General features: G+C 67.1%; 46 protein-coding genes and 1 pseudogene (1 of these 47 running past the window's edge). 15 read left to right on the plus strand and 32 right to left on the minus strand.

Features of this window, described 5'->3' with window-relative positions; all coding sequences use genetic code 11:
• Window positions 1-76: 76 nt before the first annotated feature.
• From Pla123a_RS24000 to mdh, 11 genes are all read right to left on the minus strand, one after another.
• Complete coding sequence (locus tag Pla123a_RS24000) at window positions 77-559, minus strand: WapI family immunity protein (RefSeq protein WP_146591824.1); 483 nt, start codon at window positions 557-559, stop codon at window positions 77-79.
• A gap of 320 nt (window positions 560-879) precedes the next feature.
• On the minus strand, window positions 880-1,968 hold the full coding sequence (locus tag Pla123a_RS24005; protein ID WP_146591826.1) for a glycosyltransferase family protein: 1,089 nt from the start codon (window positions 1,966-1,968) through the stop codon (window positions 880-882).
• A 177-nt stretch (window positions 1,969-2,145) separates the two neighbouring features.
• Window positions 2,146-2,877, minus strand: coding sequence for a class I SAM-dependent methyltransferase (locus tag Pla123a_RS24010; protein WP_146591828.1), 732 nt, complete (start codon window positions 2,875-2,877; stop codon window positions 2,146-2,148).
• On the minus strand, window positions 2,816-4,120 hold the full coding sequence (locus Pla123a_RS24015; RefSeq protein ID WP_146591829.1) for a DUF3419 family protein: 1,305 nt from the start codon (window positions 4,118-4,120) through the stop codon (window positions 2,816-2,818). The genes Pla123a_RS24010 and Pla123a_RS24015 overlap by 62 nt, the downstream gene beginning before the upstream one ends.
• 179 nt (window positions 4,121-4,299) lie before the next feature.
• Window positions 4,300-5,154: a UDP-2,3-diacylglucosamine diphosphatase gene (locus Pla123a_RS24020; protein ID WP_146591831.1), complete on the minus strand. Its 855-nt coding sequence runs from the start codon at window positions 5,152-5,154 to the stop codon at window positions 4,300-4,302.
• A gap of 295 nt (window positions 5,155-5,449) precedes the next feature.
• On the minus strand, window positions 5,450-6,025 hold the full coding sequence (gene miaE, locus Pla123a_RS24025) for a tRNA-(ms[2]io[6]A)-hydroxylase (RefSeq protein ID WP_146591834.1): 576 nt from the start codon (window positions 6,023-6,025) through the stop codon (window positions 5,450-5,452).
• Entirely contained in the window at window positions 6,012-6,740 is a 729-nt protein-coding gene (gene cobB, locus Pla123a_RS24030) for a Sir2 family NAD+-dependent deacetylase (protein ID WP_146591836.1), read from the minus strand. Before cobB ends, miaE begins: the two co-directional genes overlap by 14 nt.
• 4 nt (window positions 6,741-6,744) lie before the next feature.
• On the minus strand, window positions 6,745-7,617 hold the full coding sequence (locus Pla123a_RS24035; RefSeq protein WP_146591837.1) for an SDR family NAD(P)-dependent oxidoreductase: 873 nt from the start codon (window positions 7,615-7,617) through the stop codon (window positions 6,745-6,747).
• Window positions 7,618-7,656: 39 nt separating this feature from the next.
• Window positions 7,657-8,982, minus strand: coding sequence for a dihydroorotase (locus Pla123a_RS24040; RefSeq protein ID WP_146591840.1), 1,326 nt, complete (start codon window positions 8,980-8,982; stop codon window positions 7,657-7,659).
• Between the two features lie 223 nt (window positions 8,983-9,205).
• A complete protein-coding gene (locus Pla123a_RS24045) occupies window positions 9,206-9,940 on the minus strand; it encodes an alpha/beta hydrolase (RefSeq protein WP_197528255.1) in 735 nt (244 codons plus the stop codon).
• 297 nt (window positions 9,941-10,237) lie between these two features.
• The gene (mdh, locus tag Pla123a_RS24050; protein WP_146591844.1) at window positions 10,238-11,182 is read right to left on the minus strand and encodes a malate dehydrogenase; all 945 of its coding nucleotides are present in this window, start codon (window positions 11,180-11,182) and stop codon (window positions 10,238-10,240) included.
• 330 nt (window positions 11,183-11,512) lie between these two features.
• Here mdh and flhA point away from each other — a divergent pair, with 330 nt between their 5' ends.
• The 7 genes from flhA (at window position 11,513) to Pla123a_RS24085 (ending at window position 18,672) form a co-directional block, all read left to right on the plus strand.
• A complete protein-coding gene (gene flhA / locus Pla123a_RS24055) occupies window positions 11,513-13,597 on the plus strand; it encodes a flagellar biosynthesis protein FlhA (RefSeq protein WP_146591846.1) in 2,085 nt (694 codons plus the stop codon).
• Window positions 13,598-13,645: 48 nt separating this feature from the next.
• Window positions 13,646-14,824: a flagellar biosynthesis protein FlhF gene (gene flhF / locus Pla123a_RS24060; RefSeq protein WP_146591848.1), complete on the plus strand. Its 1,179-nt coding sequence runs from the start codon at window positions 13,646-13,648 to the stop codon at window positions 14,822-14,824.
• Window positions 14,821-15,672 (plus strand): MinD/ParA family ATP-binding protein, encoded by an 852-nt coding sequence (locus Pla123a_RS24065; RefSeq protein WP_146591850.1) that lies wholly within the window; start codon window positions 14,821-14,823, stop codon window positions 15,670-15,672. Before flhF ends, Pla123a_RS24065 begins: the two co-directional genes overlap by 4 nt.
• A 173-nt stretch (window positions 15,673-15,845) precedes the next feature.
• Window positions 15,846-16,082 (plus strand): hypothetical protein, encoded by a 237-nt coding sequence (locus Pla123a_RS24070; RefSeq protein ID WP_146591852.1) that lies wholly within the window; start codon window positions 15,846-15,848, stop codon window positions 16,080-16,082.
• A gap of 200 nt (window positions 16,083-16,282) precedes the next feature.
• Window positions 16,283-17,044: a FliA/WhiG family RNA polymerase sigma factor gene (locus tag Pla123a_RS24075; protein WP_146591935.1), complete on the plus strand. Its 762-nt coding sequence runs from the start codon at window positions 16,283-16,285 to the stop codon at window positions 17,042-17,044.
• 243 nt (window positions 17,045-17,287) lie between these two features.
• Window positions 17,288-18,268, plus strand: a complete 981-nt coding sequence (locus Pla123a_RS24080) for an HD-GYP domain-containing protein (protein WP_146591854.1) — start codon at window positions 17,288-17,290, stop codon at window positions 18,266-18,268.
• Window positions 18,238-18,672, plus strand: a complete 435-nt coding sequence (locus Pla123a_RS24085) for a PilZ domain-containing protein (RefSeq protein WP_146591856.1) — start codon at window positions 18,238-18,240, stop codon at window positions 18,670-18,672. Before Pla123a_RS24080 ends, Pla123a_RS24085 begins: the two co-directional genes overlap by 31 nt.
• A gap of 28 nt (window positions 18,673-18,700) precedes the next feature.
• On the opposite strand, the gene Pla123a_RS24090 is transcribed toward Pla123a_RS24085, so the two are convergent.
• Together Pla123a_RS24090 and Pla123a_RS25450 are read right to left on the minus strand one after the other, a co-directional pair.
• Window positions 18,701-19,243, minus strand: a complete 543-nt coding sequence (locus tag Pla123a_RS24090) for a hypothetical protein (RefSeq protein ID WP_146591858.1) — start codon at window positions 19,241-19,243, stop codon at window positions 18,701-18,703.
• Window positions 19,244-19,693: 450 nt separating this feature from the next.
• Window positions 19,694-19,906, minus strand: a pseudogene (locus Pla123a_RS25450) (type II secretion system protein); the annotation flags it as partial.
• 317 nt (window positions 19,907-20,223) lie between these two features.
• Here Pla123a_RS25450 and Pla123a_RS24100 point away from each other — a divergent pair.
• Window positions 20,224-20,406: a hypothetical protein gene (locus tag Pla123a_RS24100; RefSeq protein ID WP_146591862.1), complete on the plus strand. Its 183-nt coding sequence runs from the start codon at window positions 20,224-20,226 to the stop codon at window positions 20,404-20,406.
• A 42-nt stretch (window positions 20,407-20,448) separates the two neighbouring features.
• On the opposite strand, the gene Pla123a_RS24105 is transcribed toward Pla123a_RS24100, so the two are convergent.
• Both Pla123a_RS24105 and Pla123a_RS24110 read right to left on the minus strand, forming a co-directional pair.
• The gene (locus Pla123a_RS24105; protein WP_146591864.1) at window positions 20,449-21,189 is read right to left on the minus strand and encodes a dioxygenase family protein; all 741 of its coding nucleotides are present in this window, start codon (window positions 21,187-21,189) and stop codon (window positions 20,449-20,451) included.
• A 138-nt stretch (window positions 21,190-21,327) separates the two neighbouring features.
• On the minus strand, window positions 21,328-23,169 hold the full coding sequence (locus tag Pla123a_RS24110; protein ID WP_197528257.1) for an outer membrane protein assembly factor BamB family protein: 1,842 nt from the start codon (window positions 23,167-23,169) through the stop codon (window positions 21,328-21,330).
• 342 nt (window positions 23,170-23,511) lie between these two features.
• On the opposite strand from Pla123a_RS24110, the gene Pla123a_RS24115 reads away from it, so the two are divergent.
• Window positions 23,512-24,120, plus strand: a complete 609-nt coding sequence (locus Pla123a_RS24115) for a nitroreductase family protein (protein WP_146591868.1) — start codon at window positions 23,512-23,514, stop codon at window positions 24,118-24,120.
• Between the two features lie 1,760 nt (window positions 24,121-25,880).
• Here the strand turns inward: Pla123a_RS24115 and Pla123a_RS24120 are convergent.
• The 12 genes from Pla123a_RS24120 to acnA all read right to left on the minus strand — a co-directional run bounded on the left by Pla123a_RS24120 (window position 25,881) and on the right by acnA (window position 42,127).
• Window positions 25,881-26,912: a DUF1559 domain-containing protein gene (locus Pla123a_RS24120; RefSeq protein ID WP_146591870.1), complete on the minus strand. Its 1,032-nt coding sequence runs from the start codon at window positions 26,910-26,912 to the stop codon at window positions 25,881-25,883.
• Between the two features lie 3 nt (window positions 26,913-26,915).
• Window positions 26,916-28,094, minus strand: coding sequence for a dockerin type I domain-containing protein (locus tag Pla123a_RS24125; RefSeq protein ID WP_146591872.1), 1,179 nt, complete (start codon window positions 28,092-28,094; stop codon window positions 26,916-26,918).
• A gap of 1,116 nt (window positions 28,095-29,210) precedes the next feature.
• Window positions 29,211-30,401, minus strand: a complete 1,191-nt coding sequence (locus Pla123a_RS24130; RefSeq protein ID WP_197528258.1) for a sulfotransferase family protein — start codon at window positions 30,399-30,401, stop codon at window positions 29,211-29,213.
• Between the two features lie 154 nt (window positions 30,402-30,555).
• Window positions 30,556-31,947 carry a hypothetical protein gene (locus Pla123a_RS24135; RefSeq protein WP_146591876.1) on the minus strand — a complete coding sequence of 464 codons (1,392 nt, stop codon included), beginning with the start codon at window positions 31,945-31,947 and terminating at the stop codon, window positions 30,556-30,558.
• A gap of 20 nt (window positions 31,948-31,967) precedes the next feature.
• Entirely contained in the window at window positions 31,968-32,840 is an 873-nt protein-coding gene (locus tag Pla123a_RS24140; RefSeq protein WP_146591878.1) for a hypothetical protein, read from the minus strand.
• Window positions 32,841-32,884: 44 nt separating this feature from the next.
• A complete protein-coding gene (locus Pla123a_RS24145) occupies window positions 32,885-33,616 on the minus strand; it encodes a hypothetical protein (protein WP_146591880.1) in 732 nt (243 codons plus the stop codon).
• Between the two features lie 125 nt (window positions 33,617-33,741).
• A complete protein-coding gene (locus tag Pla123a_RS24150) occupies window positions 33,742-34,977 on the minus strand; it encodes a dicarboxylate/amino acid:cation symporter (protein WP_146591882.1) in 1,236 nt (411 codons plus the stop codon).
• A 365-nt stretch (window positions 34,978-35,342) separates the two neighbouring features.
• A complete protein-coding gene (locus tag Pla123a_RS24155; protein WP_146591884.1) occupies window positions 35,343-36,677 on the minus strand; it encodes a lipopolysaccharide biosynthesis protein in 1,335 nt (444 codons plus the stop codon).
• Between the two features lie 100 nt (window positions 36,678-36,777).
• Window positions 36,778-37,752, minus strand: coding sequence for a TIGR01777 family oxidoreductase (locus tag Pla123a_RS24160; protein ID WP_146591886.1), 975 nt, complete (start codon window positions 37,750-37,752; stop codon window positions 36,778-36,780).
• Window positions 37,753-37,848: 96 nt separating this feature from the next.
• Window positions 37,849-38,517 carry an HAD family hydrolase gene (locus tag Pla123a_RS24165; RefSeq protein WP_197528259.1) on the minus strand — a complete coding sequence of 223 codons (669 nt, stop codon included), beginning with the start codon at window positions 38,515-38,517 and terminating at the stop codon, window positions 37,849-37,851.
• Between the two features lie 137 nt (window positions 38,518-38,654).
• The gene (locus Pla123a_RS24170; protein ID WP_197528260.1) at window positions 38,655-39,236 is read right to left on the minus strand and encodes an HU family DNA-binding protein; all 582 of its coding nucleotides are present in this window, start codon (window positions 39,234-39,236) and stop codon (window positions 38,655-38,657) included.
• A 104-nt stretch (window positions 39,237-39,340) separates the two neighbouring features.
• Complete coding sequence (gene acnA, locus Pla123a_RS24175; protein ID WP_146591892.1) at window positions 39,341-42,127, minus strand: aconitate hydratase AcnA; 2,787 nt, start codon at window positions 42,125-42,127, stop codon at window positions 39,341-39,343.
• 238 nt (window positions 42,128-42,365) lie between these two features.
• On the opposite strand from acnA, the gene Pla123a_RS24180 reads away from it, so the two are divergent.
• The 3 genes from Pla123a_RS24180 to Pla123a_RS24190 all read left to right on the plus strand — a co-directional run bounded on the left by Pla123a_RS24180 (window position 42,366) and on the right by Pla123a_RS24190 (window position 45,725).
• Window positions 42,366-43,118 carry a type VI secretion system tube protein Hcp gene (locus Pla123a_RS24180; protein WP_197528261.1) on the plus strand — a complete coding sequence of 251 codons (753 nt, stop codon included), beginning with the start codon at window positions 42,366-42,368 and terminating at the stop codon, window positions 43,116-43,118.
• A gap of 175 nt (window positions 43,119-43,293) precedes the next feature.
• Window positions 43,294-44,094, plus strand: coding sequence for a hypothetical protein (locus Pla123a_RS24185; protein WP_146591896.1), 801 nt, complete (start codon window positions 43,294-43,296; stop codon window positions 44,092-44,094).
• 263 nt (window positions 44,095-44,357) lie between these two features.
• A complete protein-coding gene (locus Pla123a_RS24190; RefSeq protein ID WP_197528262.1) occupies window positions 44,358-45,725 on the plus strand; it encodes an Nramp family divalent metal transporter in 1,368 nt (455 codons plus the stop codon).
• Window positions 45,726-45,785: 60 nt separating this feature from the next.
• On the opposite strand, the gene Pla123a_RS24195 is transcribed toward Pla123a_RS24190, so the two are convergent.
• From Pla123a_RS24195 to pckA, 3 genes are all read right to left on the minus strand, one after another.
• The gene (locus tag Pla123a_RS24195; protein WP_146591898.1) at window positions 45,786-48,017 is read right to left on the minus strand and encodes a pentapeptide repeat-containing protein; all 2,232 of its coding nucleotides are present in this window, start codon (window positions 48,015-48,017) and stop codon (window positions 45,786-45,788) included.
• A gap of 167 nt (window positions 48,018-48,184) precedes the next feature.
• Window positions 48,185-48,904 carry a Yip1 family protein gene (locus tag Pla123a_RS24200; RefSeq protein ID WP_146591900.1) on the minus strand — a complete coding sequence of 240 codons (720 nt, stop codon included), beginning with the start codon at window positions 48,902-48,904 and terminating at the stop codon, window positions 48,185-48,187.
• A gap of 149 nt (window positions 48,905-49,053) precedes the next feature.
• A complete protein-coding gene (gene pckA, locus Pla123a_RS24205; RefSeq protein ID WP_146591902.1) occupies window positions 49,054-50,652 on the minus strand; it encodes a phosphoenolpyruvate carboxykinase (ATP) in 1,599 nt (532 codons plus the stop codon).
• Window positions 50,653-50,887: 235 nt separating this feature from the next.
• Here pckA and Pla123a_RS24210 point away from each other — a divergent pair, with 235 nt between their 5' ends.
• Window positions 50,888-52,156 carry a valine--pyruvate transaminase gene (locus Pla123a_RS24210; RefSeq protein WP_146591904.1) on the plus strand — a complete coding sequence of 423 codons (1,269 nt, stop codon included), beginning with the start codon at window positions 50,888-50,890 and terminating at the stop codon, window positions 52,154-52,156.
• Between the two features lie 291 nt (window positions 52,157-52,447).
• Here the strand turns inward: Pla123a_RS24210 and clpX are convergent, their stop codons facing one another.
• Both clpX and Pla123a_RS24220 read right to left on the minus strand, forming a co-directional pair.
• The gene (gene clpX, locus Pla123a_RS24215) at window positions 52,448-53,728 is read right to left on the minus strand and encodes an ATP-dependent Clp protease ATP-binding subunit ClpX (protein WP_146591906.1); all 1,281 of its coding nucleotides are present in this window, start codon (window positions 53,726-53,728) and stop codon (window positions 52,448-52,450) included.
• A gap of 368 nt (window positions 53,729-54,096) precedes the next feature.
• Entirely contained in the window at window positions 54,097-54,447 is a 351-nt protein-coding gene (locus Pla123a_RS24220; RefSeq protein WP_146591908.1) for a hypothetical protein, read from the minus strand.
• 374 nt (window positions 54,448-54,821) lie between these two features.
• Here Pla123a_RS24220 and Pla123a_RS24225 point away from each other — a divergent pair, with 374 nt between their 5' ends.
• Window positions 54,822-56,576, plus strand: coding sequence for a hypothetical protein (locus tag Pla123a_RS24225; RefSeq protein ID WP_146591910.1), 1,755 nt, complete (start codon window positions 54,822-54,824; stop codon window positions 56,574-56,576).
• Window positions 56,577-56,676: 100 nt separating this feature from the next.
• A protein-coding gene (gene holA / locus Pla123a_RS24230; protein ID WP_197528263.1) for a DNA polymerase III subunit delta crosses the window boundary here: on the plus strand, window positions 56,677-57,671 show its 5' portion. 88 nt of this gene lie beyond the right edge of the window; the window shows 995 of its 1,083 coding nt (coding positions 1-995); it begins with the start codon at window positions 56,677-56,679; the stop codon falls past the right edge of the window.

A 57,671-nucleotide genomic window follows, 5' to 3' on the forward strand; every position in this document is an offset into this window, starting at 1 on the left:
TCGTCGAACCGCCTAGTGCGGACCCGCATGCTAGGTGGTGTGGGGAGGGTCACCGGCAACGGTGGCCCTTACCCGGTTATCCCGCGTTTGACAGTGGTGGTCTACCTGGAAATCTCGCCGCCTGCCGCCGCAGTGACGCGACTGTTGCATCAAGGTCAATACCGGCCATTGGGAAATTAAGAACGATTGTGTCACCATCGCTGCCCCACGGCGGCAGCAATTCCGATGATAGATGTACAAGTAGCGACGTAAAGGATTCGTCAAGCGTGAATTCAAGACATCGTTCCGTAAAATAGGCTCCGTGAGTTTTGATTTCGTTGCTTTGCACCGAGGCCAGCCAGTCAATGAAACGCGACAATTCATTTGTGTCCATCGTTGTAAATTCACCGCGCCAGTGACCGTCAGCATTGCCGAACCGATGTGAAACAACCAAAAAACGGCCCGTGTCGAAATCTTCGTCAGCGGGGTTGTCGTCTGTCGGCCCAAGTTCTTCGTCTGGAAATTCGTAACGTTCCACCGTCAGCGTAAACAAGTTGCCGCTTTTGGATCGAAGTTCCATTCTGCGCCCTGAGCGGGATAACAAGATATGGGTGGGGTTTACCTCCGTATAACGCAATAATACAAATCCTTCTTGTTCGCTGCAAATCTGGGCGGGGACTGAGCTTAGAGCGATTGGGGATCGACCGTGCCATTTTATTACCGGAATTGCGAGCGTATTTCACGGAGGATATCCTCGGCGTCGCCATCCCTAACTCGCGTCGGTTGTCACAACCTCGGTCAGGTTGCGCTGGTCTTCACCTGCTTGAGCTTCATCTACGGTAGCGTCTAATGCCCGCAAGACCCCTAGAGCCTTGCGCGCGAATGGGGGCCCGTGCTTCGCTACACGCCAACCACCCCACACTCCGCCAGCATCGCTTCAATCGCTTCCGCGGCATCGGCCGTCCCATCAAAGCTCAGGTCGCTCTCGGCGAGTTGTCGGCGGTAGGTCTCCCGCTCGTTCCAGAACGTGAGCAGGTCGTCGCGGTTCACCTCTTCGAGCAGCCGCCAGTCGCCGCCCCCTAGCTGCTTGAGGAAGCAGGCGTTGATGCGTTGCTCGTGGTGGTTCTGCTCGGGCAGGGCGAGCACCGGCTTGCCGAAGTAGAGCGACTCGCCCAGCAGCTGGTTGCCGGCGGCGGCGATCACCGAGTCGCAGTCGGCCAGGTTGTCGAGGAAGGTGGTCTCGCTGACGGGCAAGAAACGCAGGTTGGCGTCGTCGGGGCGTTCGCCCAGGCCGTACACGCGGACCTCCATCGGCAGGGCCTTGAGGTCCTCGAGCACCTGCGGCGGCGTCGCGCGGCGGAGGTACGACAGCACGTGCTGGCCCTGGGTTGGCTGGCGGCCCTGGACCGCGGGGCGCAGCAGCGGGCCGACCTGCGTGGCGTCGGACCACGAGGGCAAGAGCGGCGGCTTGTAGAACGCCGAGATGACGGTCTTCTGCTGGCGGATGCCGAACGCCCACACCGACCACCCCATCGCCCAGGCCCACCGCTGCAGCTGCAGCGGCAGCGAGCCGAGGTCGTAGGCGATCATGAAGTGCTGGTGGTCGAGGCTCAGCACCGGCACCTTGCACTTGTGGGCGGCGCGGGCGAGGGTCGGCTCGAAGTCGCAGACCAACAGGTCCGGCTTGTCGCGGCGGAAGTCCTGGGCGAGCCGGTTGACCGTCTTCCGCATGTTCCACCAGGTGGTCATTCCGCTGGAGATGGTCTTGGCGAGGTCGAGCTTGCCCTGCGAGTAGTGGAACTTGATCCCCTCGGTCTCGCGGACCTCGACCTCGGGGTCGTGGTCGTACTCGGCGCGGAGGAACTCGAGCGCGTCGAACGAGCTGTACAGCACCAGCCGGTGGCGGTCGCGGAGCCGCTCGACCATCGACCGCGCACGGGCGGCGTGGCCGCGCCCCTCGCCCATCACGCTGTAGAAGATAGTGGCCACTGGGATCGCTGCTGACTCGAGGGGAGGGGGGGAAGGCCACGAAAAGGCACGAAAGGTCACAAAAAGTCGTGCCTGCTTTCGTAGCACTGAGCTCGGGCCTGCCACGCTTGGCAGTGACGGAAACGCGATTCTTTTTGTGCTTCTTCGTGCCTATTTGTGGCTATTCCTTCAGCTGTCTCAGGCTGGCTTACGCCCGACAAACCGGTAGTGGGGGGGCTTGATGACCGGCACCCAGGGGAGCTTGCCGTAGTCCTCGTGGATGCTCACCTTCTCGAACCGCGACATCAGGTACGGTACATGGTCGGCGCTCGGGTGGACGTTGTCTAGAGAGAACCAGACCGGCCACAGCGAGCGGGTGAACCAGGAGTGCCGCTTCAGCCCCTCAGCGGGGAACTTGCGGCTGATGTAGAAGTCGGCCACGCCGATCACCCCGCCCGGCTTGAGGATCCGGTAGGCCTCCTGCAGGGCGGAGAACCAGTCGGGCACCATGGTCAGCGAGTACGTGAAGGTCACCAGGTCGACCGACTCGTCGGGGATCTCGAGGCGGGTGATGTCGGCGTGCATGGTCCGCACATTGGCCCAGCCGCGGTCGGCGATCCGCTTGTCGGCGACCTTGAGCAGCGACTCGGAGAGGTCGGCCAGCGTGACCTGGCCGAAGTTCTCGAGCCGCGCGCCGAACCGCTCGGCGTTCATGCCGGTGCCCGAGCCCATGTCGACCCAGCTGGCGCCCGGCTCGGCCGGCAGGTCGGCGAACAACTCGTCCCGCCCGTGCAGCATCCGCTTGCGGAACTCGTCGTAGTCCTCGGCCTGGCCGGAGTAGAAGCTGTCGAGCCGCTCCTGATGGGTCTCACCGCGAATGGGCGAGAGAGTCAGGTGATACAGGGTCTTGAGCTGACTGAGGGCTGTCATCGTCCGCGGAGTTGTCGAGTGATGGTTGGCTAGAGGCGGACGGCGCGCCGCCCTTGTGGAGCGTGGCGATCGAGAAGCTGGCGTAGGTGTTCACGCGGTCCTTGACGTGCAGCTCGTCGGCGAGCGGGCGGTTGTACTCGAGCAGCTCGCCCAGGCGGCGGGTCTGGCCGTTCACCTGGACCTCGATCGGGTCGACGAAGTCGCAGATCACCGCGGCGCCGCGCCACAGGAAGCGGGCGCCCTCGTCCGCGCAGTCGACGATCGCCTGCCACTGCTTCTGCAGGACGTCGAGCATGTGCTCGGCCATCCAGTCCATGTGGTCCAGCAGCACGTAGTGCGAGTAGCTGGACTTCTTCTGGAGCAGGTGGTCGAGGATCGTGTTGGTGTGCGTGTGCACGCGGTCGGCGAGGCCATCCTTGAGCCGCAGGAAGTGCTCTTCCTTGAGGTAATTGGGGCAGCACTCCGGCGTGTACGATCCGGTCAGGTAGACCCGCCAGAAGTAGTTGTCCTTGATCGGCAGCTCGCCGAACACGTGGTCGAGCTGGTCCTCGATGAACTTGACGATGCCGCCCGGGTAGTGCCGCTCGAGCTGGGTGCGCTGCGCGCGGGGCACGCCGAGCAGCGACAGCGTGGCGTCGCGGCGGAGGAACCACTTGATCCACGGACCCCAGAACGCCGGCTTGACGTCCTTGGTGTAGACCTCGCGCTGCTCCTCGATGGTTTCGGCGGCGAGCATGCGTTCGATCGCCGGGCGGATCTTCACCCAGCGGTCGATGTAGATGTCGTTGATGCCCCAGGCGAACATCCCGGCCGAGCCGCGGAAGTAGAAGCTGTCGCGGCGGCCGGCGCCGAGGAAGAACTTGCCGTTCTTGTCCCAGTACTTGGCTGCTTCGTCGGGCAGGTGCGGGCGGAGCCGCTGGTACATGCGGTCCCAGTCCGGCGCCTTGCCGTTGCCGAACAGCTCGAAGAACTCGGCGTGTTCCAGCTCCTTGATGCCGGCCTTCTTGAGTTCCAGGAGCGCGTTCTGACGCGGGTTGACGTCGACCGTGTCGATCCGCTCCGGTTCGTCGAGGGCGTAATCCAGCGCGTTGCAGCCGGCCGACGTGATCACCATCAGCCGGTCGCCGGCGCCGAGCTCCAGCGCGACGCGGTCGAGCCGGGGGTCTTCCCAGCACGTGTTGTAGACCAGTTGGTTGCCGTGGCACAGCTTGAAGACAGCGCGGCTGACGTGAGTCGCGAGCATAAACGGTCTCTATCGTCGGATAGGCGCCCTGGGCCCTCCACGCGCTAAGACACGCTGCGGCGGTGCTGAGTGGGCGAGAACAAACGGGGCCGCCTGAGTGGCCCCCGTAATCCGTTGATTGGACCGGACCGCGGGTCTCAAATCAAGAGCCCGACCAGCCGCCAGGCTGCGCAGTCTGCCTATTTGCCCGCCATCACGCTCTCGACATCCGCCGCGACGCCCCGACCCGCACAACCCGCACCGGCCGTGGCGAGCGCCGTGGCGGCGGGCAGCTCGTCGATGACGCTGCCGTCGCGTCGCAGCAGGTGGAACCCGCCGTCCTCGTACTCGACCAGGGCGGAGCAGTTCTCGACCCAGTCGCCCGTGTTGCAGTACGACAGGCCGTCGATGTCGATGATCCGCGGGGCGTGGATGTGCCCGCAGATGATGCCCTCGCAGTCGGAATCGCGGGCGGTTTGGACCAGCTTGTCCTCGAACTCGCTGACGTGGCGGACCAGCAGCTTGACGCGGCGTTTGACCATGCCGCAGAAAGCGTACGGGTCGGTCTTCTTGCCGCGGAGCTTGTTGACCATCCAGTTGGTCGAGAGCAGCACGTCGTACGCGAACGACGCGGTCCACGAGAGCCACTGGGCGTTCTGCTCGATCGAGTCGAACTGGTCGCCGTGCATCACCAAGAACCGGCGCCCGTCGGCCGCTTGATGGACAAACTGGTCCTTGACCTCCACGACGCCGAAGTTGGCGATGAAACCACGCAGGAATTCGTCGTGGTTGCCCGGCGTGTAGAAGATCTTGGCGCCGCGGCGTTTGAGGTCCATCAGCCGCTGCAGGATGCGGTCGTAGACCGGCAGCCACCGCCACTTCCGCTTCAGCTTCCAGCCGTCGATAAAGTCGCCGACGATGTACAGCTCACGCGGCTCGAACTGCTCGAGCAGCTCGAGGAAGGGCTCGGCCTGGGAGTGCCGGCAGCCCAGGTGCACATCGCTCACAAACAACGTTCGCACCACCCGCCCGTTCCATCCTTGGCAATCGGACATGCGTCTCTCCTCGCAAGGGGTTTGTAGGCCAGACAACGACGCCATCTCCTCGGTTGCGGTCGCCCCAGTGGGGCTCTGACTCGACTGGTTTCTTCCGACGATTTACCGCCCCGCGGCGGTTCCTGCCGGCGGGTCGGCCCGGGCGAAGCGGACAGCCGTTTCGCCCACTAGTAGTCTCGTCGAAAAATATGAGGGTCCGGCGAGGTTTGAGTGCGGTGGGGGTTAAACTTCGGTTCAGATTCGATGAAGGCGGGCCCACATCGATCTTTCAATCTAACGAATTTCTCTTCGCCCGTCAGCTGTGCATTCTTGGGTCCGAGTCGCCCTCGGCGATGATTTTTGCCTCCAGTTCGGCAAGCTCGTCGAGCCGGGCCATCACCTCTGCGGAAGTCGCAAAGTCTTTCGCAAGGCGGGTGTAGGTCGTGTGGTGGCGGGCCTCGGACTCGAACAGGCTCTGGTAGAAGGCTGCTAGCTCCGGCTCCTTCACCCGTGCGGCCAGGGCCTGGAACCGCTCGCAGCTGCGGGCCTCGATCAGGCCGGCGACCAGCAAACGGTCAACCGCACGGTGCGGCTCCTGCTTGCGGACCAGGTCGTTCAGTTTCCGGCCGTAGCTGCTCGGCTTCAGCCGGCGGAGCTTCGAGCCGCGCTTTTCCAGCAGCTCGATCACCATGTGAAAGTGCTCGAGCTCCTCGTTCACGATCTCGGTCATCTCGCGGCAGAGTTCGAGGTTCTCGACGTACGCGAAGATCAGGTTCAGGGCTGTGCCGGCCGCCTTTTTCTCGCAGTGGGCGTGGTCGATCAGGATCAGCTCAAGCGACTGGTCGACCTGCTTCAGCCAACGCTCGTCAGTGTCCGACTTAAGGTGCAGCATCGGTTTCGTTTCTGCCTAGGAAAAACCCCGGCACAACCTGGGTCGCTGGGCCGTAGATCTGGTAGTCAAAGGAGCTGGCGACCTCCGACGGCTCTAGGTTGAGCTCCACGGTCGCGGCTCCGGCCGCCCGGGCGGTGTCGACAAAGCCGGCGGCCGGGTACACGTTACCCGAAGTGCCGATCGCCACAAACAGGTCGCACCGCCGCAGGGCGTGCTGGATCTCGACCATGCAGTGCGGCATCTCGCCGAACCACACAATGTGCGGCCGCAGGGCGCCGGGCCGGCCGCAGCACTCGCAGGGGGTCCGCGGCGTGATGTCGCCGCGGCAGTCGAACTCCTGCCCCGACTCTTGGCAGTGGACCTTCAGCAGCTCCCCGTGCATGTGCAGCGCGCCGGTCGAGCCCGCCTGCTCGTGCAGGTTGTCGACGTTCTGCGTGACCAGCGTAAAGTCGCCGGGGAACCGCTGCTGGAATTCGACCAGCGCCCGGTGCGCGTCGTTCGGCTCGACCTCGTTCAGCAGCTGCTGGCGGCGGAGGTTGTAGAAGCGGTGCACGAGCTCTGGGTCGCGGCGGAAGCCGTCGGGCGAGGCGACCTCCTCGATCGCGTGCTCCTCCCACAGGCCGTCTGCATCGCGGAACGTGCGGATGCCGGACTCGGCCGAAATGCCCGCGCCGGTCAGCACGACAATCGATTGGAATCCGTTCGGGTCGATCATCGTTCTAGCCTACCCCCGCGGCGTCGCGTTGAGCGTCGGCGTTCGAACCGGCCGCGGCCGGTTGCGTCATACCGGCAAGTTCTTTGGCGGCGCGTCGTTCGACGTACAAACGCAACACGCCGGGGCAGAGCCGCTTGAGCAGCCACATCCGCTGGGCGCGGCCGCCAAGCACGGCGACCGCCTCACCCTTGGCGGCCGCCGCCAACGCCAGGGCGGCGACCTGCTCGGGCGTGAGCTGGGCAGAGTCGTAGAACCGCCCGGAAGCGTCGCGGAACGCGTCGGTCGCGAACCAGCTCCGCTTGAACAGCGGCGTGCGGACCACGCCGGGCGCAATCACCGTGACGTTGAGCCCGTGCGGCGCGAGCTCGGGACGCAGCGACTCGGACAGCGCCAGCACGCCGGCCTTGGACGCGTTGTACGCGGCGAAGCCGGGCGGCGTGACCGCCGCGAAGATCGACGAGACATTCACGATGCCGGCCCGCGGCCGCAGGCCGGCCGGGCGGAGTCCGCCGCTCTCAATCAGCCACGGCCCGAGCACGCGGCAGCCGAGCAGCGTGCCCCGCAGGTTGACGTCGATCACGCGGGTGAGGGCTTCGAGCGGGCAGTCGACCAGCACGCCGCCGACCAGCATGCCGGCACAGTTCACCAGCAGGTCGAGGCGCGGCCAGCGTTGCCGCAGATCGGCCTCGAGGGCCAGCCAGTCGTCCTGCTGCGCGACGTCGCAGCGGACGGCGTCGGGCGACTCGGCTTCGGTGCAGTCAACCCGCGCCACGGTCCAGCCCGCGGCGGCGAGCTGGTCGGCGATTGCCCTGCCGATTCCCGACGCGGCGCCGGTCACCACGGCGTAGCCAGTCGGGGTTGGGGGCGTCGGGGGCATCGCGGCGGAGCAGGGCAGGGGAGCGGCAAAGCCCCTATCTTACCCCGCCCAGTAGCCACCCCGCGAGTGGTCGTAGATCGCCTCGCGGCCCCGCACCGCGTCGTCGACCCGGCCATCGCCGAAGACCTGCTGGCCCATGACCCAGGTGCTGACCGGCCAGCCGGTAAGCGACTCGCCGTGCCAGGGGCTCCAACCGCACTTGGTGAGCTGCTCCTCGTTGCGGACCTCGGCGGTCTTGTTGAGGTCGACCAGCACCAGGTCGGCGTCGTAGCCAGGGGCGATGCGGCCCTTGCCGACGATGTCCCACACCCGCGCGGGGGCGTCACACATCCAGTGCGCGACCTGCGGCAGCGTGCAGCGGCCGCGGCTGACCTCGTTGAGCATCAGGGCGAGCGAGTTCTCAACCGCCGGCAGCCCCGAGGGCGACTGCGGGTACGGCTGCTGCTTCTCTTCTAGCAGGTGGGGGGCGTGGTCGGTCGCGATCACCTGGATGCGGCCGTCGAGCAGCGCCTGCCAGATCTGCTCGTTGTCCTCGGCGTGCTTGAGCGAGGGGTTCATTTGGATCAGCGTGCCGAGCCGGTCGTAGTCGCCCGTGTTGAATAGCAGGTGGTGCGGGCAGGCCTCGCCGGTAATCAGGCCGCCGTGGTCGGCCAGCAGGTGGGTCTCGGCCCCGGTCGAAATGTGCAGCACGTGGAAGCGGTGGTGGTGCCGCTTGGCGAGGTCGATCGCGCGTGTGGTCGCGATCATTGCCGCCTGGTGGTCGCGGATCCGCGAGTGGTCGTGCACGTCGGTCGTGCCGGCGAGCCGCTCGGCGTTCGCGCGGACGGTGGTCTCGTCCTCGCAGTGGGCGGTGAGCGGCAGGGTGGTCTCGGCGAAGATCCGCTCGAGCGCCTCCTGCTGATCGACCAGCAGGTTGCCGGTGCTGGAGCCGATGAAGATCTTGATGCCCGGCGTCCGCTCGGCCGCCTTCAGCTCTTCCACGTTGTCCGGCGTGGCGCCGATGTAGAATCCGTAGTTCACCCGGCACTTGCCGCTGGCCAGCGCGAGCTTCTCGTGCAGCCGCTCGACAGTGATGGTGTTCGGGTTGGTGTTGGGCATCTCGAGGAAGGTCGTGACGCCCCCCTTTGCGCACGCGCGGCTGGCGTGCTCGAGGTCTTCCTTGTGCGTCAGGCCCGGCTCGCGGAAGTGGACCTGGTCGTCGATGACGCCCGGCATCAGCGTCAGCCCGGCGGCGTCGAGGGTCTCGTCGACGGCCAGCTGCACCGCGGGGCCGACGTCGGCGATCTTGTCGCCCTCGACCACGACGTCGAGTTGGGCGACCTCGCCAGGCAGCACGACCTGGGCGTTCTTGATGAGGGTCTTCACGTAGGCGGGACTGGGACGGCGGGCGCGGGGGATGGGCTGGTTCAAACCCACACGATAAGCCTCACACCAGCGGTCCGCTACCCACCGCTCCGCTGAGAATCGCAAGCTCCAGTAGCCGACGGATCACATCCGTCGGATGCGCTACGGCAAATGTTCCTGACGGGCGAATCGCACGCAGGGTCTCCGGCAGATGTAATCTGTCGGCTACTAACCGAGAGCGGCCCTAGACCTTGGCCGCGGCCGCGCCGCACACGATCTCCATCATCCAGCGGTCGAAGTCGGCCAGCATGGCGGTGGTCAGGTCGTCGCCGCCGGGGTACTGGCGGACGCTCACCGTGGCGCCGGCCGAGTGCAGCAGCCGCAGGTCGTCGCAGAGCTGCTGCTCGGGGTACTCCTGGCTCTCGCGGCTGCTGGACAGCAGGATCGGCAGCGAGCGGAGCTCGTTGACGCGGCCGAGCGGCGAGTTGCCGGTCGGCAGGGCGCCGTCGAACGTGGCGGCGCCGGCGAACGTTTCTGGGTGACGCATCGCCAGCCGCATGGCCAGCGTGCCGCCAGCTCCGACGCCGGCCAGGAACACCCGGCGGTCGTTGATGTTGAACCGCTGGGCCTGCTGGAGGGCGTCGAACACGCGGTCGGCGGCCTCCTCGACCGAGTCGGGGGCGTCCGACCACGCGTAGCCGCCTTCTACCTCGAGGCTCTCGTCGACGCCCCGCGGCGCGACGGCCAGGTAGTTGCGGGTGCTGACGTGCCGCATGACGTGGGGCAGGTCGCACTCGTTCTGGTCCTGGCCGTGCAGCCAGACGACCAGTGGGTAGGCGTAGTTGCGTTCGAAGTTCTGCGGCACGAAGGTCGAGACCGGCGTCTCTTCTCCGGAGGCCTCGTAGAGCTGGATGCGGTCTTCGCTGGGGCGCTCGACCGTGCTCGTGAACGCAAGTTTGATGGCGGGGAGGGGGGACATGCTCTTGAAACGGTTCATGCGGAGTGGTCTGTCGTCGCGGGGGAGGGGGCCGGGTCAGGCGGGGCGGCGGGCTGCCGGGCAAGAGGCGTTTGGTGGCGGAGCAGGCTGCGGCATGGTCACCTCGGGCGGGGTTCGCTGCGGGCAGTAGGGCCGGTCGTCACGCGGCGTGACAGCCGACTTGGCAAACGCGAACGGGGACGATAAATCAGTCCGCCGGGGGTGTCAACGGAAGGCTGCAGAATCGCCGCCGGCGCCAGCACACGCGGGCGCGTGTGCTAGCACGGCGGGATGCGAGGGTCACACCAGGGTGGCCATGGTCTCGACGAGTTCCTTGACCGCGTCGACGCTCTTCTGGAACGCCGCCTGCTCGGTGTCGGTCAGCTCCAGCTCGACAATCTTCTCGACGCCGCCGGTGCCGAGGATCACAGGCACGCCGACGTAGAAGCCGCCGACGCCGTACTCTTTGTCGCAGTAGGCGGCGCAGGGGATCAGCCGCTTCTTGTCGCGGATGATCGCCTCGACCATCTGCGCGGTGGCCGCGGCGGGGGCGTAGTAGGCGCTGCCGGTCTTCAGCAGGCCGACGATCTCGGCGCCGCCCTTGCGGGCGCGGTCGACGATCTCGTCAAGCCGCTTGGAGTCGATCAGCTGGGTGACCGGGATGCCGCCGACCGACGTGCAGCTCGGCATCGGCACCATGGTGTCGCCGTGGCCGCCCATCAGCAGTGCGGAGACATCCTCCACGCTGACGCCGAGCTCCATGGCGAGGAACGTGCGGTAGCGGGCCGTGTCGAGCACGCCGGCCTGGCCGATCACGCGCTCGGGGGGGAAGCCGGTGACCTTCTGGGCCTGCTGGACCATCGCGTCCAGCGGGTTGCTAACCACGATGATCACGGCTTCCGGGCTGGTGGATTTCACCTGCTCGCAGACGGCGGTCATGATCTTGGCGTTGGTTGCTAGCAGGTCGTCGCGGCTCATGCCCGGCTTGCGGGGGATGCCGGCCGTAATCACCACGACGTCACTGCCGGCGGTGTCGGCGTAGTCGTTGGTGCCGACGACATTGGCGTCGAAGCCGAAAATGGGCGACGACTGCATCAGGTCGAGCGCCTTGCCCCGCGGCATGTCGGCGAAGTCGCCCGGGATATCGAGCAGCACGATGTCTCCCAGCTCGGCGGCCGCACACCAGTGGGCGCAGGTGGCGCCTACGTTGCCGGCGCCGACGATGGTGATTTTCGCACGTTTCACAGGAGACCTCCGCTTTCTTCGAAGAAGGCAAGCGCCCTGCAGAGGGCGCCTTAGTTGCTGTCAGCTGTCGAGTATCCCGCGGGGCGCCATCGCCTTCAAGTGGTTGACAAGCGCGGCGGAGTTGCTCCCGCGAGCGGGACGCAATGCGTGCTCGCAGGTCCAAATTCCGGCGCGGGTGCTAGCGGCGGGGGCGTCGGGTGGGGGCGCACGCCCCGCCAATGCGGAGTCCTGCTCTGGACACTCGGCGGGGCGTTGGGTAACGTCCCGCCTCTCTTCCACTGGAAGCGCGGCGCCATGGATGGCGGCGTGGAGAGCCCCGGAGTTACGACTATGGCCAGCGGCGACGGAGCGGACCAAGGATGGGTCCGCCGTGCCCAAGACCTGATCCTGCCGGTCGCCATTATCGCCAGCGTGCTGGTGATTATGGCGCCGCTGCCGCCCGCGTTGATGGACGTCCTCCTGGCGGCCAACATCACGGTTTCGGTCATCGTGCTGCTGACGACTATCTACGTCCGCACGCCGCTGGAATTCAGCATCTTCCCGTCGCTGCTGCTCGCCACGACCCTCGCCCGGCTGGTGCTCAATGTCGCGACGACCAGGCTGATCCTGACCGGCGCGCCGCGCCTCAAGGAGCACGCAGCGGGCGACGTCATCATGGCCTTCAGCGACTTTGTCGCCGGCGGCGACCGGATCGTCGTGGGCCTGATCATCTTCTCGATTATCATCATCATCCAGTTCGTGGTGATCACCAAGGGCGCCACGCGCATTAGTGAAGTCGCCGCGCGGTTCGCGTTGGACGGCATGCCCGGCAAGCAGATGGCGATCGACGCCGACCTGAACGCCGGCATCATCGACGAGCGTCAGGCGAAGGCCCGCCGCGAAGAGATCACCGAGCAGGCCGACTTCTTCGGCGCCATGGACGGCGCCAGCAAGTTTGTCCGCGGCGACGCTGTGGCCGGCATCATCATCACGGTGGTCAACGTGCTGGGCGGCCTGATCATCGGCGTCGCGCAGGAGGGGATGTCGCTGGCCGAGGCCGGCTCGCTGTTCACCCGCCTGACCATCGGCGACGGCCTGGTGAGCCAGGTGCCCGCGTTCCTGATCTCGTTGGCGGCCGCGTTGCTCGTGACCCGCAGCTCACAGAAATCCAACCTGCCGCAGGAGTTCCTGGGGCAGCTGTTCTCGCGTCCGCAGGCGTTGATGGTCACCGGCGCGTTCCTCGGCGTGCTGATCTTCACGCCGATGCCCCGGATCCCGGTCGCCGCGCTCGGCCTGTCGTGCGTCGGGCTGGCCCGCGTGCTAGGCCGCAAGGAGTCCGAAGCCGAATCGGCCAAGGAGAGCGAAGAGGAATCGGCCGCTGCGGCGCCCAAGGAAGAACGCGTCGAGGACTTCTTGTCGGTTGACCCGATGGAGCTGGAGCTCGGCGTCGGGCTGATCCGCCTGGCCGACCCCAACCGCGGCGGCGACCTGCTGGACCGCGTGCAGCGGGTGCGTCAGAACGTCGCGGCGGAGATCGGCATCATCATGCCGAAGGTCCGCATCCGCGACAACATGCGGCTCGACCAGAACCAGTACCGCATCAAGATCGCCGACATGCCGATCGCCACCGACGAGGTCGAGCCCGGCAGCCTGCTGGCGATCGACTCGGGGCTGACGACCGGCGCGGTCGAGGGGGTCGACACCAAGGACCCCGCCTTCGGCACCGACGCCAAGTGGATCTCGCCCGGCCGTCAGGACGAGGCCGAGATGCTCGGCTGGACGGTCGTCGAGCCGGGCGCGGTGCTCGCCACGCACCTCACCGAGATCTGCCGCCGCCACGCCGACGAGATCCTCACCCGCGACTCCGCCAAGCACCTGATCGACGAGCTCAAGGCCAGCTCGCCCACCGTGGTGGACGAGCTGATCCCCGGCGTGATGACGCTGGCCGAGGTTCAGACCGTCCTGCAGCACCTGCTGCGGGAGCAGATCTCGATCCGCCAATTGTCGATCATCCTCGAGGCGCTCGGCGACCACGGCGGCAAGACCAAGGACCCGGTGCTGCTGACCGAGTTCGTCCGCCACCGCCTGGCGCGGCAGATCTGCACCCGCTACCGGGACCGCGAGAACCAGCTGCACGTCGTGGCGGTCGACCCGGGGTTGGAGGACCAGATCCGCGGCGGCTTCGAGCACAACGAACGCGGCCTGTTCATCCGTATGGCGCCGCAGCAGATCGAGGCGCTCGTCGACAAGCTGCGGGGCGAGCTGCAGAAGCTGTCGGTGATGGGCCACACGCCGATCGTGCTGGTCAGCCCGCAGATCCGCGCCGCCCTCAAGCAGATGACCGAGACCCACCTGCCAACCCTCGTGGTGCTGAGCTTCAACGAGGTCACCCGCGACACCAGCATTGTCACCCACGGGCTGGTCTCCGCCGCCTAAACGAACCGACTGTTCGCGTCCCATCGCCGTTAGCCATCCCCCACTAGCATGTCGTCCATCAAAACCTACCGAGCGAAGAACCTCCGCGACGCGCTCGACCTGATCCGGGCCGACCTCGGACCCGAGGCGTCGGTGCTGCACACCCGCGAGGTGCGCCGCGGCCTGCTGGGGCGGATGCTGCACGGCGCGCAGATCGAGGTGGCGGCCTCGACGACCGTCGACGTGCCGAGCCGGTTTGCCCCCGAGGCGGTGGCGCCCGAGCCGGCCGCCCAGCAGCGTGAGCCGCAGCCGCCCTCGCTGCTCGACGTCGACTACCGCGCCCGCTACCGCGAGGCCGTGCGGCTGCAGTCATCGCCGGAGCTCGACGAGCTGGGCGCCCGCATCAAGCAGCTGTACTCCGACTCGGGCTCGGACGCCGCTTCGAGCCGCGACATGCCGGACGCCTGCTTCCACGCGTTCACCGACCTGATCGAGGCGGGCGTCGACGAGACCACCTGCCGCGCCCTGCTGGAGGAGGCCCGCCGCGGCGTTCCCGACGCCCAGGCGCACGACTTCCACGCGTTGTGGGGCGGCATCGAGCGGCTGGTCGCCGACCAGCTGCCGACCACCGGCGGCATCCGCTTGGCCGAGGGCGAGCGCCGCATCGTCGCGTTGGTCGGCCCGACCGGCGTCGGCAAGACCACCACCATCGCCAAGCTGGCGGCCAACTTCCGCCTCCGCGAGCACCGCCGCGTCGGGCTCGTGACGGTCGACACCTACCGCGTCGCGGCGGTCGAGCAGCTACGCACCTACGCCGACATCATCGACCTGCCGATGGAGGTGGTCGGCACGCCCCGCGAGATGCGCGAGGCAATCGGCCGGCTGTCGGACCTCGACCTGGTGCTGGTCGACACCGCCGGCCGCAGCCCGCGCGACGAGGTCAAGATCCAGGAACTCAAGTCGATGCTTGGCGAGGCCCGCCCGCACGAGGTGTGCCTGGTCCTGAGCTGCACGTCGGGCGAGCAGAACCTGAAGGTCACCGCGGACAAGTTCGCGCCCGCCGGCGTGACCTCGATGATCTACACCAAGCTCGACGAGGCGACCAGCCTCGGCCACCTGCTGCCGGTCACCCGTTCGCACGGCCTGCCGGTCAGCTACCTGACCGACGGTCAGAACGTGCCGGACGACATCCAGATCGCGAGGTCGTCTGACCTCGCCCACCGCCTGTTCGAGGCGCCCGCCCAATGAATCAGCAAGCGAGGCTCTCGCAGGATCAGGCGGTCGCGTTGCGGCAGCTGGTCCGCGCCGCGCGGGTCGCGGCCGGGCAGCCGGTCGACGCGCCGATCGCCGGCGGCCGCACCGGCGGCGGGCGGATGATCGTCGTGGCCGGCGCGAAGGGCGGCGTCGGCGCCACGACCGTGTCGCTGATGCTGGCGCGGGCGTTGGCCGAGAGCGGCGAGCCGACCCTGCTGGTCGACGCCAACCTCCGCCAGGCCGACCTGGCCCAGCTGACGCAGGCGCCGACGAGCGGCCGCCCTGACCTGGCCGACGTGCTGTCCGGCTCGTGCCGCACGGCCGAGGCGCGGATCGATCTAGGAAACAACCTTTCGCTGCTGCCGGGCGCCTGGGCGCCGGCCGCCCAACCCGACGCCAACGCCGACGCGGTCGGCCGCTGGCTCGAGGACCTGGCGGGCGCCGTGAGCGGCGGCGAGCACTGCGTGCTGGACGTCGGCGTGGGGATGAAGCCGTGGACCGAGCCGCTGTGGCGCCGCGCCTGCCGCGTGGCGCTGGTCACCACGCCCGACAAGCTGTCGGTGCTCGACGCCTACGCGGCGGCCAAGCTGGCCCGTGGCGAGGGGGTCGACACCGAGGCCGGCCTGCTGGTCAACCGGGCGACCGACGCGCCGGCGGCGCAGGGCGTCCACCGGCGGGTCGAACAGACCTGCCAGCGGTTCCTCGGCGCCGCGATGCCGATGCTCGGCTGGGCCCCGGACGACCCCCGCTGTGCGATCGACCCGATGTCGGCCTCGACACGCTACGCCAGGACCTGGACCCACGCCCTGATTGCCCCCGGCTCCGCCGCCCGCGCCGCGTGAGTGGGCCCGTGCCGGAAGCGACAACCCCTGCGAAAAGAATCCACGACGAATTGTGATGAAGACTCAAGCGACCCACGCCGGCAGACCGATAAAGTGTGAAGAGCCATTGCCGCGCCCTGGTGCGTTAAAATGGCTCGGCTGCATCGAGTTTAACGCCAGCAGAGACCAGATTCATGGCACGGGACTTCGCCGGATACTTGGGGAGCCTGGGCATGATTGTCGCGCTGATGCGCGGCGCCATGCACGGGGGCGGGATCGATGGGACGATCCTCCAAGCGGTGGCGAGCCTGGCGTCGTTTGCTGTGGTGGGCGCCGTGATCGGCGCGATCGCAGAGACGGTCGTGGACGAGTCGGTGAGGACTCAACTCGAGAAGCAACTGGCCGAAGTGGAATCCGCTGAGGCCAACTGACAGGCATCGACTCTCACACCCTCGGCCCCGGGCCGGCGGTGATACAACTAGACGCCCCGGCTTGGCCGGGGCACGCGTCGCACGGATCGCGACGCGGATAGCTTATCATGGAGGATTGCATGGCAACGACGTTCGCCAAAGCCTACGACGCAGAGACCCTCGACGCACGCCAGGCCGCCAAGGAGGCCCGCCGAGCCGAGATGCTGATTGTCTGGAAGGCGTACAAGGAGAACCCCGACAGCAAAGCTATCCGCAACCAGCTGGTCGAGGAGTACCTGCCCCTGGTCAAGTACAACGGCGAGCGGATCTGGAGCCGCCTGCCGGACGGCGTCGAGCTGGACGACCTGATCTCCGCCGGCGTGTTCGGCCTGATGGACGCCATCAACGCCTTCGACCTCGAGCGCGGCGTCAAGTTCGAGACCTACTGCGTGCCCCGCATCCGCGGCGCCATGCTCGACGAGCTCCGCAGCATGGACTGGGTCCCAAGGCTCGTCCGCAGCAAGGCCAGCAAGCTCAACGAGGCGGTCAAGAAGCTCGAGGCCAAGTACGGCCGCTCGCCGACCGAGATCGAGCTGTCCGAGCACATGGGACTGTCGGTCCAGGAGCTCGAGAAGATGGTCACCGAGGCCAACGCGGTCAACCTGATCAGCCTCAACAAGAAGTGGTACGAGACCGACAGCTACAAGGACGTCCGCGAGATCGACATCCTCGAGGACAAGAAGGGCGAGGACCCGACCCGCCGCGTGCAGAAGTCGGACCTCATGCGGCTGGTCACCAAGGGCCTGAACCGCAACGAACGGCTGATCATCATCCTCTACTACTACGAGGAGCTGACGATGAAGGAGATCGGCGCCACGCTCGACCTCTCCGAGAGCCGCGTCAGCCAGATGCACTCGGCCATCGTCCAGCGGCTGCAGGGCCAGCTGGGACGCCGCCGCCCCGAGTTCGGCGCCGCCGGCTGATCCGGCCCCGCGACCACGCGAGCACCCACCACGCCCCCCGTCGCCGGACGGGGGGCGTTTTTCGTTTGCGCCGGTTGTAACGGCCCGGCGCGCGATGCCGGGACCCTCTAAGCTGCAAGGTCGGCGCCGGCCGATCCGCCCTTGGGGCGTGATGATGCAAACTGCCTGCTTGGCGCTCGACGGGTTGCCGCGGTGTCCTAGACTCCTAGGAGACTCACCGCTATCCAGCCCGGAGCCCGGGGAATGCCCTCGCTCACTGCCAAACCATCGACGCCCGCCACGCCGAGCGGCTACTGCGCCCTGTCCTCGGGGCTGCTGCAGCTCTCGGAGAAGGCGTTGGCGTCCTACTACTGCCTGCCGGATAGCGGCACGACCCCCCAGCTGCTCTGCTCGCGCGGGGCGACCCCGTCGGCCGACGCGATGGCCCGGCTCCGCGAGCAGGGCTACGGCCGGGTGCTGATCACCGAGAAGGAATTCCCGGCGCTGAGTGAGCGCCTCGTTGGCAAGACCGGCGCGATCCTCACCGACACGCGGCTCTCCCAGGCCGAGCGGTTCTCGATGCTGCTCGCCGCCCGATCCAACGAGGCCGAAACAGTGCAGCGGCTGCTCAAGCCGATCCGGTTGGTTGGGCTCGCCAAGCAGGCCGCCGAGGACATCTTCGAGCTGCTGCACGCCGGACGGGTGGCGCCAGCGGAGCTGTTCCACGCCCCGCGGTTTGGTTCGCGGTGGCTGATCCACGGCGCCAACGTGGCCTGCTACAGCGTGCTGCTGGGGATCGCGACCGGGATTCAGGACCAGGAGGACCTGCGGCGGCTGGCGATCGCGGCCATGCTGCACGACCTCGGGCAACGCTGCGACGGCGACAAGGAGTACGCCAAGCTGACCCGCGAGGAGAAGCAGGACGCCCACGACTCGCACCCCCAGCGCGGCTTCGAGGAACTGCTCGGCGACTCGGACCTCGACCGACGGCAGCTGATGGTTGTTTACCAGCACCACGAGTCGCTCGATGGCGGCGGCTTCCCGGTCGGCGTTCTCCAGGACGAGATCGCCCCCTGGGCGATGATGGTGCGGGTGGTCGACGAGTTCGACGAACTTACCACTGTAGAACCCGGTAGGGCGAAGCCGAACCCCGAGACGGCCTTTCGCAAGCTGCGCGAGCGGGCGGGCAAAGACCTGAACACGGAGATGCTGCGATGCTGGATGCAGGTAATGAGCAAGGCGTAATCGACAAGCTGTGGTCGGTCGCCGCTACCCACGCCATGGTGCCGGCGCAGGACCGCCGCTCCTGGCAGAACAACGCCGCCACACCAACCCGCTTCGACTCGCGGCGGACTTTCGGGCGCTACACCTACGGCCGCCGCGCGATCCTGCTCTTGGATGGCCGCACGCTGGGCGTGTACCTCAATGACGTCTCGCGGGAGGGCGTCGGGTTCTTCTCGCCGGTGCAGCTCTTCCCCGGTCACGCCTACACGCTGGTGATGCCGGGACCAACCAAAGTGCAGGTCGACATCCGCCGCTGCCGTCGGGTTGGTGAAGAGAGCTACCGCTGCGGCGGCAGGTTCGTCGAGGGCGAGTACCTGCCGCCCGAAGAGGCAGGCGAGCCCGCGGAAGGCGGCGGCGGGATCTAGCCGGCGGCCCAATCGGCGTGGCCAGCGCTCAGCGGCCGCGCCAGCCGCGACCCTCGAATGGCTTGAGGCCACGTTCGGCGCGGCGCTCGTTGATCATCCGCGTCATCTGCTGCATGGTTGATCGCATCTCCGGGGTGGTCCGGTCGAGCCGCGACTTGCGGCGCTCGTCGCGTTGGGCGTCGGTCATCTGGCCGCGGTCGCCGCGGGGCGGGCTGTCGGATCTCCGCGTTTCCCACTCGCGGCGGCGCTGCTCCGACTCGTCGATCATCTGGTCGAGCTCGCGGTTTCGTTCGGCCCTGGGCATCGCCTGCAGCTCGTACAGCCGGGTTTGCATGCCGGCCATCCGGCCCTGCATCATCGGTTCGAACAGCTGCCTGCGCTGCTCGTCGCTTAGGTCACGGATCCGGTCGCGGAAGGCGTCGCGGTCCTGCTCGGAGAGCTGCTCGCGGTTCTCAAACTGCTGACGCAGTTCGGCGACCTCCGCGTCTTCTCCGCCGAACAGGCCAAGCATCCACGCCGCCAGCAACAGCAGCACCAACACGGCGGCTGCGCCGCCCTGCTTCTTGTTCATCAACACGCTCCCTGTGCGAGGTTAGTCGGCCACGATCAGGCCGTCGACGTGACCGTCGAGGTAGAGGAAATTGCGCGAGCCGTCCTGCCCCGGGGTCCCGTGGAACGACTCGTAGTCGAACACAATCCAGACGTCGTGCGTGCCGCGGGTCTCGCCGCGGCGGGTCTGCAGCACCTGCTGGCGGGTCTTCCCCTCCAGGCGGAACGACGGGTACTCGTAGCTCAGCCCCTCGTTCGCGTAGTAGGGGTCGCCGTTGGAGTAGGGCTGACCGTCGGGGCGGACGTAGCCGTCGTAGGCCAGGCGGTCCTCGTTGTACTTAAGCGGGCCGTAGTCACCGGGGCAACGGTACATCCCCTGGTTCGACTCGCCGTACTCGGCCAGCACCTTGAAGATCGGCCACGTGCTCGGGTCGGCCTCGTCGAGCGGCGTCGCCGAGGGGAGGATGGCGGCCGCGGGGAACTTGCCGCGTTCGCCCTGCCGGTCGAGGTACTGGGTCAGCGCCAGGCCAACCTGGCGGAGGTGCGACTTGCACTCGGTCCGCCGCGCTGCCCCCCGCGCCGCCTGCACGGCTGGCAAGAGCAACGCCAGCAGCACGCCCACGATGCTGATCACCACAAGCAACTCAACGAGGGTAAACCCCCGCACGCCATGACGCAGTTGCATTGCAGACTCCTTGCGCGGCCGCGTTGGACGTCGGCCGCGCGTCGGCTGCAACGCCGACGGCCAACCAACATTGTTTGACAATCGTTCAAACACCGACACGGCGCGCGGGTGGCGAAAGTTTTTTGGCTTCGCCCGTCCGCGAACTCGGCCTGCTAGCAGGTGGCTCTCAATCGCAGCGAGCCGGTGCGTGGGCGGCAGAGTATCCCGCAGCGTAGGGCAGCTTACTAAGCACGAGCAGACGCGATGCCGATGATCTGCCATAGTCCCGCCCTGCGACGCGGCAGCCAACCTTACCCCACCCTCAGGCGCTACGAACCATGCCCAAGACCACTCTCAAGCTGCTGGCCCTGATGCTGATGTCAACCGCTTGCCTGGCCGCGACCGGCTGCCACCTCATGCCGGGACGCTCGCACTCGAGCGACGACGCGGGCTCCATGGGCGCGTGCAGCGGCGGCGGCTATCGCAGTGGCGGCGCGTGCTCGATCGGCGCAGCGATGTAGGCTCACCGCTCGGCGGCGGGGTGGCCCGCTGCGCTGCCCGGACTAGCGGTTGAACTGCGGCCTGGCGACCACGCCGGGGAACTTGCCCTCTCCGTTCTCGGCCGGCGTGCGGCCGAGCACCAAGTCGCACTCGGCAGAAAGCTCGCCGAGCTGCGACCCCTCGATCGGGCGGAAGTCGACCACCACGCTGTCACGCTGGGCGTCGGACAGGCCGCGGAGGATGCCGTCCCGTTGGTTCTGCGGCTCGCCCTTGACAAAGAACTGCGTCGTTAGCACGCGATGACCATTCTGGCTCACCGCTACGTGGATGTGGGGCGTGCGGCCAGGGTACGGGACCGGCTTGATCGTGCGGAAGTAGTAGCGGCCCTGGGAGTCGGTCAGGAAGCGGCCGTACCCCTGGAAGTTCTTGTCGCGGGCGCCCGCGCCGTTGGAGCCCGAGTGCAGGTAGACGCCGTGGTTGTCGACCTGCCAGATCTCGATCACCGCGTTGCGGAGCGGCTCACCCGCCGGGCTCAGTGCGCGGCCCGACAGGTGCGTGATCGCCCCGACCGCGTGGTCGATGGCGTCGTTGACGATGAGGAGGTCGTTGTCGGTGTCGAGCGGCAGGCTGTCGGGGTAGAACGGCCCCTCGGTCATCCGCGGTGTGGCGAGCAGGTCGGCCAACGCCCCACTCGGCAGCCCCGCCAGGCCGGCAGCGGCGGCGCCTATGCGGGCCGTGTTCCGCAGGAACAGGCGGCGAGAGAGCTCAAAACGGTGGGACAACTCGGATGCGTGGTGGTCCATCATCAAGGCCTTGTGGTGAGCGGCTGACGGAAACGTCGGCCGGGAGTAAACCCCGCGGGCGGCGCCAGGGGCCGACGGTTTAGGAGAGATTTCGTGCTCGGCGTGTCCCCACGTCAAACGGAAAACTCACCGGCGATTCTACTCCAGTTCCGCGGTACGCGTCCGCGTTGCGGCAATCTCTACCGCGGGGAGCTCGTAGCACGCCATCTCGACGCCGTTGCGGACGAACAGCCGGCCGTGCGCCAGCACCGGGTGGTTCCAGGTTTTTCCCTCGAGCACCTGCATGCGGCTGAGTTCCCGCGGGCCCTCGGGCGAGGGCGCCATCAGCACCAGCTCGCCGGTGTGCTCGGTCATAACCAACAGCGCGTCAGACTTCTCCGCCAGCACCACCTGGCCGCAGCCAAACTGTGTCTGCCGACGCGTCCGCTTCGGCCAGGCGAGCTCGCCGGTGCTGGCGTTGACGCAGGTGAAGAACTTGTCGTCGAAGCCGTACAGGTAGCCGTCGTGCAGCAGGAAGTCGTTGAAGTAGGGCCGCAGCACGCGGCTCTGCCAGAGCGTCTCGGTCGACCAGCGGCCCTCGTCGTGCGCGACCCGGATGCCGTGGGCGCCGTACCCGTAGCCGCTGGCCAGCACCAAGGTCTGCTCGTCGACCACCACCGGCTGGGCGATGCGGGGGAACTCGCCGGTGCTCCACTCATAGAACCACAGCCGCTCGCCGGTCGCCGGGGCGAGCGACTCCAGACCGGCATTCGAGGTGCACAGCAGCTGTGGCGCGCCGTGCAGCTCGACGAGCATAGGCGTGCAGTAGGAGTGGTCGCCGACGCCGGCGGTCCAAACCGGCTCGCCGGTCTCGCTGTCGTAGGCGACGACTGCCTGACCTGTGGGGTCGGCGTCGCCCGGCGGGTTTCCCGCGTAGACCACCACCAGGGCCGACTCGCCGTGGGGAACGATCAACGGGCTGCTGGCGAATCCCCACTCAGGGGGCGCGTCGCGCGGCAGGTCGTCGGTCAGGCTCCGCTGCCACGCGACCGCGCCGGTGGCCGCGTCCATCCGCGTCACGGCGCCGGCCGCCCCGCACGAGTAGACAGCGCCGGCGGAGAAGCTGGGCGTCGCGAGCGGCCCGGGGCCGGACTCGACCTTGTAGAACCGCGCCGGGGTCGTGGCGGACCAGGCCTCGTCGCCGGTGTTGCCGTTGTAGCAGACGGTCGCCTCGAGCTCGCCGCGCTGCTCCTGCGTGTAGACCCGGTCGCCGATCACTGCGAAGGACGACCAGCCGGGGCCCACGCGCCGCCGCCAGAGCTGACGCGGCGCGTGCAGCCCCCAGTCGGTGGGGAACGCCGCGCCGTGGAAGACGCTGTCTTGGTCGGGGCCGCGGAACGCGGGCCAGTCGCCCGGCGAGAGCGAGACCTGCTGGTCGGTCCCCGGGGTGGCAGCGTCGTCGCTGCGGTTTTCTTGTCGGTTGTAGCGGCGTTGCGCGAGGAAAATCTCCTCCGCGGTCGGCAGTCCCCGCCAGGACAACTGCAGCGCGAGTGTGCCGTCGCTGCCGTCGACGCGCACGCCGCTCCACACGACCACGGTCATGATCAACCACGCCAACGCTACCCAGCGGGCGGCGTTCCACGGCAGCGGCTTCGACAAGAGGAAGCCGAACGTGGTCGCCGACAACAGGCACGGGATGAGCATCGTCAGCAGCGGCATCGGCTGGCTGGCGGTGGGGTGGAACAGGAACTGCGTGCCGACCAGCAGCAACGCCGCCAAGAGCAGCAGGCCGCTCACGCGGTCGGGCCACGGCACGCGGCTCGCCAGCAGCCACCAGACAAGGTAGCCGACCGTCCCGCCGCCGAGGCCCACCATCAGCGACCACATGGTGGCCATCCCAAACGGGACGAGCGAGGTCGGCACGATGATCGAGGCCCACATCACGACCACCAGCAGCACCGCCGGCCAGACGCGAAGAGGGTTGGGGTTCGCTGCAGCCATCGCGCGACGCGTCCTTGTGTCTAGGTTAGCCCGGTGTCTTGGGAAGCCCGTGTCTGGGGAATAATCGTGCCGGGCAAGCCTGGGCCGCAGGGGATCCGGGCGGCGACCAGGGGAGGGCGGGCAGTGGCCCGATTCGGTCGCCGCCGCTATTGTACGTCCGGCACGCCGGTTTGGCACTACGAGAGCCGACCTGCTTCCCGCAGCCATCAAGAAGCTTCGCGCAACCATCGGGCCTTGCGCCGCCAGAGACCCCGGCCGACCAGCGGGAGGCCGGACCTCGAGTTTCGACGCCCGAAGCTACGGCCCATTCACCGCGCAACCATCACGCAGGAGCCCCTCACCATGGACACCCTCGATGCGATCGAGCAGCGCCGCTCTGTCAAGCAGTACGACTCCTCCGTCGAGATGCCCGAGGAGGACATCCAGCGGCTGCTGGACCTGGCCCTCCTCTCGCCCACCTCGTTCAACATCCAAAACTGGCGGTTCGTTGTGGTCCGCAACCCGGAGCAGCGGAAGCGTCTGCGGGCGGCGGCGTGGGACCAGGCCCAGGTCGAGGACGCGCAGCTGCTGCTGGTGCTGTGCGGGGACCTCAAGAGCTGGGACAAGGACCCGGCCCGCTACTGGCGCAATGCCCCCGAGGCGGCCCAGCAGCAGATCGTGCCGATGATCGGCGAATTCTACACCAACCAGGGCGAGCAGACCCAGCGCGATGAGGCAATGCGCAGCTGCGGCATCGCCGCGCAGACGCTGATGCTGGCGGCCAAGAGCATGGGCTACGACAGCTGCCCGATGATCGGTTTTGATCCGCAGCAGGTCGCCGAGCTGATCAACCTGCCCGACGACCACGCCATCGGCCTGCTGCTGGCGATCGGCAAGGCGGCCGCGCCGGCCCGGCCGCGGGGTGGGCAGCTCGACAAGGACGAGGTGGTCGTCACCGACCGCTTTGCGTGAGGTCAGTTGTTCAAGGAATGGACAAGGCCGCGGCACCAGCAAGCGAGCACTAAGGGAAGTATCCCTGCACCTCACGGACCGCCGGTGGTGCTCCCCGCTTTCGCGTCGGGCTTGTATTGAGGGAAACCTCATGGCCCCCGGCTCTGCCGGAAGTTTGAACGTACCCACTACAGCGAGCCACTGTCCGGCAGTCCGCCCTTGGCGCCCGTTTCGCCCTGGCCGCAAGCTGGTCAGCCGCGCAAATCAGCAGCGTCACCAGCCGATGCAATGCGTCAGCCGGCCGCCCGGACGCGTCGGTGTTCGACCAGGAACAGGAGGACGCAGAGTGAGCCGAGGAAGAATACGACCGAGCTGCTCCTCTGCTGTCTCTGCGATCTCCTGTTCAAATCACCTACAAGCCCTTCGTGTGGCAGCGACTCTCGCCCGCGATGAAGTCCGCCCGCCAACAGGTTCGGATCGGGCGACAGTCGGTGTCGCTTGCGACAAGAGGCGATCGATTCGCAACCGGACGTAGGCCTCAAATTGCCTCTTGTGCTGCGTGCACCAACGCGTCGACGGAATGGGCTCCGAATCGCCGAGGTTGGGCACACCGCGGGCAGTTTGGAGGTACTGCCGACCTGCCTAACGAAAGCGATAACTGGCCTTTATACAGCCAGCAAAGACAAGTGAACAAGATGAAGACAGGCTCTCCGCAACGACGGCAGCTGTATAAAGGTCCAGTTCATCGCCTGGTTAGCTGCTTTTTAGGCGGTTGCCCATGTTGAGACTACGGAATGGAACTCGGCTGGGTCGTTTGGAGTGAAGCGAACCTTCTTGAAATAGCCATGCTTCTTTGTTATTTCAACATGAGGAAATAAGTCTGCGAGGTCTAATTTGAGAGCCCAGAAAACGGAGCGAATTACTGGTGGTTTGCAAATTTTAATTTCAGTAAATTCTGATTTTGGAATAACAATGACTTTTCTGAAAAATTCAAATTCAAGTTCAATTCGGTCGCCATAGACTCGGTAGCAATTCCAAAGACTTCTGAACGAAGGTTTGGTTTCAAATAAGAGTGTGTTTTCTGGAGAACTCATTTAAAGTGCAGCTAACAATAAATGGACAGAAACAAATCTGCCTAACCCATTAAGCAGTCGGCTCCATTGTCGTCGCAACACCAGCCGCCTACAAGGTTTGCGAACTCGACGGGGGGAGAATCGACGAGATAGACAGAACTTAACGCGTTGCCAGCGAAAGGGGACCTGAAAGTACGTGGAGAAGCTTCATCCAGCTGCAGCTGAAGAGGCTTTCCTACCGCGTTTTCACACTCATTTAACCTGCCGAGGTTGTCACAACCTCGGTCAGATTTGTGACCCCCGCAACTGCACAGGACTCATCGTCCTTTGCAGTGTATCAAAGTCTTATCGTCTCGCCGGGCCACGTGGTTTCAGGAACTGCGTCTGGGTGGCGGGCGCCAGTTGTGGTCCCGGCCGCAGCTGCAGCCGGCTCGGTCCTATTGATCGCTGCGCCGCCAATGGACCGAGGCCGACCAATGGAAGGCCGGCTTCCGTGCGAGCAGTCTCAACGTGGCGGGGTCATTCGCCGCGCAGTCGTGTATAAGGGACGTCTGGGCGGCCACAACTGTCGACCGTTTTGTTGTAGAGATGAGCCGGCAGGCGCGGTCTAACTAGCAGGGTACAGGAGCACCGTTTTGCCAGGACAGACCCACGGCTGGCGCCGTGGGCTGGGGCGTTGCTGCGCCGGGTGCGGAGCGGAAGAGGGCGTCAGGGGAGATCATCCCCATGAATGGTCGCCATCGCCCGCCAGACTCGGAGCTCGACGTGGTCCGCCACAAAACGGACGCTGCCGTCGGCGTAGGCGGCGTTGACTCCGCTGGGGTGCTGGCTGCGTGCGGCCCGCCAGCCGAACGGAGTGAAACGCTGTTGATCGTTGCCCGCTAGCAGCACCCCCATACAGTCTGGCGTTGATGCGTTCGGCGCGTCGTGGTGGTTGTACAGGCCGCAGCGGAATTCTCCGTTGGCCCATGAGAAGCCGCGCGGATCCTTGTAATTCCAGGTTTCGCTAGACCTGCAACCGGCGGTGGTGAGCGGCGCCTGGAACATCATCTTGTAGTCGTACCGAGGATCCATGGTGGTTTGGCCCGGCACGCCTAAGGTGCTTTCTGAGAACAGGATTGTCTTGGCCAGGCCGTCGGTGATCTCTGCGGGGCGGGTCCTACTGTTGACGCCAAACGGGCCATCGACCGTCCGGGGCGTGCCCGAAACTCCCCCGGTGCCGGTGCTTGCCGCGTAGTTCGTCGGGCCGAACTGGGGGTGGATGCTTGCGCTGATATCCGAAGGGCAGAGGAACTCCGGCACGAGCTGGCGAACCGCCGAGACATTCTCGTCGGTCACCTCCGCGTTGATGTTCTTGTAGAGCGGCCTGGAGAGGTCGAGCGCGTCGTAAAGTGGACCGCCCTCGAGGTAGGGCAGCAATTGGGCGAGCGCCGACCACCGGTAAAATGTCCACTCACTGATTGTCAGGTCGCGCGGGGGCGGCTTGGCGACCGTGCCCGCCGGCAGTCCCCCCACGGCCGCCAGATGATTCTGCGCGGCCAGGCCGACCTGCCTAAGATTGCTGGCGCAGGCGCCTCGGCGGGACGCCTCGCGGGCCATCTGCACCGCGGGCAGGAGCAGCCCGATCAGCACTCCGATAATCGCGATAACCACCAGCAACTCGACCAGCGTGAACGCGCGGCTCGCGTCGTTTGAGCGGTGCTGCACGGCGGCTCTGGCGATGGTTGGTAGCGGGGCCATAGGCTACCTGCGGCGGTGGAACAAGCCTCCCAGCACTGCCGTCGGTAGCAGCACTGCGGCGGCGGGCTCTGGGGTGACAGCGGTGAAGGTCTGCTCGACGATGACGGCGTTGTCACGCCACACTGTGTAGTCGGCCGCGTCGATTTGGCCGTCACCGTTGCCATCGGCGTTACTGAACGGTGTGACGCGGGCGCCGTACGACTGTCGCCACAACGCGTAGTCGGCGGCGTCGACGGCGCCGTCACGGTTGTAGTCGCCCGTAGTCTCGACAACGCCTGGCACGAGCACCATCGAGCCGATGGGCGAAAGGTCCGAGGCCAGCCTGCCAAGGAACGCCCCCGAGGCGTCGTAGCGAAGCAGCTCGCCAAAGTTCTTGGGGCCGCCGCTGTAAATCGACGTAACGCCGAGCGTCGAGACTAGCAGTTCGCCCGACGGCATGTGAACCAGGTCCGACACATAGTGGATCCCGCCCTGATCGCCCGGCAGGTTGTCTTCGGGGTCGTAGTCAAGAGGGGCGGGCACACTGAACTCGGTCGTGTAGGCCCCCTGGTCGGAGAACTTAACTACGCGGTTGCTGATGAGGTCGGCGACCCAGAAGCTGTCGTCTTCGTTGACCAGTAGATTGGTGGGCGAGAAGAGGAAGCTTGCCTCTTCTGGGACCAGCTTCGTCACCGCGGGTTCGACGCCCGCGTAGACGGCGTTCTCGTTGGGATTGGCGTCCATCTCGATGACAAAACTAGTTGAGAGCAGTGTGCCGTCGCTTTGGAAACCGAGCCCTCCCGCCCCACGCAGTCCGGTCACCGCGTCGGTGCGGCTGCCGTCGGTCACGTCGTAGCGGTAGACCTTGGTCCCCGCGTTGTCCGCCACGTACAGGTAGCCATCGGGGCCAAAGTGCAACCCGCCCGGCGCGGCAGTAATCTCTTCTCCGCCGGGCTCCGCCGGCGGGTAGTTCGGCAGCATCGCGAACACCCCGTCGCCGATCGGGGCGCCGGTCTGCAGGTCGTACTGCAGGATCTGACCAGCGAACCGGCTTGACACGTACAGCACCCCTGACCCGTCAACCGCCACTCCAGAAACTGGGCCAAACGCGTTAGGGCTGGCCGCTGCTACGCCCCAGCCTGGGATCGGCGCGCCGGTCAGCTCGTCAAACCTGGCGATGGTTCCCTCTTGAGACTGGGCCAAGAGAATGTCAGCGGATGCAATCGAACAGTTCAAGCAGGACAACAAACAAGTCGCCATTAGACGCCACGATCCAACTGGCACGAGCCACCTCTACTTCGTCAATGGGTGCAAACATTCTGGGCGGGGGCCGGCGACTTGGGCCGGGGGGCGCCGCACGATTGCGGCTGGTGAGGCCCCGAATATAACACACCACGAGGATCGGATGTTACGCAAAATATCGGGGTTTTATTCGTGTTCTTAACGCCCCGGCTTGGAATGCTCATCTGCCGGCTCGTAGCCGAAGCACTGAAATAAAACGCCCAGCGGCGGTCGATCTCGTCCTCGGCGTTCTCGGGGGTCTTCGGCCGAGTGCCATGCCTACCAGCGACAGCGGGCAGCTATGCTTTGCACGATCTGAAACTCGAACATGCTCACCCGCTATCGCGTGTGAGCATGGCGCCCCCAAGATCCTCGGCGGATTCATCGACCTGCGCAGTCTAGCAAGGTCTCATCGTCTCGCCGGGCCGCGTGGTTTCAGGAACTGCGTCTGCGTGGCGGGCGCCAGTTGTGGTCCCGGTCCCAGCTGCAGCCTGTTAAGTCTTATTGATCGCTGCGCCGCCAATGGACCGAGGCCGACCAACGGAAGGCCGGCTTCCGTGCGAGCAGTCTCAACGTGGCGGGTTCATTCGCCGCGCAGTCGTGTATAAGGGACGTCTGGGCGGCCACAACTGTCGACCGTTTTGTTGTAGAGATGGGCCGGCAGGCGCGGTCTAATTAGCAGGGTACAGGAGCACCGTTTTGCCGGGACAGACCCACGGCTGGCGCCGTGGGTCTGGGGCGTTGCTGCGCGGTCGGTGAGGTTGGCTCGCGATGGAGAGGGTGGAGCTGCGAGCGGCGGCGGCTGGGACAAAACCCCAGGGACGGACAAGACCCCGCGGTGTGCCGACCGCTGAAATTCGCGGAAACGCAGCTAAACAAGTGTGAGAAGAGAATCCCGGGGGAAGTGCGGGCCGGGGTTTTGTCCCCTTCGCTCGATTTTTCGGACTAAACGAAGGGGAGCAGATGTTGGTCGGCGATCCCACGACTGGCGCCGTAGGCTGGGAGCGAGTCAATGGAAAGCTAAGTCGCGGGGCAACGCTACCCGGTAGGGGAATCGGCCGGCGCGTAGCCGAAACGCTGGAAGTACCACGCCCAGCGGCGGTCGATCTCGTCCTTGGCGGTTTCGGGGGTCTTCAGCCGGTTGGGCTGGTAGTCCTTGAGCGACGCCACGTACTCGGCGAGGGCGGGCTGCATGGCGTCGTAGCCGGGGAGCTCGAGCGTGTCATAGATCTGCTTCACCACGCCGAGCGGGTCGGCGGCGAGCTGCTCGTAGCGGACCTCGCAGTACTGGCCGGGGGCGAGGGCGTCGGCCTGTTGGTCGTAGTGGTCGTACATCGCCTCGTAGCACTGGTGGACGTGCTCGTCGAACTCCGGGCCGTACTCGTCGCGGAGTTGGAAGCCCTGGGCCTCGTACAGGGCGCGCCAGGTCCGCTGCATCGAGGGGAACAGCGAGTAAGGGTGGCGGCTGATGTGCACGAACTTGGCGCCGGGGAACATGGTCGAGAGGAACTCGATCCGCCCGGTGTGCGGCGGCGACTTCAGCAGCAGCCGCTTGCCGTGCTTGTAGGTCAGCGCGCGGTAGAAGAAGGTGATGGCCTCAATGAACCGGCGGCGGTCGTCGCCCGTGACGTCTCGCATGGTGAGCGTGTCGAGGTGCTCGGCCGGGTCCTTGGGGAAGCCCATCCGGTAGTACATCGACGGCGCGCCCATCACGGTCAGGCCGAATTCGTCTTCCTGCGGCCGCCCCATGCCGGTGGCCATGTTGTCCATCGGCCGCTTCGAAGGGAGGAGGATGTTGAGGATCTTGCCGAGCCAGCCTTCACTCACGACGAAGTGCCAGGGGGCGAAGCACTGGTAGGTCGTGGCGTAGCCGAACTGCCGGTCGCGGATCAGCAGCTCGTGCAGGTGGGTCGTGCCGCTCCGCCAGTGGCCGATGATGAACACCGGGGGGTGCTCGATCTTGGCGTCGCGGATTTTGCGGCCGAAGAGCAGCTGCTGCAGGCCGTACAGCGACGAGTTCCACGGAGTCATCTGCCCCAGCACCAACGCCATGCCGATCCGCTGCGGGTCGATCCGGTAGCCGTGCTGGCGGAGCATGCGGAAGAAGTGCGTGAACCGCATCCCGCTCCAGATCCGCAGCGCCCACCACGGGTAGCTGTTGAAGCCTTCGGTCGGCTTGCCGCCGGCCTTGGCTGCGGGAGATGGGTTGGGCGCTTGGGGGTCGGGCATCGGGCGGGCGAGGCCCGAATCGCGAGCGCGGGATCGTGTGGGCACGGTCCACCGCTGGCGATTCGAACAACTCTCGGCAGGGGCTCCCGCGGCAGACGCGCGGGCGGCCATTGGTTGAGCGGCGCGCCTTTCGGTCGGCGGCCGCTAAGATTGGTTACTCGGACGATCCTCTATTCTGACTCGGCGGGCCATCGGTTGATACCCCGTCGAGGCCGGAGAGCCGGCTGGGGTCGACCGCGGGTTGCCGACGCGCGGCGCGCCCGAACTCGGCGTCCCGCTGGTTGGTGCGCCACACGACCAGCCAGACCAGCGCAAGCGACGCAGCAAACGCGAGACCCACGGCGACGCCCCACCCGGGGCCCGCCTGCTCCGGCGGCGCCAGCATCAGTGGGGCGCGACCCACCAGAAGCGGCGCGAGCTGACGCTTGTCCTGGCCGTCGGCGTCCTGCTGCCTGGTGCGGTAGGCCCAGCGTTTGAACGAGAACCCCGCCGCCCGCACGGGGACCTCGATCCGGTCGCCGAGCGGGAACCCATCGGGGATTTCCAACGCGCAGAACACGACCGGCAGGTTGCGCGAGTCGGCGGTGAACAGCTCGATCTCGTAGTACCGGTCGACGCCGTAGCGGGCGGAGACGCTCCGCTCGCCGGCAGCGGCGGCGGTCTCGATCGCCACGGCCCGCCGCGCGACGCCGTCCAGCACGTACAGCTCGCCCCGCTGACGCAGGGCGTCGTTGAACAGCGGCGCGATCGGGTACCGGCCCGCGGACGTGTTCTGACGCACGTCGGCGATCAACGCCCGCTCGCGTTCCGGCGCCTGGGGGTCGTCAACCCACTGCTCGGCGTAGTTCGGCAGGTTGCGGCGGGCGAAGCGGGCCAGCTGTTGCGGGCCGATTTCACGTGTGGCTGAGAGCACCTCGTAGAAGGGCGCCGACTCGATCGCCCGCAGGCGGCCGCCATCGACAAGCAGGTCGAGCGCTCCGACGTTCACGCCGAGCGAGCCGAGCACCGATTCGCCGAAGTTGATGTGCGGGTAGGCCGGCGCGGTAGGCGACCACCGCCACGCTACGGCCAGCAGCGTTTGGTCATTCACTCGCAGCCCGAGCAGCTCTGCCCGCTGCGGCAGCACGCCCGACTCACGCCACGCCCGCGGCGCCGCAGGAGCGAGCACGGTCACGGCTGAGTCGCCGTCGGCCGCTTCGATCCGCAGCCTGTCGCCGGCGTCGCTAGCGCCCGGCAGCGGCTCTACGCTGAGCACGCTCAGGTCGGCGACCACCGGGATCAGTGGTTCGGCGGAAGATGTGTTGGTGCGGGCGGCCTGCTCTTGGAGTTGGTCGGGGAACCGCCCCAGCCGGCCCGCGAGCCGCAGCAGGTCGCGGCGGTCGTCGGCGGACAGCGGCCCGTCGGTGGCCAGTCGTTCGCGCCGGTCGGCTGTCCAGCCGGACGCCTCGAGCACGACGCCCAGTGGGTCGTCGGTCGGCGGGGCCGGGGCGGTTGAGCCGGACGCGACAAGCACGCAGAGCAGCGGGATGAGCAGCAGCGGTTTCACACTCCTATGATACTCCAAACCTACCCGGCCGCCCGGCGCACGACGAAGGTCACCACCAGCAACGCCACCACGGCCGCGATCGCCGCCATCGTGAGCAGGTCACTGTTCTCGATCGGCTCGGCCGGGGCTGGCGCCTCGGGGAGCGGCGCTAAGTCGACGTTGCGGGCCAGCACTACCGGCATCGTGCCCGCCCCGGCCTGCGACTGGTACGACAGGTTCTTGAAGAACACCGCGGTGGCCGACGCCGCACGGTTGACTGGTTGGTTTATCGGCACCCCGTCGGGCGGCTCGAGCGTGTACACGGCGATGGGCCACACCTCGTCCCCCTCGGGTCGGAGAATCACGCGGTATAGTCGCTCAATGCCGAGCTCGTTCTCGGCGGGCGTCTGCGGCTCAACCCGCTGGATCGTCCCCGCGACCGGCACGGTGCGGCCGCGGTAGCCCTTTGCCTGCTCGGCGAACTGGGCGTAGGTGATCGGCGACGCCGAGAGTTTCTCAAGCGGCCCGTCGTGCGACTTGAGCTGACCCAGGATCGCGAACCAGGCGTCGGTTTCGGCGTCGAGGAACACGGCGTTGTCGCGGATGCTGTCGATTTGCGTCACGTTGAGCCACTGTCGCGTCTGCCCGAGCTCAACGCGGCGTGTATGCGGTCGGTCGGCCGGCGGCGAAGTCAGGGCGTTCAGCGGGCCGCGCGGCGTCGGCGCGGCCACTGGTTCGCCGCCGAATAGCTGCGCCAGCACCGCCCGCGAGCGTTCCGACCGCACCTGCCACGCCAGCATCGCCACTAGTCCAAGCGCGGCGACCATCACCAGCAGCCGCAGCTGCTCACGCCGCGCAAGGTAGTTGCGGGGCGGAGCCTGCTGGCGGTCGGATTGCGAGTCGAAGCGGAGCATGGTCCCTGCAGGGTACAAGAACGCCGGCAGAACGCGTAGCCCAGCTACCGTCGTTCGCGCCGCATCCCGACAGCAGCCAGCGTTAACGCCAGGCAGGCGAGCCCGGCCGGCTCGGGTGCGGCCGTGACCGCGGCGTCGGGGTGAAAGTCGGTCCCGTAGTTGTCACGCCAGATCGTGTAGTCGGCGGCGTCGACCACGCCGTCCAGGTTGCCGTCGGCGTGCCAGTCGCCCGCGCCGACCGCGCCGGTCTGGCCGTACTCCTGCAGCCAGCGGGTGTAGTCGTCGTTGTCGACGTCAAAGTCGAGGTCGAAATCGCCGTCCGGCAGCGCCTCGACCATCACCACCGCCTCAAGGTCAAGCCGGCTAACGCCCGCTGGCAGGTTGACGTTGGTGATCGTGGAGTGCCCGTACCCGTTGGCGTCGATCTCAATCCGCACATCGGCCGAGAAGGTCAGGGTCAGGTAGGAGCCGCTGATCTGCTCGTCGATCAGCACGTAGGGAACCGGCGCCACGCCCGAGTTGGTGCGGTAGTCGCCCAGTTCCCCCAGCACGCTCACCGAGCCGAGGAAGGTCGCGGCGTTGGCCTTGGTGATCTCGTAGTCGAAGCGGTAGTTGGTGAAGCCGAGGTCCACGGCCGTGGGCGAAGTCCACAGGAACGGCGTCGACGATTCGGTGATCGACTCCACGATCGTCCACGTCGCGGGGTTCTCTGCCCACACGAACGACGGCGCCAGAGTCATACCCAAGGCCAGCAGTCCGCGGCGGAGAAGAGTCATGTCACGGGCTCGCGATGAGTGCGGGAAGCGGTCCCACCCATGATACTCAGGAACTCGGATCCCAACCAGCAACGGACGCGGCCCTCGCTAGACCCTCGGCGCCGGCTGTGGCCGGCTGGCTTGCGCTAGGCCGCTGTTTCGGGCCTGGTTCGTCCGTCGAGGATGCAGCTCACGTTGACGTCGCCCAGCACGTTGATCGTGGTGCGGCAGCGGTCGAGGAACCAGTCGACCGTCAGCAGGATCGGGATTTGCTCGATCGGCAGCCCCACGGCCGTGAACACCAGCGTCATCGTGACGATGCCGGCCTCGGGGATGCCGGCGGCGCCGACGCTGGCGATGATCGACGTGAACACCACAATCATCTGCTGCGAGAGCGACAAATCCATCCCCAACAGCTGCGCGACGAACAGCGCGGCCATTGCCTCGTAAAGGGCGGTGCCGTCGTTGTTGAAGTTGGCGCCGACCAGGGCGCCCATGCTGGCCGACTCCTCCCGCAGCCCGACCTTCTCGGTCAGGCAGGCGTACGTGACCGGCATCGTGGCGGTGGAGCTGTCGGTGCTGAACGCCATGACCAGCGCGTCACGCACGCCCCGCAGCACGTCTAGCGGCCGCGGCCAGCTGAACAGCTTGATCCGCACCAGGTACCACACGGTCTGCAGTCCCAGGGCGATTACGACCGCCAGCACGAACGCACCCATCGCCTGGAATCGGCCGAAGCCCTCGACGCCGACCACCTTGGCGACAATTGCGAACACGCCGATCGGCACCAGCTGGATGATCCAGTGCAGCACCACCAGCAGCGTGTCGTAGGCAACCTCGACCAGGTCCTGCACCGTGCCGACCTCGCGGTGCTTCACGCCCCGCATCGCCACGCCGAACGCCACGGCGATCAAGATCACGCCAATGATGTTCTGACGCCCGGCCAACGGCCCGAGGATGCTCTTGGGCACCTTGTCGATCAGCAGGGCCAGCGGGTTGGGGCCTTCTTCGCCCAAATCCTCGGCGACCGGTTCGGGCTCGATTTCAACCCACGAGCCGGGCTGCATCACGTTGGCCACGGTCAGGCCGATGACGATCGCCACGCAGGTATTCAGCAGCAACAGAAAGAACAGCCGGGCGGCCTGCTTGCCCTTTACCTCGCTGGTCATCAGCACGTGGGCCACGGCCACCAGGATCAGCGGCGGCGCGAGCGCCCCCAGCAATTGCAGGATCACCTGGCTCGGGATCTCGAGGATCCGCGCCCGTTCACCGAGCACCACCCCGGTAATGGCGCCGAGGACCAGCGCGATAACGATCCGCAGGTAGAGCGGGATCGCGTTCCAGCGGCCCAGCAGGCCCCGCGGTGGTGTGCTGTCGGTCATGCCGTTGTGTTCGTCCTGATACGGCGTTTCTTGGATGGGCGCGAGGCCGGCCGACTTTTGTCCCTTATTCCGACACGCGTTTATAGGGACAAAAGTCACCGACCACTTGGGGCATGGGCTTTTTGTATCTCTTGTTCTCGTAGCGGCTTACGGCATCGGTCGTGTTCGCGCTGCGGCGACTTTTGTCCGATCTTGCGCAACTCTTGGGACAAGAGTCGACGGGGTGAACGCTGCGATCAAGTCACTATCGGAGATCGATCAAACAACGACGCCGACGGGCCCCGGTACAGCGCCGCGCTGACACCTAGTGGACCACAGCCGGCTCACACTTTCTACCGAAATCCGGTCAGAAAGACGCCGTCCGTTCACTGCTCGGCAAGCAGCGCATGGGCCTTGTGCGCCAGAGTCAGGTGCAACGCGATCAACGGCCCCGCGTACGCCGCCGCGGCCCCGACCGGCCCGTACCAGTTGGCCAGCACAACGCAAGCCGCGATGCTCACGACGGCCGCCAACGCGATCCGCGAGATCACGTACTGCTGCCGACCCGAGAACTGCAGGCCTATGGGCGCGAGCGAGAAGGTGGTGCTGATGGCGGCCCCGACGGCGATCACGCAGGTCGCCCAGTAGCCCTGATCGAACCCGGGGCCGTGCAGCCGCAGCAGCGGCCTGGCGAACACAAACACCACCGCCACGAACACCGCCGAGATCGTGCCGAACAGCAGCCGTCGCTGGCGGGTCAAGCGGGCCAGGCCGGCCCGGTTGTTCTGCTTGAGCATCAACGCCACCCGCGGCAGGTAGAAGCGGTTGGCGGACGTGGAGAACAGCACGATGAACGCGCCGGTCTGCATCGCCACGGCGAACACCGACGCGTCCGTGTGGAAGTTGGGGCTCAGCTCCAGCACGATCACGCCCGACTGCGCGATGGCCGTCATCAAGAGCCCGTGCAGCAACAGCGGAGTCGACTCCCGCAGCCACGCGCGGGCGTCGTACCGGGGAGCGCCGTTGTGGGGGACGGGCTGATCCGTGCGGCGGGGGAGCCGCAGCCGCAGCAGCCAGCCCATCATCAGGGTCACGCCGAGCCACGCCGCCAGGAAGCTGAGGCTGGCCGTCGCGCCGGAGGCCGCGCCGTGCAGCCGCCACGCCAGCAGGTTGGCGGCGATCATCAGCAGCGGCAACGCCACGCGGTACAACGCGGCGGCGGCCACCGGTGCGCCGGCGGCCGTGACGGACTCCAGCAGCACCGAGAAGACCGACAGGATCGGCAGGCACGCCACGATCATCGGGATCGCGAAGTGGCTTCCGAGGTGGTTCAGCATCAGGGCCGACTCGACGGCCGAGTCGACCAGCAGGCAGATCGCGACGCTCACCGCGAACGTCGTGAGCAGGGCGAAACGCAGGAAACCAGCCAGGTGGGCCCGCTCACCATGGTGCAGGTGCACCGGGACGATCTTCAGCGACAGCTTCTCGAGGCCCAGCGGCGCGATCGACGCCAGCAGCAGCAGCGTCGACACGCCGACGTTGTAGTCGTTGAAGTCCTCGCGGGTCAGGTTGCGGGCGAGGTAGATATTCAGGCTGTAGAACAGCACGTAGCCGACCGCCGAGAGCACGCCCAGCACCACCGGCCCCAGGCCGGCCTCCGCCGCGTCCCAATCGGAGTTGGGGTCGGGGTCCTCGATCGGGTTGTTCGGCGAGCGTAGCATTCGGCCTCGACAACTCGGGGGACGCCGCGAGCCGCGTCCGAAGCTTAGAGTATAGACTGCCCGCGCGCGAGAGGAGATGGGGTTCGGACCGCCTTAGCGTTCAGGGCGGAGCCGGATCGCCAGGAGAGCGAGCGGCCCGCCAACGCCGGCACAGGTCGGCCGCGGCGTCGGGCCAGTCGGGCAACAAAAACTCGAAGCCCGACTCGAGCAGCTGCCCGGGCACGACGCGACGGCTCTTGAGCACCAACTCGGTCTCGGTCCGCAGGAAGACCGCTCCGACCTCGAGCATCCACTGCGTGCTCGGCAGGCCGACTCCCGTCCCCCAAGCCCGTCGCAGCCCGTACATGAACTCACGGTTGGGCAACGGGTGCGGCGAGGCGACATTGACGGCGCCGGCGAGAGAATCGTGTTCGAGGATCCAGTCGACCGCGCGGACGAAGTCGACGTCGTGCACCCACGACACGTACTGCCGCCCGTCGCCGTTGGTCCCGCCGAGCCCCTTGCGGACCAGGCCCAGCATCGTGTCGAACACGCCGCCGCGGTCGGGGCTCATCGTCATTGCCGAGCGGAGCAGCACCAGCCGCGTGCCCGGCAGGTTGAACGACTCGGCTGCGCGTTCCCACTGGGACGCCACGTCGATGCTGAACCGCCAGGTGTCGGGCGCGTTAGGTTCTTCGCCGCCCAGGACGCCGGTCGCCTCGTCGTTGGCGGCGTCGTAGCGGTGGGCGTAGATCGTGGCGGTGCTCGCCTGCAGCCAAGTTTTGGGCGCAGACTGACAGCGTTCGATCGCCTGGCCGACCGCGCGGGTCGAGTCGATTCGAGAGTCCAGGATCTCGCGCCGGTTGGCCGCGTTGTAGCGGCAGTTGACGCTGCGGCCCGCCAGGTTGATCACGGCGTCGGCGCCCTCGAGCTCGCCGGCCCAATCGCCGACCGTCTGGCCGTCCCAGGCCACGGTACGCCAAGGCGCCGGGGCGGGGCGGCGGCTCAGTACGACGACCTCGTGCCCGTCGGACGTCATCTCCCGCGCGAGGAGCGTGCCTACCTGTCCACTGCCGCCGGGGAGAACGATTTTCATGGGGAGGGCTCGCGGGGTGAGGGGGGCGGGCGCCGCGCGGGCGGGCCGCTACCTGTTCAGACACAGGCCGGGCGTTGAAGTTCGCCCCGCGAGGCGCTACAGCCCTTCGACAATCGGCAGCAATTCGTCTAGGCGGTCGATGCGGAACTCGTAGCCGACTTCGTTGCACTCTTCTTCGCCGCCGTAGCCGTACGCGGCCCAGCAGGCGCGGAGGCCGGCGTTCTTGGCGAACCGCAGGTCCGAGGCCGTGTCGCCGACCATCAGCGTGCTCTCCGGTCGGGCGTCGGGAAAGGCGGCCCGGATCGCGCCGGCATACAGCGCCGGGTCGGGCTTCTTGGGCAGCACGCCGTTGTCGCCAAAGATGTGCTGGACGAGGCCGTCCATGCCGAGCTGACGGAGCGAGTGGGTGATCGCCTCCGGGCTCTTGTTGCTGACGATCGCCACCGGGCAGACCTCACCGCACGCGGCGACTGTGTCGGCCGCGTCTGGGAACGCCTCGACCAGGGTTTCCGCGGCCTCGTGGTAGATCGCCCGGTAGTGCTGCTGCCAGTCGTCGAGTTCCTCGCCGCCGAGTTCTTCGCCCCGCGGGTGCAACGCCCGCAGCGTATCGTGCAGCGAGATCCCACGGCCGATGGCGTGCGAAACGAGCTCCGGCTCGAGCTCAATCTGCCCTCGCTCGCGGAACACGCCGGTCAGCGAGTGGCTGATCGCCTGGTGCGTGGCGCAGAGTGTGCCGTCGTAGTCGAAGATGATGAGGGAGGGCATGCGGGGAGGGCGGGGCGGCAGGGGGGCGAGCGTTGAGGCTGCAGGCTGGTAGGCCGGAACAAGCGGCAGCGCTGTTCCGGCGCTTCCGGGCTGAAACTGCCGGAACAGCGCTAACGCTTGTTCCGGCCTACGCGACTCTAGTAGCAGTGCATGATCGAACGAGTCGCACAGCATTCAGGACAAAGGAAGACGTAGAGCATTCCAACGTCACCGATGCAGAACTTGCCACCGATCGAATCCAATTGCCCGTAGAACTGCATTTCGCTTCCGCAGCAAACGGGCGTTTCCGGGTATTGGATCCAATCCGGATCGCCTCCAAGTTTGAGCCTTTGCTCGTCGTGGTACGTATCGCTAATCCCCGCATTGAGTAGATCACTCGGGTCAGGGGAGAGCTTGATCTGCGGCAACTTCTCCCGTGACGAGTTACCTGAGGTCTCTTGCGGCCCGGCGGGAGCGCCCGCGGCAAACGACTCCTTGGCTGCCGTGTCCAACGTGAATTCAATCTCGGGCGGCGCTTTGAACTCGACCGCCTTGCCCGTGAATGGATTTGTACCAAGTTGAGACGGCGGTTGGACGACCTTGAACTTGCCGAACCCAGGCAGCACAAACCCCTCACCGGCCTCTTCGTAGGCAGTGCTGGCGAGCGCCTTTAACAGTTTGACGACCGACTCCGGGGCGATGCCGGTTTTCTGCGACAGTTTCGCGACGAGCTTGGCCAACTTGCGATCGCCCTCAGTTCGTACGGTGTCGTGCGGAGCCAAAACCGCGGCTCCCGCCGCGGGCTGCTCTTGCTAGCGCCCAGCGCCCTCCAACCAGCGCCGGGCTACTCGCTCAGCAGCTTACGCAGCACGTAGGCCAGGATGCCGCCGTGGCGGTAGTAGTCCATCTCGACCGGGGTGTCGATGCGCGCCTTCATGGTAAAGGCCTTGTCGCCCGCCTTGACCTCCAGGTCCTGGCCCGGCTTCAGGTCGTCGGTCAGGCCGGGGATGTCGAACGTCTCCTCGCCGGTCAGGCCGAGCGACTGCCAGGTGTCGCCGTTCTTGAACTCCAGCGGCAGCACGCCCATCATCACCAGGTTGCTGCGGTGGATCCGCTCGTAGCTGGCGGCCAGCACCGCCCGCACGCCGAGCAGGTAGGTGCCCTTGGCGGCCCAGTCACGCGAGCTGCCGGTGCCGTACTCGGCGCCCGCCAGCACCACCAGCGGCGTGCCCGACGCCTGGTACTTCATGCTGGCGTCGTAAATCGGCATGACCTCGCCCGACTCGAGGTACTTGGTCACGCCGCCCTCGGTGCCGGGGGCCAGTTGGTTGCGGATGCGGATGTTGGCGAACGTGCCGCGGGTCATCACGCGGTCGTTGCCGCGACGGCTGCCGTAGCTGTTGAAGTCGACCGGCTCGACGCCCGAGTTCTGCAGGAACTTGCCGGCCGGCGAGTCCTTGGCGATCGCGCCGGCGGGCGAGATGTGGTCGGTCGTGACCGAGTCGCCCAGCAGCGCCAGGCAGCGGGCGCCGGTGATCGAAGCGATCGGCTTCACCTCCGGCGTGATGCTCGAGAGGAACGGCGGCTCCTGGATGTAGGTGCTGTCGTCGTTCCAGTCGTACAGCTCGCCCTCGCTGGTGGCGATGGCGTTCCACTTCGGGTTCTTGTTCCAGACGTCGCCGTACTGCTCCTGGAACATCTCGGGCAGCACGCAGCTCTTGACGACTTCCTGCACCTCTTCGTGCGTAGGCCAAACGTCCTTCAGGTAGACCGGCTTGCCGCCTTCGCCTTCGCCGAGCGGCTCGGTGGTGAGGTCGATGCCGGTGTTGCCGGCCAGGGCGTAGGCCACCACCAGCGGGGGGCTGGCCAGGTAGTTGGCTTTGACGTCGGGGTTGATGCGGCCCTCGAAGTTACGGTTGCCGGAGAGGACGCCGCTCACCACCAGGTCGTGCTGGCGGATGGCGTCGCTGATCGGCTTGGGCAGCGGGCCGCTGTTGCCGATGCACGTGGTGCAGCCGTAGCCAACCGTGTAGAAGCCGATCTTGCCGAGCTCTTCGTCGAGGCCACTCTTGGCGTAGTAGTCGGTCACGACCCGGCTGCCGGGGGCGATCGAGGTCTTGACCCACGGCTTGGCTTGCAGGCCGAGGGCGGCTGCCTTCTTGGCGACCAGGCCGGCCGCGATCATCACGCTGGGGTTCGAGGTGTTGGTGCAGCTGGTGATCGCCGCGATCGCCACGCTGCCATGTTTGACCGGGAACGTGCAGCCGTCGACTTCGACGCTCACGCCGTCGAAGCCCGGGTCGGCGATCGCGACCTCAGGCTGGGCGGCGCCCTCCGGGTCGGCCGGCTGGCCCCCCTCGCCCTCCCAGCGGCTGGCGGGCGCGCCCTTGGGGCTCTTCTCGTAGACCTCCTCGAGGTCCTTCTCCCACTGGGCCTTCATGTCGGTCAGCGTGATGCGGTCCTGCGGACGCTTCGGCCCGGCCAGGCTCGGCACGACAGTCGACAGGTCGAGCTCGACGGTCTTGGTGAACTCCGGCTCGGGCGCGTCGTCGGTGCGGAACAGCTGGTTGGCCTTGCAGTACGACTCGACAAGCTTGATCTCGTCCTCGGTGCGGCCGGTCTGACGCAGGTAGCCGAGCGTGACGTCGTCGACAGGGAAGAAGCCCATCGTGGCGCCGTACTCGGGCGACATGTTGGCGATGGTCGCGCGGTCGGCCAGCGACATGCCGCCGACCCCCTCGCCGAAGAACTCGACGAACTTGCCGACCACCTTCTCCTTGCGGAGGATCTCGGTGACGGTCAGCACCAGGTCGGTGGCGGTGGCCCCGGCCGGCAGCTTGCCGGTCAGCTTCATGCCGACCACTTCGGGGGTGAGCATGTAGATCGGCTGGCCGAGCATCACGCCCTCGGCCTCGATGCCGCCGACGCCCCAGCCAACCACGCCGAGGCCGTCGATCATGGTGGTGTGGCTGTCGGTGCCGACCAGCGAGTCCGGGTACGCCAGAGTTGATCCGTCAGGGGCGTCCTTGGTGAACACGCACTTGGCCAGGTACTCGAGGTTCACCTGGTGCACGATGCCTGTGCCGGGCGGCACCACGCGGAAGTTGTCGAACGCCTTCTGGCCCCAGCGGAGGAACTCGTAGCGTTCTTGGTTGCGCTCGAACTCGAGCTCGATGTTCAGGTCGAGGGCGCCGTCGCCGAGGAAGTGGTCGACCTGCACCGAGTGGTCGATCACCAGGTCGACCGGAACCAGCGGGTTGATCTTCTTGGGGTCGCCTCCGAGCCGCTGCATGCCGCTCCGCATGGCGGCCAGGTCCACGACGCACGGCACGCCGGTGAAGTCCTGCAGCACGACCCTGGCCGGCTTGAAGGGGACCTCGCTCGGGTTGGCGCCCTTGGAGTCGTTCCAGGCGGCCAGGCTCTTGACGTCGTCCTGCGTCACGACGTAGTCGTCGCAGTTCCGCAGCACGCTCTCCAGTAGCACCCGGATGGAGTACGGCAGCTTGGCGACCTTGGTCAGGCCGGCCTCTTCGAGCTTGCCGAGCCGGTAGAACTTGGCCTCGCCGCCGCCTATGGCAGCAGAGCCGGTGTTGAACGTGTCGAGGGCGCCGAAAGGGTCGTTGCTGGCCATAGCGAACTTGCGGTGGGGTAAAAGGAAGGGTGTCGGGGCTGGCCGCCGTGAGAGCGATGATAGCGGATTCGGCCCCGAGCGCGGAGTGGCCCGGCGCCGCGAAATGGGGGAGCGGCGACGCACTCACCCAGGTATATTGCGGCCTGGCGGGGAGCCCCGTCAGAGCCCCGGGAGAACCCGCGGAGAGCGTAGTGGACTAGTCGCCTACGCCGCGACACCGCAAATCAATGGAGATAGCATGCCCCGCCCGCTCGTTGCATTCTGCCTGGGGATCGCCCTGCTCACCGCGGCGTGCCGCTGCCCAGCCGCCGCCTACATCAAGTTCGACGGCGTCGACGGCGAGAGCACCGACCGCGGCCACGAGGGCTGGTCGGACCTCACGGCGTTTTCGGTAGACTACCGTGGCGGGACCACTCAGGCCGCCTCAATAGCAATGCGGTTCTCGATGCAGGCCGACAAGTCGTACCCGGAGCTGGTCGAGGGCGTCGGGCGCCGGGGGCTGTACGACACGATTGAAGTCGACCTCACCGACGAGGCCGGCGGGCAGCTGTTTGCCTACGAGCTCCGCCGCGGCGGGGTCACCGACCTCTCAATCGTGCACGACGCCTACGGCGGCGCGCGGCTGGTGGGCACGCTGATCACCCAGGAGATGTCCATCGAGCACGTCCCGTCCGGCGCCCAGACCCTGTGGGACTACTCCGGCACGGCGGCCGGCTTCGCGCCGCTGCCGGGCGACTTCGACTACGACGGCGATGTCGACGCGGACGACTACGCCAAGTGGCGGGAAAACTACGCCACCATGATGGGCAACATAGGCGGCGGCCCCGACGCCAACGCCGACGGCCGCGTCGATATGGCGGACTACACCGTGTGGCGGGCCAACTACTCCGGCCCGAACCTGCTCGGCCCCGCCGCCGCTCCCGAGCCGATGACGCTCGCCCTGGCGTTGCTGCTCGCCCCCGCGGCACTAGTACGCCGCAAACGCCGCTAGGCTGCGCACAAGTAACCCATGGCGGAAGCCTTGGGGTAGGAGTTTGCCAGCGGCTTGCGGCCGGAATCCCCACGGCTTCCGCCGTGGGTTAATGCTAGCGGGCAAGCCGATGGATGTGGTTCGACGCGGCCGCCCTGTGCTACCCTGCCGGCTCCATCATCCCGAGGGCTCATGCATGCGATTCCAACTGCTTTTCATGCCGCTTCGAATGCTCTCGTTGTTGGCTTGCTGCTCAGTCGCCGCCGCCGGGCCGCTGGTGTACCGGTTCGAGGGAGAGGTGAACCGCGTCGAAGAAGGCGCCGCCCACGGGATCGCGCTCGGCGATTCAGTCTCCGGGTATATCTCGCACGATCCGAACGTCGAGAGTTTCTACCAAATTATCGTACCCTTAGACCCAGATAATGACCTAACGGATGATCGGAAGGTGGTAGTGTGCGATCCCCTCTGCGACTTTGGAGTGGATGACGAGGTGGTGGGGGCAACCTACTTTCTTGCCGAACTCGGTTTCAGTGTCGGCGACAGTTTCCGGCTGGAGCAGCAAGCAGCCATCGGTGTGGGACCGTACTCGGAGCAGGATTCCGCTGACTTAGGGTTCCTCGCCGCACCGGCGCCCGTGCAGGTCTGGAGTTTGGGTAAGCTTGCCTCCCACTTGTCCCTGTTTCCTGCGGGTCCATTGCAACTCAACCCGTGGGCGGTTCTCCTTTTTGAAGACTTGCCGTATACGCCGCCTCGTTGGGAGAACGAGTGGACTGGAGAGCCTCTGTTGGCAATTCAGGACGTGTCGCCGCTAACCGATGCGGGGGGCATGATCAGTGGACTGATTGGCTTCTCCTCGAGAACGCCACCGTTTCACCGCGACTTGGAATCGGAGGTGTCCTTCATTATTACGAGCATCGTGCTCGTTCCCACGCCGCCCGCGGAGTTGCTCCTGCTGGTTGCGGTGGGCTGGGCAGCTTCGGGCCGCGCACGCCGCTAGGGCCCACCAGCAACCCATGGCGGAAGTGGCGAGCCCGCCCCCAGCTAGAGGCCTGCGGCCGGGGTGCTTTAGAAGTACCCACGCTCGCGTTTGCGGCCGAAAGCCCTACGGCTTCCGCCGAAGGTTGCTGGGGAGGGGAAGGTAGGGGCTCGTCCGCGTTGCGCTATTTGTTGGCTAGCAATTGCCGCGGCGATCGATCAAGCTAGCGGGCTCGGCTTGTTCCGTTTCTCTTCGCGGTGTTTCTTCGCTGATGTGGTCTGTGTATGCCTGTTGCTGGTGACCCCTACGCCCTGACGCCGGAAAAGGTCCGGGAGCCGCCGGCGTCGCTGCTGGGGCAGCTCGGCTACTGCGGGCCTGGGTTTGTGCTGTCGGCCTCGATTGTTGGCTCGGGCGAGTTGATCGCCACCACGACGCTTGGCGCTACGGCTGGGTTTATCGTGCTGTGGGTGATCATCCTGAGCTGCGTAGTGAAGGTGGCGTTGCAGCTCGAGTTCGGCCGGCACACCATCCTCTCGGGCCGCACGCCGCTGGAGTCGATCAACCGGCTGCCCGGCCCAAAGCCGGCCGGCGCGCACTGGACGATCTGGGGCTGGTTCCTGCTGCAGCCGCTCAAGATTGCGCAGATGGCCGGCATTGTCGGCGCGGTGGCATTGGTGCTGAACCTGGTTGTGCCGCAGATTTCCGTGCCGTTGTGGTGCTGGGTGAGCGCCGGAGTAGTGGGGCTGCTGGTCTCGCTGGAGCGGTACCGGATGATCGAGCGGAGCTCGCTCGCGCTGCTCGTCTTGTTCACGCTGCTGACCCTGACCTCGGTGGCGGCGCTGCAGTGGACCGAGTACGCCATCAGTGGGGACCAGGTGCTGAGCGGGCTGTCGTTTCAATTGCCGGCCGCGGCCACGATGGTGGTGTTCGCGGCGTTCGGCCTGACCGGCGTCGGCGGGGACGAGATCATCCAGTACGGGTACTGGTTGCTGGAGAAGGGCTACGCCGCCTACGCCGGCCCGCGCGACGAGACCGACGCCTGGCGCGCCCGCGCCCGCGGCTGGATCCGCGTGATGACGCTCGATGCGTTGGCCTCGATGGTCGCCTACACGCTGGTCACCGTGGCGTTCTTCCTGCTCGGCGCGGCGGTGCTGCACTCGCAGCAGAACGTGCCCGAGGGGAACGCCCTGATCGAGAGCCTCGCCCACATGTACACCGACACGCTCGGCGCCTGGGCGCACTGGCTGTTCCTGCTGGGGGCGTTTGTTGTCTTGTTCTCGACGCTGTTCAGCGCGATGGCGGCCTGGACCCGGATGTACGCCGACGCCTTCGCCCAGGTGGGCCTGATCAACTTCCGCGACCAGGCCGAGCGGCGACGCACCGTTTTCTGGCTCGCCTGGGCGTTCGCCTTCTTGTGGGCCGGCATCTACCTGTTCTTCGAGAAGCCGGTGTGGATGGTCGCCCTTGGCGGCGTGGCGACCGCCGCCATCCTGCTCTTGGTCGTGTTCGCCGCGGTCATCTTCCGCTACCGCGACACCGACCAATCGCTGCGGCCCAGCAAGCTCTTCGACGCCGCCCTCTGGTGCAGCATTGTCGCGATTGTCAGCTTCGTGGTGTACGGCCTGGCAGACTTGGCGAGCAAGTACCTGTAGATAGCCGCTCGGCCGCAAGGCCGGCGGAGCCCACGGAGGCAGCCATGGGACGAACACCGCTTACTCCGGCCAAGGCTCGCTGGGCCAGTCGGTTGCGGCCTCCACCGGCGATAGCTTGATCTCCGGCAGTCCAGTCGTTGGGAACGACAGCTCGCCCGATTCATCAGCCGGTGGCGGCGATTCGAGCGTCATCTGCTCCATCAGGCTTGGCGTGCCGAGGGTGGCCTGGGGCGGCGGCTCGTGCCCGTCTACTTCGGGCGCGTCGAACAGCCGGTACGAGGGGCCCGCCGACGGCGCGACGTTCTGCGCCACACGCGGGGCGGCGTACCCGGCGGGCGTCCGCTTCTGCTCGTTCTGGGCGACCTGCATGGTGGGCGGGCGGTTGTCCCACCGGGTGGCGTCGTTGTACATGGCGGCGGCGATCATCTCGTTGGTCAGGCCGGTCGCGCCCGAAAGGTCGGCGTCGTCGAGCAGCGTGGTGAGCGTCGACCGCAGGTGCCTGTAGGCGAGGGTCGTCTGGCCGAACCAGGCGCCGCCGAGGTTGGCCCCCTCGAGCCTGGCGCCCTTGAGCGACGCGCCGCGGAGGTCGGCCCCGCTGAGGTCGGCGCCCCGGAGGTCGGCGCCCGACAGGTCGGCGTGCGCCAGGCGGGCCTCGTGGAGCTGCGCCTTGCGGAGCGACGCGCCCTGCAGCCGCGCCTTCTCGAGCACGCAGAAGTTCATCACGGCGTCGTCGAACACCGCCTTGCGCAGGTCGGCCGGTGGGGCCTCGTCGTCCATGCGGAAGCGGAGGAAGATTGCGTCGTGGAACTCCGCGCCCATGGCGACCAATCCGCGACAGGTGACGTCGGTGAAGTTGGCCCCCTGCGCCGACGCGCCGATGAAGTGAACGTCGGCGAACCGCGCCGCCTCAAAGTCGGCGAGCTGCAGGTTGGCCTGGGTGAGGTCGACCTCTTCTAGGTGGGCGTTCTTCCACCGGCTGCCGGAGAGGTCGGCCGAGCTGAGGTCGGAGTGCTTGAAGCAGCAGCCCTCGAGCCGCGCCTCGCGCAAGAGCGGCCCGCTGAACTCGGCGTAGGCCTCGCGCCAGCGCTTGCCGAGGTCCACCAGCCGGGCGTCGAAGGCGGGTGTGAAGCCGGGGTCGCGTTCGCCGCGGAAATTGAGCGAGTAGAACGGCGCGCCGTCCTGGTACTCGTTCTGCAGCTCGCGCTTGGTGCGGCCCCACTTGGGGGTGCGGTCGGTCGGGTGGAAGTGCACCACCTTCGCGTTCAGCCAGCTGAGGTCGGTCCGCCCCTCGAACGTGCGGTGGGTCAGCTCGCGCATCCCCAGCAGCACGATCAGCGCGATCACCCACTGGCCGGCGTGGGCCAGCCGGTTGCGGCGGAGTGTGAAGGCGCCTCGGGCCGCCAGCACGCTGCCGACCGCCACGTACGCGATCGCCGCGCAGGCGACCGCCTGCACCATCGATTGGGGCATGTCGTGCCGGATCGCGCACTGCCGCCAGACGCTGTACACCGTGATCGGGCCCAGGCCCCACGCCAGCAGCACCGAGAGCAGCGTCTGCGAGACGAACATCCGCGGGCGGTCGCGCAGCTGGCGCCACTGCCAGCGGACCAGGCCGAGCACCATCCAGCCGTGCGTCTTGCGGTCGATCGGCTCGCCGTCGGGGAACACGGCCGGCAGCCGGCCCAGCACGTCCCAGATTCGCTGCAGGTAGACGTGCAGGTAGCAGTAGACGCCGATCACCAGGAACGGGCCGAGCAGGAAGAACAGCTCGCTGGGGGCGTCGACGTCGAACACCGGCAGGCTCACCACACCGTCGTTGGTCAGCAGCTGCAGCTGCGTGGTGCTGATCAGCATCAGCCACACGAACGCGCACCCGCCGACCATCCACATGAAGATCGCCCGGGCGAAGTCGGCCGTGTCGCCGCAGCGGGCGGCCTCTTCGAGCCGCTCGATCGAGATGTTTTCAGGCAGCTCGGCGCCGGTCAGGTCGGTCCCGGCGAGCTGGCCAGCGATCAGGCCCTTGGCGCCGGTTAGCACACAGTCGCGGAGCGACGCCTCGCGGAGTCGGGCGTTGTGCAGCCTGGCGCCGTCGAGCCGGGCGCCGTCGAGCGTCGCGCCGCGGAGGTCGGCCCCCGACAGGTCGGCGCCCGCCAGGATAGCCCCCGAGAGGTCGGCGCAGCGGAGCTGCAGCGGTTGGTCGGGGAACTGGCGTCGGTGCTCGGCGATCGCGTCGGCCCCGCGCAACGCCAGCGGCACATGGAGCGGCTGCGGCGGTCGACCAAAGCGAGGCATGCTAGCGTCCGGTGAGGGCCGTTCGGGACAGAACTAGGGCCGCGGATCGTAGCAGCGAGCCGAGGGCGGAGCCAGGGCGATTGCCGGTTTGCCGAAGCCGGCCGCTGAGCGGAGCCCCCACCGAGCAGCCCACGGCGCCAGCCGTGGGACCGTGCACCGAGCCAGCTCTACATGCTGAAGGCCGCGCCGCCGACTACAAACAAGAACACGATCACCATCATCGGCACAGCCACCAGCAACCCCGCCAGAATCATCGCCCCCAGACCCCTCCAGGCCGAGAACCGATTGACCTCACCGAGGCACTTGCACAACGTCACGAAAGTCCAGATTGCCAGCACCCCTTCGGTGACTTGCCTGATGGCGACCAGGCCTTGCACGCGATCGGGACCAACTTGAAAGACGAGCAGCAGCGCCAGCAGGGTGATCGGCATGGCGAACAGGCTAGGCGTCGTTCCCCACGCGTAGGCGGCGCGGGTTTCGACCAGGTTGGCCCGGCCGCCAATCCAGTGAGCGGTGATTCTCATCAGCCACGCATTGAACAGCCAGAACAGCGGCATGAAGACCAGCCCACCAATAACGGCTCCCACCGTCGTGCCGACAGAGAAGCCGCTGATCGCCTGCAGCTGCGGGTCGGTTGCCGAGTCGGCGGCCCCGCTTAGCCCGGTTGAGAGTCCGGTCATCAGCACAATCGGCAGCACCATGTACCGCGGGTCCGTTTCGACAATCTGCCGGACCGTCGCCCTCGGCTGCGTCCAGATGCTGACCCACGGGTTGAGCGTCCGGCCGGTGAGCGTCGGGTCGAACGGCCGCTCGGGGTCCTCCGCCAGCGGCGCGGCGTATGGGTTGCTCGGCGGGACTTCCCGGATGTACGGGTCTTCTGAGTTCATCGGGAACCGGGGGCGGGGAGGAGGCGGGCGTCGGTGGCCCAATCTAAAGGACGCCGCCACCAGAAGAAAGCTCGCCGCGGCGCATAAAAAACCGAGCCCCGCAAGCGGGGCTCGGCGAATGCTGCACTAGGTTTGTGGCCGCGGGGGCTCTAGACCGTCGCCGGCACCTTCGGGCCCGCTTCGACAACCGCGTTGTCAACGCCACCGGCGTACTTCTTGAAGTTCTCGACGAACAGGCCGGCGAGCTTGGCCGCGGTCTTCTCGTAGGAGTTCTCGCTGGCCCACGCGTTCTTCGGCACCAGGATCTCGTCCGGCACGTTGGGGACGCTGGTCACGACCTCGAGCCCAAAGATCGGGTCGATCTCGGTCGGGGCGTCCTTGATCACGCCGGAGTGGATGGCGTCGACGATCGCCCGGGTGTAGGCGAGCTTCATCCGCTTGCCCGTGCCATAGGCCCCGCCGGCCCAGCCGGTGTTGACCAGCCAGACATTGGCGTTGTGCTTCTTCATCTTGTCGGCCAGGAGCTCGGCGTACTTGCCGGGCTGCCAGACCAGGAACGGGCCGCCGAAGCAGGGCGAGAAGGTCGCCTCGGGCTCGGTGACGCCGACCTCGGTGCCGGCCACCTTGGCGGTGTAGCCGCTGATGAAGTGGTACATGGCGGCCTCCGGGGTCAGCTTGCTGACCGGCGGCAGCACGCCGAACGCGTCGCACGTCAGGAAGATCACGTCGGTCGGGTGCCCGGCCACGCACGGGATCTTCGCGTTGTGGATGAACTCGATCGGGTACGCGCCACGGGTGTTCTGCGTGATCGAGGTGTCGTGGAAGTCGACGTGGTGGGTGTCCTCGTCGTACACGACGTTCTCGAGCACGCTGCCGAACCGCAGGGCCTGGAAGATGTCGGGCTCGCTCTCGGGGGTCAGGTCGATCGCCTTGGCGTAGCAACCACCCTCGATGTTGAAGACGCCGTCGTCGTTCCAGCAGTGCTCGTCGTCGCCGATGAGCCGCCGCTTGGGGTCTGCCGACAGGGTCGTCTTGCCCGTGCCGGACAAGCCGAACAGCAGCGACGACTGCTCGCTGTCCTTGGCGGCCGTGGCCGAGCAGTGCATCGACAGCACGTCCTGGGCGGGCATGAAGTAGTTCATCATCGTGAACACGCCCTTCTTCATCTCGCCGGCGTACTCGGAGCCGAGGATCACCATCTGGCGGCTCTCTAGGTTCACGTCGACGCTGGTCTTGCTGGTCATGCCGCGGGTGTGCTTGTTGGCCGGGAACGCGCCGGCGTTGTAGATCACCACATCGGGCTCGCCGAACTCGGCCAGATCTTCGGCCGAGGGGCGGATCAGCATCGTGTGCATGAACAACGCGTGGTAGGGCCGTTCGCAGATGACGCGAACCTTCAGCCGCGTGGTGGGGTCCCACCCGGCAAACGCGTCGACCACGTACAGCGAGTCACGCGTGTTGAGGTAGTCCTGGGCGCGCTCGAGGTTGGTCTCGAACGTGTCGAGGTCGATCGGCACGTTGATCGAGCCCCACCAGACCTGGTCCTTCGAGGGGGCCTGCTCGACGACACGCTTGTCTTTCGGGCTCCGTCCGGTCTTGGCGCCCGAGTAGGCGACCAGGGCGCCACGGTCGGAGATCACCGAATCGGGCTCGCGACGCAGGGCCTCCTGGTACAGAACGGCCGGCGAAAGATTCCGCTTGACGTTCTGGACGGTGATCCCGTGTTGACTGATGTCGAAGTTTTCCATTGCAGTTTCTCCCTCATAAACCAATGTGTGACGGGGCCGAAGCGGGGCGACTGGCCCGTGGGCCTCTACGATCGGGCCGCAACGATTGGGCCGTAACTGTGCGGAACCGACACGTCCTCTTGTGCGGTCCTGCCCGCCTGGGCGGCTGCTTACCCGGCGATTACCATCTTCCCTAGAGGATTTAGGGCGCGTGAGCGACGGGCCTAACAACCGTGAATGTAACAAAGCGAATGACATGCCGTTAAGGATCTCCGAAGCAGGAAATCGACTTTCAACCGCCACCGGCATCTACGAGCTGATGGACGACCTGGGCCACGCCATGACCGGCCCCGGCGCCGGCAAGATGCGGATGCTGGGGGGAGGCGCCCCCGCCGCCATCCCCGCGGCCCAGGAAGTCTGGCGGCGGCGGCTCGCCGAGCTGCTCGCCGACCCGGACCAGGTCGATCAGGTGTTGGGCGTCTACGACGCGCCGGCCGGCAGCCCCGCCTTCCGCAAGAGTGTTGCGGACTGCTTCCGGCGTGAGCTCGGCTGGGACATCACCGAACAGAACGTCGCGGTCACGGCGGGCGGCCAGGCGGCGTTCTTCCAGCTGTTCACCCTGCTGGGCGACGCTACCCAGCCGATCGCGCTGCCGATTTCGCCCGAGTACATCGGCTACGCCGACCAGGGGACCCAGCCCGGGCTGTTCCGCTCGCACCGCCCCAAGATCGAGGAGATCGGCCCGCACGACTTCAAGTACCACGTCGACTTCGAGAACCTCGACCTCAGCGGCGCGGGCGCCGTCTGCGTGAGCCGGCCCACCAACCCCAGCGGCAACGTGCTGTCCGACCACGAGCTGGCCCGGCTGACCCAGCTCGCCAAGGCCGAGGGCTGCCCGCTGATTGTCGACAACGCCTACGGCCAGCCCTTCCCGGGCGCGATCTTCACCCAGGCGAGCCCGCCGCCGTGGGACCACGACACGATTCTGGTCTACAGCCTGTCGAAGCTCGGCCTGCCCGGCACGCGGACCGGGGTTGTGATCGCGAGCGAGGAGATCGCCCGCCGAGTCGCCGCGATGACCGCCGTCGTGGGCCTGGCCAACAACAACACGGGCCAGGCAATCGTCGGCCCGCTGCTCGACTCCGGCGAGGCGCTCACGCTCAGCCGCGACGTGATCAAGCCGTTCTACCAGGAGCGGGCCAAGCTGGCCCGCGAGATCCTGGCCGAGGCGTTCGGCGACGCGTTCCCGTACCGCGTGCACCTGACCGAGGGGGCGTTCTTCCTGTGGCTCTGGCTCCCCGAACTACCGATCGGTTCCCGCGAGCTGTACGAGCGGCTCAAGCGGCGCGACGTGCTGGTCGTTCCTGGCGACTACTTCTTCTACGGGCTGCCGGAAGGCGACAGCAGCTCTAACGAGTGGCCCCACCGCCGCCAGTGCCTGCGGCTGACGTTCTCGCAGAGCGAACAGACCGTCCGCGAGGCGCTGGAGATTATGGCCGAGGAGCTGAGAGCCCTGCACGGCTAACACAGCCAACTCGGGAGCCGCTGGTTGGCGCCGGTGTTGAAAAGACCGTCGGCAATGAGCCAACGCAAAAGCCCACGGCTCCCGCCGTGGGCTGCTCGGTATCGCTGCTGAGTGGTGACTGGGCCGCGGCTGAAAATCAAACGGGCCCGGGCGACGCTTCCCAATGATGCGTGCCGCCCGGACCCGGTTTTTCCGGGCGACTTAACCCCCGGCGGCGGCAGCGTCTAGCGCCCCCGCCCCGGGTTTGAACGTCGCCCAGGAATTTGATCTCAGGTTGTCAGTCGTGCGCTGCTAGGCGCTCTTGGCCGGCTCGGTGTCGGCGAACAGCTTCGACCGGCCCTCGACGACGTCGTCGGTGACCAGGTAGTTGCTGCCGCGCGGCTGGTCCGGCAGGTCGAACATGATGTCGAGCATCACGCTCTCGATGATCGACCGCAGGCCGCGGGCGCCTGTCTCACGCGAGTGGGCGCGGCGGGCGATGGCCCGGAGCGCTTCGTCGGTGAACTTGAGGTCGGCCTCTTCCATCGAGAACAGGTGCTGGTACTGCTTGGTCAACGCGTTGCGGGGCTCGGTGAGGATCTGCACGAGGGCGTCCTCGGTGAGCGGCCGCAGCGAGCTGACAACCGGCAGCCGGCCCACGAGCTCGGGGATCAGGCCGAATTCGACCAGGTCGTCCGCGGTGACTTCGGCCAGTGCTTCCGTCAGACTCATTTCATCGGTCTGCGCGTGGTCCTGGCTGAAGCCAATCGAGCGCTTGTCCAGGCGTTTGCGAACCACGTCCTCGACGCCGGCGAAGGTGCCGCCGCAGATGAACAGGATGTTCGACGTGTCGATCTGGATGTACTGCTGCTCGGGGTGCTTGCGGCCGCCCTGCGGGGGCACGTTGGCCGTGGTGCCCTCGAGCATCTTCAGCAGCGCCTGCTGAACGCCCTCGCCCGAGACGTCCCGCGTGATGCTGACGTTCTGGCTGGTCTTGCCGATCTTGTCGATCTCGTCGATGTAGAGGATGCCACGCTGGGCGGCCTCGACGTCGAAGTCGGCGGCGTGCAGCAGCTTCAGCAGCAGGTTCTCGACGTCCTCGCCGACGTAGCCGGCCTCGGTCAGGGTCGTGGCGTCGCCGATGGCGAACGGCACGTTGAGGCTGCGGGCGAGCGACTTGGCCAGCAGGGTCTTGCCGCAGCCGGTGGGGCCGACCAGCAGGATGTTGGACTTGTCGATCTCGACCTCGTGCTCGTCCTCGGCCGCCATCAGCCGCTTGTAGTGGCTGTGCACGGCGACCGCCAGAACCCGCTTGGCGGACTCTTGGCCGATGACGTAGTGGTCGAGCTCCGCGACAATCTCACGCGGCGTGGGGACCTTGGAGAATAGCTGCTTGCTCGCGCCGCGCCGCTTCCGCTCCTGATCCAGGATCGACTGGCACAGCTCGATGCACTCGCCGCAGATGTAGACGTCGCCCGGACCTTCCACCAGCGGCCCGACGTCGCGGTAGCTCTTGCGACAGAATGAGCAGAACGCGTTCTTCTTCGAAGTTCCGCCCCGGCGGGCGCCGGTTACTTCTCGTCCAGAGGGCATAAACAACTCCTTTTCCCCGTTACTGCGTATGGCGCGGCCGGTGTGGCCGACGCGCTCCGCGGTTTATCCTGTGGTGCCGCTCGATGTCCGCATCTCGGCAGACACTGTTTGGGCGTCCGACGCCGCGGCCTGGGACCCCTCCGCCGTCTAGCGGGATGGGTCGTTGGGCTTCTTGCGTCCGTTCGCCAAAGCTTTGTCTACCGAGCCGCGACCACACGTCAGGCGGGGCTTCCTTGTCCACGCACTCTTTCGAGCAGTGTTCGCATCTCGGTACGCATCGCTGACCGAATCCGTTCATCGGCTGGGGTGAGTTTCTTTCGCCACAGCGCTTTGCTAGCAACGCAAGGGCTCGCCAGGCGAACCCACCGTCACAGGGCGCCGTGGCCCGCATCACCCGCAGCAGACGAACGGGACAGGTCTCTCTTCGCTTCGGCCAGCAGGGCTTCCATGGTGAGCGGCAGGTCCTCGACCCGCACGCCGCCCTCGAGTTGCCCCGCTAGCGTCGTCTTAATGGTTCGGTATTCCTCGTCGCTTAGCCCACCTTGGGAGTGCAGTTCCCTGAAGTTCGTGAGCATGTCGCTGGCGGTTGGGGTGTCTTCAGCCTCAACATCGCGCAATCTTTTCATCAGCCAAAACAGGCCGCCAGCCGCAGCAAGCACGACCGCAAACAAGAGCGCCGCTTCCGTCACCGGATGAATCGCCATGATCGAATCAAGCACCGTGTCGGACCGCGGCGGGACCATCGGGGATCAACGCCGGGGTCGTGTTGTTCGCATCGCCCCTGGTGGGAGACTCCCTGGACGGGTCCGTGGGTGAGCCCGCCGCGCAGCCGGTCGCCAAGGGGGAGTGTCCGCCGCGTGGCCCACCCCCCGCAATTATGCCGCTGTCGCTGGCCGTAGTCCAGAAAATGCCGCTAGCAGCGTCGTGACCCGGGTATTTTACCCGCCCCTCCTGGATCGCCAAATCGCAATAATTCCGCTGTTTCGGCTCAGGTCCCCGCCAGCCCCGGCCCGCAACCGATAGGACCGGTGGAGGACCGCCGCGCGCGCACCTTATTCCCTAGCCCGTCTGCCGCGGTCCTCCGGAGAACCCCATGACCCGGAAGACCACCCCTACCCGCCGCGGGCCGATACTCTGGCGTCTGCTGACGCTCGTGGCGGTGCTGCTCGCCGCGCCGCGGCCCGCCGCGGCCCAGGGGGCAGGGGAAACGGTCGTGTGGGGGCAGGACGTTTTTGTCATCCCTTATAAGTGGTCGGGCGGCTCGGACCGCGGCTCGGTGCGGGAGGTGGTGCTGTACCTCTCGGAGAACCACGGCGGCGACTGGAAGGAGGTCACCCGCGCCCGGCCCGACGTGCAGTCCTTCATGTACCGCGCGCCGGCCGATGGCGAGTTCTGGTTCGCGATCCGCACTATCGACAACGCCGGCGGCAAGTGGCCCGCCGGTCCGATGCAGCCCGAATTGCGGGTGGTGGTGGACACTCAGCTCCCCAAGGTTCAGATCACGCGGGCCACGCTTACGCCCGAGGGCGGGCTGAGCGTCGAGGCCAACGCCGCCGATCCGCAGCTCGACCCCAACGGGGCGACGATCTCCTACCAGCACCCGGCTACCGGCGCGTGGGTCGATGTGCCGGCGACTGTTGCGCCAGGATTTGCCGGCGCGGCGACCCTCCGCGGCAACGCGGTGCTGCCGCCTGGCACGCGCGGCGTGATGGTGCGTGTCTCGGTGAAAGACAAGGCGGGCAACCCAGCCAACGCCGGCGTGATGGCCACCGCGCCGTACGAGGCGTACCGCGGGGCGCCGGCGTTCGCGGCTTCGACCACAATCGACGGGCGGGGAGGTTGGTCGTCGGCCCCCACGGCGGGCGGCTACAGTGGAGCGGGGCCTTCGATGGGCGCTGCGACGAATGCGCCCGGCCTGCCAGCGGACCCCTTCACCAGCAGCACCGCGTTCGCCCCGGCACCGCCGCCGACCGAGTTCGGCGGCCCGACCGCGCCGCCGACCCAGCCGGCGCCCGCTGCGCAGGTCTGGCGGCCCGACAACACGCCACTGCCAAGCGTCGCCGCGAGCCCGCTGGCGAACGCCCCACCGACGCAGGTCTCCGCGACGCCGTCGACGCTTCCCAACACCCTGCCTTCAAACACCGGGCCTCCCAACACCATGCACTACGCGTCGAGCACGCCGCCGCAGCAACTGCCGGTCGCAGGCGGGGCTCCGACCGGGCCGCCGCGGCTGGTGGTCAACTCCGACCGCTTCGAACTCCAGTACGACCTGCACTCGGTAGGACGCTGGGGCGTGTCGAAGGTGGAGGTGTGGGGCACCGAGGACCGCGGCGCCACCTGGCGGAGGTTCGCGATCGACTCCGACCAGCGCAGCCCGGTGGACGTCCAGGCGCCGGCCGATGGCGTGTACGGATTTGCCATCATCGTGCAGAGCGTCGGCGGGCTTGAACGCCAGCCCCCGCAGGCGGGCGACCAGCCGGACGTGTACGTCGAGGTCGACCGGTCTCGGCCGACCGCCGCGATCACCAGCGCCGTGCAGCCCGATGGCTACTTCGCCGACCACCTGAACCTGGCGTGGCAGGCCGGCGACGCCAACCTGGCCGAGCGGCCGATCTCGCTGCTGTACGCCGCCCAGCCGAGCGGGCCGTGGCTGCCGATCGCCTCGAACCTGCCCAACAGCGGGCGGTACTCCTGGCGGTTGCAGCGGCACCTGCCGGACCGGCTGTTTGTGCGGATCGAGGCCCGCGACACCGCCGGCAACATCGGCGTGGACCAGACGCCACAGCCGGTCGAGATCCGTCTAAGCGAGTCGTCGGGCCGGATCCACCACGCCCGGCCGCTTCACTAGCCGCCCGCGGGCGCGGTAGACTCGCCCCGCAGGGCCCATGGCGGTCCCCTCTCCCCGGATCCCCGCAGCAGGCGGCCCAAGACACGGCCCGGTTGGTTCCTTGGCAAAAAACTCCTCGGCGGTGATCGCGCTCGACTACTTGCTCGCCCCCGAGGCGAGCGAGCTGGGCTCGCTGGTGGTGGTCGCGGGCGACGAGCCGTTTCTCAAACGCGAGGTGATGCAGTCGGTCCGCGGGCGGTTGTCCGCCGACAACGAGCTGGCGTGCAGCGTCTTCGCCGGCCGCGAGTGCGACTGGCGGGACGTTTCCGATTCGCTCACCAGCGTCTCGTTGTTTGGCGGCGCGTCGGCCGCCGTGGTCGAGGACGCCGACACATTTGTCACCCGCTACCGGCCCCAGCTCGAGGACTACGCCGCCAAGGAGAAGCACCCCGGCACGCTGGTGCTCGACGTCAAGCAGTGGCCCGGCAACACCCGGTTGGCGAAGGCCCACGCCGGCAAGGGCGCCCTTATCAAGTGCCAGATCCCCGACCGGGGCGCCGAGCTTGGCGCCTTCCAGCGGTCGGCCAAGAAGTGGCTCGCCCAGCGGGCCGAGAGCACGCACGAGGCGTCGATCGACGCCGGCGCCCTCGACGCGTTGTTCGACCTGCTGCCGTTGAGCCTTGGCGTGATGGACCAGGAGGTGAGCAAGCTGGCCCTGCTCGCCAGCGAGACCAAACGGATCGACGCCGCCCTCGTGCGCGCGCACGTAGGCGGCTGGCGGACCCGCAAGACCTGGGACATGATCGACGCCATCGCCGACGGCGACGCCCGGGGAGCCATCGAGCAGCTCGACCGCCTGCTCCGCGCAGGCGAGCAGCCGATCGGGCTGATGGCCCAGGTCGGGTCCTCGCTGCGGAAGTTCTCGGCGGCGGCTTGCCTGATCGAGCAGGCCGAGGCCGCCGGCCGCCGCACCTCGCTCCGCGACGCGCTCGAGCGGGCCGGCATCATGCGGTTCAAGCTCACCGACGCCGAGCGGCAGTTGAAGCAGATCGGCCGTGGCCGCGCGGCCCAGCTCGACCAGTGGCTGCTCGACTCCGACCTGGCGCTCAAGGGGCA

Origin of the sequence: Posidoniimonas polymericola (assembly GCF_007859935.1) — a bacterium.
Lineage (GTDB): Bacteria > Planctomycetota > Planctomycetia > Pirellulales > Lacipirellulaceae > Posidoniimonas > Posidoniimonas polymericola.

What these genes read in the sequence shown, in the direction of transcription:
- Pla123a_RS24000 (WP_146591824.1), bottom strand. Translation starts at nt 559, where the DNA reads ATGGAACTTCGATCCAAAAGCGGCAACTTGTTTACGCTGACGGTGGAA.
- Pla123a_RS24010 (WP_146591828.1), bottom strand. Translation starts at nt 2,877, where the DNA reads ATGACAGCCCTCAGTCAGCTCAAGACCCTGTATCACCTGACTCTCTCG.
- Pla123a_RS24015 (WP_146591829.1), bottom strand. Translation starts at nt 4,120, where the DNA reads ATGCTCGCGACTCACGTCAGCCGCGCTGTCTTCAAGCTGTGCCACGGC.
- Pla123a_RS24020 (WP_146591831.1), bottom strand. Translation starts at nt 5,154, where the DNA reads ATGTCCGATTGCCAAGGATGGAACGGGCGGGTGGTGCGAACGTTGTTT.
- miaE (WP_146591834.1), bottom strand. Translation starts at nt 6,025, where the DNA reads ATGCTGCACCTTAAGTCGGACACTGACGAGCGTTGGCTGAAGCAGGTC.
- cobB (WP_146591836.1), bottom strand. Translation starts at nt 6,740, where the DNA reads ATGATCGACCCGAACGGATTCCAATCGATTGTCGTGCTGACCGGCGCG.
- Pla123a_RS24035 (WP_146591837.1), bottom strand. Translation starts at nt 7,617, where the DNA reads ATGCCCCCGACGCCCCCAACCCCGACTGGCTACGCCGTGGTGACCGGC.
- Pla123a_RS24045 (WP_197528255.1), bottom strand. Translation starts at nt 9,940, where the DNA reads ATGTCCCCCCTCCCCGCCATCAAACTTGCGTTCACGAGCACGGTCGAG.
- flhA (WP_146591846.1), top strand. Translation starts at nt 11,513, where the DNA reads ATGGCCAGCGGCGACGGAGCGGACCAAGGATGGGTCCGCCGTGCCCAA.
- flhF (WP_146591848.1), top strand. Translation starts at nt 13,646, where the DNA reads ATGTCGTCCATCAAAACCTACCGAGCGAAGAACCTCCGCGACGCGCTC.
- Pla123a_RS24065 (WP_146591850.1), top strand. Translation starts at nt 14,821, where the DNA reads ATGAATCAGCAAGCGAGGCTCTCGCAGGATCAGGCGGTCGCGTTGCGG.
- Pla123a_RS24070 (WP_146591852.1), top strand. Translation starts at nt 15,846, where the DNA reads ATGGCACGGGACTTCGCCGGATACTTGGGGAGCCTGGGCATGATTGTC.
- Pla123a_RS24075 (WP_146591935.1), top strand. Translation starts at nt 16,283, where the DNA reads ATGCTGATTGTCTGGAAGGCGTACAAGGAGAACCCCGACAGCAAAGCT.
- Pla123a_RS24080 (WP_146591854.1), top strand. Translation starts at nt 17,288, where the DNA reads ATGCCCTCGCTCACTGCCAAACCATCGACGCCCGCCACGCCGAGCGGC.
- Pla123a_RS24085 (WP_146591856.1), top strand. Translation starts at nt 18,238, where the DNA reads ATGCTGGATGCAGGTAATGAGCAAGGCGTAATCGACAAGCTGTGGTCG.
- Pla123a_RS24090 (WP_146591858.1), bottom strand. Translation starts at nt 19,243, where the DNA reads ATGAACAAGAAGCAGGGCGGCGCAGCCGCCGTGTTGGTGCTGCTGTTG.
- Pla123a_RS24100 (WP_146591862.1), top strand. Translation starts at nt 20,224, where the DNA reads ATGCCCAAGACCACTCTCAAGCTGCTGGCCCTGATGCTGATGTCAACC.
- Pla123a_RS24105 (WP_146591864.1), bottom strand. Translation starts at nt 21,189, where the DNA reads ATGGACCACCACGCATCCGAGTTGTCCCACCGTTTTGAGCTCTCTCGC.
- Pla123a_RS24110 (WP_197528257.1), bottom strand. Translation starts at nt 23,169, where the DNA reads ATGGCTGCAGCGAACCCCAACCCTCTTCGCGTCTGGCCGGCGGTGCTG.
- Pla123a_RS24115 (WP_146591868.1), top strand. Translation starts at nt 23,512, where the DNA reads ATGGACACCCTCGATGCGATCGAGCAGCGCCGCTCTGTCAAGCAGTAC.
- Pla123a_RS24120 (WP_146591870.1), bottom strand. Translation starts at nt 26,912, where the DNA reads ATGGCCCCGCTACCAACCATCGCCAGAGCCGCCGTGCAGCACCGCTCA.
- Pla123a_RS24130 (WP_197528258.1), bottom strand. Translation starts at nt 30,401, where the DNA reads ATGCCCGACCCCCAAGCGCCCAACCCATCTCCCGCAGCCAAGGCCGGC.
- Pla123a_RS24140 (WP_146591878.1), bottom strand. Translation starts at nt 32,840, where the DNA reads ATGCTCCGCTTCGACTCGCAATCCGACCGCCAGCAGGCTCCGCCCCGC.
- Pla123a_RS24145 (WP_146591880.1), bottom strand. Translation starts at nt 33,616, where the DNA reads ATGACTCTTCTCCGCCGCGGACTGCTGGCCTTGGGTATGACTCTGGCG.
- Pla123a_RS24150 (WP_146591882.1), bottom strand. Translation starts at nt 34,977, where the DNA reads ATGACCGACAGCACACCACCGCGGGGCCTGCTGGGCCGCTGGAACGCG.
- Pla123a_RS24155 (WP_146591884.1), bottom strand. Translation starts at nt 36,677, where the DNA reads ATGCTACGCTCGCCGAACAACCCGATCGAGGACCCCGACCCCAACTCC.
- Pla123a_RS24160 (WP_146591886.1), bottom strand. Translation starts at nt 37,752, where the DNA reads ATGAAAATCGTTCTCCCCGGCGGCAGTGGACAGGTAGGCACGCTCCTC.
- Pla123a_RS24165 (WP_197528259.1), bottom strand. Translation starts at nt 38,517, where the DNA reads ATGCCCTCCCTCATCATCTTCGACTACGACGGCACACTCTGCGCCACG.
- acnA (WP_146591892.1), bottom strand. Translation starts at nt 42,127, where the DNA reads ATGGCCAGCAACGACCCTTTCGGCGCCCTCGACACGTTCAACACCGGC.
- Pla123a_RS24180 (WP_197528261.1), top strand. Translation starts at nt 42,366, where the DNA reads ATGCCCCGCCCGCTCGTTGCATTCTGCCTGGGGATCGCCCTGCTCACC.
- Pla123a_RS24185 (WP_146591896.1), top strand. Translation starts at nt 43,294, where the DNA reads ATGCGATTCCAACTGCTTTTCATGCCGCTTCGAATGCTCTCGTTGTTG.
- Pla123a_RS24190 (WP_197528262.1), top strand. Translation starts at nt 44,358, where the DNA reads ATGCCTGTTGCTGGTGACCCCTACGCCCTGACGCCGGAAAAGGTCCGG.
- Pla123a_RS24195 (WP_146591898.1), bottom strand. Translation starts at nt 48,017, where the DNA reads ATGCCTCGCTTTGGTCGACCGCCGCAGCCGCTCCATGTGCCGCTGGCG.
- Pla123a_RS24200 (WP_146591900.1), bottom strand. Translation starts at nt 48,904, where the DNA reads ATGAACTCAGAAGACCCGTACATCCGGGAAGTCCCGCCGAGCAACCCA.
- pckA (WP_146591902.1), bottom strand. Translation starts at nt 50,652, where the DNA reads ATGGAAAACTTCGACATCAGTCAACACGGGATCACCGTCCAGAACGTC.
- Pla123a_RS24210 (WP_146591904.1), top strand. Translation starts at nt 50,888, where the DNA reads ATGCCGTTAAGGATCTCCGAAGCAGGAAATCGACTTTCAACCGCCACC.
- clpX (WP_146591906.1), bottom strand. Translation starts at nt 53,728, where the DNA reads ATGCCCTCTGGACGAGAAGTAACCGGCGCCCGCCGGGGCGGAACTTCG.
- Pla123a_RS24225 (WP_146591910.1), top strand. Translation starts at nt 54,822, where the DNA reads ATGACCCGGAAGACCACCCCTACCCGCCGCGGGCCGATACTCTGGCGT.